Here is a 57671-nt window from a genome sequence, read left to right as displayed (position 1 = left end):
AAATCACACCAGCCAGTTTGTCGTTCTCAAAGAGGACTTTTTTGTAGCAGCCGGCATGTTCATCATGAAGCTTAATGCTCGTCGTGCCTGCGTCTTCGTGCACCTTTCCTGCCGACCACACATCAATTCCCGCTATTTTTAAGGCTGCAGATTGGGCAGAGCCATGATACCCTTCACAGGGAACGCCGCAGATGTGTTGTGCGAGGACTTTTCCTTGTTCATAAAGAGGCGCGACCAATCCGTATACCATTCCGTTGTGCTCGGCGCATTCCCCGACGGCATACACATTCGGTTTGCTCGTCTGCATGAATTGATTCACGATGAAGCCGCGGTTTGCCGCGATTCCTGCTGATGCAGCCAATTGGATATTGGGTCTTACACCAGCCGCCATCACAATCAAGTCTGCTTTTATCGAAGAGCCGTCGCTAAACCGGATACCATCTGCCCGTGAGCCTCCTGTAATGGATGCTGTGTCTTTCTCTAAAAGAAAGGTTAAGCCTTTTCGTTCCAGCTCAGACTGAAGCAGACGAGAGGCTGTTTGATCGAGCTGTTTTTGCATAATGCTGGGAGAGTGGTGAATGACGCTGACATCCATGCCCAGATGCCGCAGGCCGACAGCCGCCTCAAGGCCTAATAAGCCGGCGCCGATGACCGCTGCTTTTTGATAACGTTCCGCCATGCTGATAAAAGCTTGGCAGTCTTCTATTGTCCGAAAGCCGTAAACACCTTCTTTGTCTGTCCCGGGTATGGGGAGAATATGAGGGGAGGAGCCTGTTGCCAGAATCAATTTGTCGTAGGACAGGCTGCGTTTTTGATCTGTGATGACTTGCTGCAAGTCTGTGTTGATTTGAACGACTGTTTCTTCTGTGTAAAGTGTTATGTCTTGCTTGGCGTACCATTCACTGCTGTTCAGCACAATGTCATTGAGCGATGCCTCCCCCTGTAAAACGGAGGATAAGAGAATGCGATTATAGTTGGGATGCGGTTCGCTGCCGAAAATGACAATCTGAAACATGTCACGATGAAGCTTTAATATTTCTTCAATACAGCGAATTCCGGCCATTCCGTTCCCTGCTACAATTAATCTTTGTTTCTTCATTTGCCAGACCTCCTTTGCCTCAGCCTGTAAGTTTTTCTCCTATCAAAAATTATGGCACAATGCTCAGTTAACGCATTAAACGTGTCACATTAGCTTACACATGTCTTTTCCGAAAAAATAAGGTCATATATTCTTGATTCAGAAAATTGAAATTTTTATAGGGTCAAGAAAGGGGAATGTTATGAAGCTGTCGGAACTGAAAACAAGCGGTCACCCGTCCACTTTGCTCTGCTCGTTTTTATACTTTGATGTAAGTTTTATGATATGGGTTATGCTTGGGGCGCTCGGTGTTTATATTTCTCAGGATTTTGGCCTGTCTCCCTTTGAAAAAGGGCTTATCGTGGCTGTGCCGATTTTATCGGGATCTGTGTTTCGGATCATATTAGGCGTGTTAACGGACAGAATCGGGCCGAAAAAAACAGCTGTGACCGGAATGCTGGTGACGATGATCCCGCTGCTCTGGGGAACTTTTGGCGGCCGTACGCTGACTGAGCTTTACGGGATCGGCATCCTGCTTGGCGTAGCCGGCGCGAGCTTTGCTGTTGCGCTTCCTATGGCAAGCCGGTGGTATCCGCCTCATTTGCAGGGACTGGCGATGGGGATAGCGGGTGCGGGTAACAGCGGCACCTTGTTTGCGACACTGTTTGGCCCCCGTCTTGCAGAGCAGTTCGGCTGGCACAGCGTGATGGGAATTGCGCTTCTTCCTCTGATCATCGTCTTTATTCTATTTGTTTTCATGGCGAAGAATTCTCCTGAACAACCGGCGCCGCAGCCGCTCAAAAACTACTTGCAGGTGTTCGGACAGAAGGAAACGTGGTTTTTCTGTCTGCTGTACAGCGTCACTTTTGGAGGATTTGTCGGGCTGTCCAGCTTTTTGGCGATATTCTTCGTCGATCAATACCAGCTGTCAAAAATTCACGCGGGAGATTTCGTCACATTATGTGTAGCAGCGGGCAGTTTTTTCCGGCCTGTAGGGGGCTGGATTTCCGATCGAGTCGGGGGCACGAAGGTTCTTTCTGTTCTGTTTGTCATCGTGGCTCTTTGCATGGCCGGAGTCAGCAGTCTGCCGTCTCTTTCGATGGTTATCATCCTTTTATTTGTCGGAATGATGGGACTCGGAATGGGCAACGGAGCAGTGTTTCAGCTCGTCCCGCAGCGCTTCCGGAAAGAAATTGGAATGGTGACGGGGATCGTCGGCGCAGCAGGAGGCATCGGAGGGTTCTTTCTGCCAAACATTTTAGGGTCATTAAAACAGATGACAGGCACATATGCCATCGGATTTATCACGTTTTCCTGTATCGCATTGCTGGCGTTTGTGCTTGTGATTGCCGCAGGATATTACTGGAGAAAAAGCTGGAGCGCGGAAAGCAGCCCGGCGGATGTTTGATGTTTGAATGGGAGACACGCGATTTAGCGTGTCTTTTTTTGCTGTTTTCAACTTTCTCTTGATTTTAACTCGTGAACCGATCAGAATAAATAGTAATTATTACGATTTGAAACGGAAGGAGTTTTCTGATTGGAACAACACATTCTGCTCCCGGAAAAAACGGAGCGTCTTCAATATTTTGGGTCGGTCAGTCCCGTGAAAGGGCAAAAGCCTGTGGAAAAGGAGAACATGAAGGATCTACAGAATATCAGAAAAGACTATTTTTTTGATATTCAGCAAGTAGGTGTCACCAATGTGTCTCACCCGGTCACTGTTGCCTCAGCGATGAAGCCTTGTCAGCAAACGACAGCAGCGAATTTTACCATGACCGCCAGCCTGCAGCGGAATCAGAAAGGCATCAATATGAGCCGATTAACAGAGCAGCTCCAACGCTATCATCAAAACGGCTGGATTCTCACATTTTCTTCTCTTCAGCAATTTACGAAAGAGCTTGCAGAAAACATGGATCAAATCTCAGCTTCCGTCGAAGTGCGGTTTCCGTGGTATTTCGAAAGAAAGAGTCCGATGCTTGGGAAAGCGGGGCTGATGCATGCTGAGATGCTGATGTCTGTCACTTATCACGAAGATCAGCCGTTTAAACAGCGGGCCGGTATCTCAGCGAAAGTAACGACTCTTTGCCCTTGCTCCAAGGAAATCAGTGAATACAGCGCCCACAATCAGAGAGGAACGGTCAGCATTTTGGCCGATATTCATCCAACGGCACTGCTCCCAGTCGATGTAAAAGCCGATTTGCTTCACGTTGCAGAATCAAATGCCAGCGCGAGACTGCACCCGGTGCTAAAGCGGCCGGATGAAAAAGCCGTAACGGAAACCGCATATGAAAATCCCAGATTTGTTGAGGATCTGGCCCGTCTCATTGCCGCAGATTTATATGAGCTTGAATGGGTGTCGGCCTTTGATATTGAATGCAGAAATGAAGAATCGATTCATCTGCACGATGCCTATGCGAAGCTTAGGTTTTCGAAACAGGAAGAATGTCTATGAAACTGTCATTCTTATTAATTGCTGTTTTTGCGCCGGCAATTCTGCTGTCAGCCTGCTCTTATCATGCGGACGAGAAAGCGGGATCTCAAATAAAGAAAATAGACAAACACATAACGGCTGCGCCAAAAATGGAGAAAACAAGCATTGATTGGACAAAGCCTTCCGGCGGAGAATACCCCGATATCAAGCAGCTGAAAAATGTCTGGATTGATGTAGACGTAAAACAGCAGAAGGCTTACATCAAAGCCGGAAGCAAAACCATCTATACGATGATCGTTTCATCAGGACTCGATCAAACCCATGATGATTCCACACCGAAAGGCACATTTCATATCGAGCCTGAACGGGGAGAATGGTTTTTCTCTGAAGGATATCAGGAAGGGGCGGAATACTGGGTCTCATGGAAAAATCATGGAGAATTTCTTTTTCACAGCGTACCCATGACAAAGGACAAAAAAGTCATTGAAAAGGAAGCAAAAAAATTAGGGGCAAAAGCATCCCATGGCTGTATCAGACTATCCATTCCAGATGCGAAATGGATATACGAAAACATACCTGAACACACAAAAGTTGTGATCAGCTGAATAGAAAGCAGTTGACAAAAAGGAAAAAAGAACATACGATTTAAATCGTAATAATTACGTTTTGTGCGGAAAGGAGTTACTCCTATGTATAAATGGCTTATCATCGGCGGCGGAATTCAAGGGTTGACCTTGGCTGTGCATCTGGTGAAGAGCGGAAAGGTGCCTATCCAGGATCTTGCGGTCATTGATCCTCATAGCCCCTTGACTGCTGGAAGCGAAATACGGCCCGCATTCGGATGAATGATTTACGCTCTCCATCGGTCCATCACATGGATACCGAGCCGTTCAGCCTGCAATATTCTTCGTGAGGTATAAGCGCCCCTCTTTATCGCTTTTTAATCAGCATTGTGAAACTGTATTGGATGAGATACATATTGATCAGGCGTGGAAGACAGGCATGGTGACGGACTTGAGAAGAAAAAACGGATTGTGGGAAGTGAGGACAAATGCCTCCGAAACAATCAAAGGCGAAAGAGTTGTACGAGCCATGAGTTTTTCACAACAGCCTTGCTGGCCGGAGTGGGAACAGCCATTTCAGAATGACGGCATTTATCATGTGTTTGACAGGGATGTGCAAGGGTTAAGACAGGAAGACGTTAAAGCGGCAGTTGTGGGCGGAGGGATCACGGCGGCTCATTACGCCATCAAGCTCTCAGATGACGGGCACAACGTGACGATGTTCGCGAGGCATCCATTCCGCACCTATGATTTTGACAGTGATCCAGGCTGGCTTGGCCCGAAGTATATGAAAAGATTCAGCAAAACGCCAGACTGCCAAAAGAGAAGGCAATGGATCACAAACGCCAGACATCGCGGCTCCTTCCCAAAGGACATCTCAAGAAAGCTTGCTGTTTATAGAGAAGAGGGCAGGATAAAGGTCATTCAGGATGAAGTGATGTCATGTCAAAAAACAGCTGACGGCCGGCTGCACATACAGCTGAAGAAAAATGAATCGTCATACACATTCGAACATATCGCGCTGGCAACAGGCTTTGCCTCTGACATCAGCCGATTCGAGGGGTTCAAAAAGCAGCGCAAGCAGAGCAATTGCCTTTTGCCGGCTGCGGCTTTCCGATTGTCGGCATGGATTTGCAATGGGGGAACGGGTTATACGTGATGGGTGCCTTTGCGGAACTTGAAATCGGGCCGAAAGCGAGAAATATTTCCGGGGCGCGAAAAGCGGCAATCACTATTACACATACGTCATTTAAATCGTAATGATTCTATTTTGAGAGGATATGATCACAATGAAAAAAATTCCGGTTACTGTACTAAGCGGCTATCTTGGCGCGGGAAAAACAACACTGCTCAACAGCATTTTGCAAAATCGCGAAGGCTTAAAAATAGCCGTTATTGTAAATGACATGAGCGAGGTAAACATTGACGCAGGGCTGGTCAAGCAGGAAGGCGGGCTTTCCAGAACAGATGAAAAGCTAGTGGAAATGTCAAACGGCTGCATTTGCTGCACACTTCGCGAGGATTTGTTAGTCGAAGTGGAGAAGCTGGCAAAAGACGGACGGTTTGATTATATCGTCATCGAATCGACGGGAATCAGCGAACCGATCCCTGTGGCCCAGACATTTTCTTATATTGACGAAGAGCTGGGAATCGATCTCACCAAGTTTTGTGAGTTAGATACGATGGTGACAGTGGTCGATGCGAACCGTTTTTGGCATGACTATCAGTCGGGTGACAGCCTTCTGGACCGCAAAGAAGCACTTGGGGAAGAAGACGAAAGAGAAATTGCTGACCTTTTAATCGATCAAATTGAGTTTTGCGATGTTCTGATCTTAAATAAATGTGATTTAGTCAGCGAGCAAGAGCTTGAACAGCTTGAGAAAGTCCTTCGCACCCTGCAGCCAAGGGCTACATTCATTCGTGCTGTCAAAGGGAACGTCAAGCCGCAGGAGATTTTACATACGGGGCTATTTAACTTCGAGGAAGCGAGCGGATCTGCCGGCTGGATAAGAGAGCTGACGGCAGGCCATGCAGCCCATACGCCGGAAACCGAGGAATACGGCATTTCTTCATTTGTTTATAAAAGACGGCTGCCGTTTCACTCAACGCGCTTTTATCAATGGATGGATCAAATGCCTAAAAATGTTGTCCGCGCCAAAGGAATCGTCTGGTGCGCATCGCATAACAGCCTCGCTCTTCTGATGTCCCAAGCCGGCCCGTCCGTAACCATTGAGCCGGTATCCTATTGGGTGGCGGCGATGCCGAAGCTTGAGCAGGAGCAAATCAAACAGCAGGAGCCGGAAATATTAGAGGATTGGGACCCGGAATTCGGCGACCGTCTGACGCAGCTGGTGTTTATCGGAACAGACTTGGATGAAGACGCCATTACGAAGGAGCTGGATCAATGTTTGCTGACTGAATATGAGTTTGATTCCGATTGGTCGCTGTTTGAAGATCCATTTAAATGGAAGCTGAATCAATAGGAAAAAGCCGTCTCCTGCGGAGCGGCTTTTTTAATGAAACGTTTGTTTAAAGATAATGCGCGTATTTCTTCTCAAGGATATTCTGAAATGCCGCCGCAACGGAGCAGATGGCCCAATAAATGAGTGCGGTCAGAATATACATGGTCATGTAATCAAACTCTCGGCCCCCGATAATTTTCGCATGCTGGAGCAATTCCGGCACTGTAATCATCGCGGCGAGCGAGGATGCCTTGATCAAATCGAGCAATACATTGGCGAGCGGAGGCAGCGCAATGCGGATCGATTGCGGCAAAATGATACCCCTCATCGTCTGCCAATAGGAAAGACCGAGCGAGGATGCGGCTTCCCACTGTCCTTTTTCAACGGATGAAATGGCTGAACGGTTAATTTCCGCAATATAAGCGGCGCTGTTGAGGCTAAAGCCGATCAAGGCGGCCGTAACGGCAGAAAATTCAATGCCGATATAAGGGAATCCAAAATAAAGGATAAACAGGATCACCAACATCGGAACGCCGCGCATAAAAGAAATGTAGAGACGCGCCGGCCATCTCAGCAGGGCAGTCTTAGACATTCTGGCGAGCGATATAAACAGACCGATTACCGTTCCCGCAAACATGCTGACAAAAGAAATAAGCAACGTGTACCCTATACCCTTTATGACATAAGGAAACGATTCAATCGCCAGCTGTGTGTTGAAAATATATTCCCACTGAATGCTGTACATCATGGCGTCTGATTACAGGTCAACGTCTTGAACGTCGACATCCAGTTTCTTTGATACATCCGCTTTATTAAAGAATTGTTTCGACAGCTTTGTCAAAGTGCCGTCCTTGCTCATCTTTTTCAGCGTCTCGTTCATTTGTTTCTGAAGCTCAGTATTGCTTTTTTTCATGACAAGCGCCTGTTCATTCGGCATGTACTTGATGTCAGGATGGATCGTTATGTTAAGATCCGGGAATGCCGCGAGTGCCAGTGTCTGCAGGTAATAGTCGTTTAAGATGACATCAGTGCGGCCGTTGGCAACATCTTTTAAATACTGCTCGTTTGTCGCGTTATCATAAATGACTTCTTGTGCGCCGTATTTTCTGGCAACGTCCATATAGACAGTTGTCGCTGCGCCAGCCGCTTTTTTCCCTTTTAAATCTTTCAGTGTTTTAATCCCTGATAAATCATCTTTTCGGACAATTGCTGTGCCATATGAATATTTATAAGGAGAAGAAAACGTGAACTTCTTCTCGCGGTCCTTTGTCACATCTATATCATTGGCGGCAGCGTCAACCTGGCCGCTGTTCACCGCTGTCAGCATCCCGTCGATGCCCATTTCCTTGAACTCGACTTTGAGTCCGAGACGTTTAGCCGCTTCTCGAACAACTTCAACCTCATAGCCTGTCAGTTGATCCTTGCCTGAATCGATATCATGATAGGACGTAGGATAAAGTGTACCGGACGTAGCAACGACGATTTTTCCTTTTTCTTTGATCTGCTCCCAGCCTGTATCCTTGGAATCGGCTTCATTTTTGCCGGAACAGGCTGCCAATATAAGAAAGAAAGCCATTGTGAAACTGAATATAACGGCTTTGGATTGCTTGAATGATTTCACCTATGTTTCCCCCAATCTGTTAATCAACTAAAAAGATAGCATTGAACATAAGGGGTTGCAATATGTTGATGGCGTTTTCAAAAAGTTCGAATTGTGTATACAAATGTAGCTGCGAGTTTAAAAGCAGCCGGGAAGGGAAGGAGTCATAAAAAAGGAGTTGGCCAAGGATGAAAGCACTGACATACCAAGGGAAAGAGCATGTGGAAGTGAAAGAGGTTGAAGCTCCCCGGATTCAGGATGCAAGAGATGCTATTATCCGCATTACGGCAACAGGTATTTGCGGCTCTGATCTTCATTTGTATAAAAACGGGATTCCGGCTGCGCCGGATTATATTATCGGACATGAACCGATGGGAATAGTTGAAGAGACCGGAAGCGAGGTTCAATCACTAAAAAAAGGCGATCGTGTCGTGATTCCGTTTAACATTGGGTGCGGCGAATGCTTTTATTGCAAGCATCAAATGGAGAGCCAGTGTGACGAATCAAATCCAAACCCGCATACCGATGCCGGCGGTTTATTTGGTTTCTCTAAAGATAACGGCAATTTTCCCGGAGGACAGGCTGAATACTTGCGGGTGCCGTTTGCTGATTTTTCATCCTTCAAAGTTCCTGCCGACAGTGAGCTTAAGGATGAACAGGTCTTGTTTCTATCCGACGTGATGCCGACAGCATATTGGAGCGTGGAGCACAGCGGAGTGAAAAAAGGCGATACCGTCTTGATTCTGGGAGCGGGGCCGATTGGATTAATGGCGCAAAAATTCGCTTGGATGAAGGGAGCGAAACGCGTCATCTCCGTGGATCAAGTTCCTCATCGCCTGGAGCATGCAAAACGGACAAACAGCGTGGAAACGTTCAACTTTACAGAACATGATGAGATCGGGAAGCTTCTTTATGATGAAACGGACGGCGGAGCGGATGTCGTTATTGATTGTGTCGGAATGGACGGGACCCCGCTGTCGAAAGAAAAAGCGTCTGAAAAGCCGAACCAATTCGGAACCATCAGCCCGATTCTCACCGCGTCTGAAGCAGTCAGAAAGTTCGGCACAGTTCAGCTGACAGGGGCATATATTTCTCAAGCGGACGGTTTTCCGCTCGGCGATTTCTTCACCCGCAATGTCTCTGTCAAAATGGGACAGGCACCCGTCATTCATCTGATGCCGATGCTGTATCAAATGGTTGAGCAGCAAGAAATTGATCCTACTGATATCATTACGCACAAATTAAGTCTTGCTGATGCCCCTAGAGCATATGATATATTCGATAAGAAAGAAGACGGCAACATCAAAGTCATATTGAAACCATAATGGGGGAGTTACATGAACATCTACAAACCAGCCGGATTTTGGATCAGACTAGGAGCTTCATTACTGGATTACATTATTGTCTCGGTGCCCCTTTTGCTGATCTATTGGCTGATCACAGGAAAAGACCCGAACGAAAGCATGATCATCAGCCTGGTCGTTTTGCTGTACTCTATTTTGCTGCCGGTATTTTGGCAAGGCTATCTCATCGGAAAAAGGATTTGCGGAATCAGAATCGTAAAAAAAGACGGGTCACAGGTCGGCCTGGTAACCATGATTATGCGAGTCATCATTGCCGGACTGGTTTACGGCATAACCTTCGGGCTTGGCTTAATTGTCAGCCTGTTTATGATCGGGCTGAGAGAAGACAAGCGGACGCTGCATGATTTTATCGCAGGAACATACGTTACTTACGCATCACCGGGAGAAGAAGAACTATATACGGACGAACAGATCAGAAAGGGCGAATAATGGTTCGCTCTTTCTATTTTGTATGCATAAAAAACAGAATGAAGCAAAATATATGAAAAAAAGATAGGAGGAATAAACTGGGTGAAAAAACTGAAAGTCAATATCATCGGAATGCTCATTGCCGCGGCTGTTATTTCTTTAACTGGCACAGCTGAAGCAGCGGAAAAACAGAATCAGCAGCCGCCTGCAAACGTTACACTGACTGAACAGCAAAAGAAAGAAATTGAACAGCTGGAAGCAGACATATTAAAAAAACGCAAGGATGTCATCTCAAAGTATGTAGAATACGGAATTCTGCCTAAAGAACGAGGAGATCACATCAAAAATCACATGGTCAAACACTTTGAAATGATGAAACAAAATGGCTTTGTTCCGAAGCCTCATCCTCATCCGCATAAATTTGAAAAGAGACATTAGGCTGTAAGCATCCAATTGAGGTTGGGTGCTTTTTCATTATCGTAAAAAATAATATACTGACAATATAATATATAATTTGGAATATGAGAACGCATTCTTATGGCTCGAAAGATTTTACTTCATATATTCATTTAACGCGAGAGGAGAAGCTATGTTTTTAAAAAGAGTAACACTCCTTAGAGATAAGATCCCGTCCTTTGACAGATACCCATTCACTATCCCTGCTGTAAGTCATTTACACGACATTTCATTTACCAGAGAAGTGACTTTTTTTGTCGGAGAAAATGGCTCGGGGAAATCAACGTTGCTTGAAGCAATTGCTGATAAGTGTGAATTTAATACAGCAGGCGGCAGCCGTAATAATATCTATGAATTGCAGGAGTCAGACTCTCATTTGGGAGATTACATACGGTTATCATGGCTTCCGAAGATCACAAATGGTTTTTTCTTAAGAGCAGAATCGTTTTATCAGCTTTCTCTTCATCTTGATGAAGTGGAACGAGATGCTCCGCAGCCATATCTCTCCTATGGCGGAAGGCCGCTGCACAAGCAATCGCATGGTGAGTCTTTTATGTCGCTGTTTCATCATCGTTTTAAAGGAAAAGCCATTTATCTTTTAGATGAGCCTGAAGCTGCTCTTTCTCCCTCACGGCAGTTAGCTTTTTTGAGAGTTATACACGATTTAGTGAAAGGCGGAAATGTACAGTTCATCATTGCCACTCACTCTCCAATTTTGCTGGGGTATCCGAATGCTGACATTTTCAGCTTTGACGGGGGCAGTATTCATCATACAGAATACGAAAGCACTGAACACGTCCAGTTAACCAGATGTTTTCTTGAACAAAGAGAGAAAATATTAGCTGAGCTGTTCCGGAATTAATATTGTGTTGCTATGAAACGCGTTTCATAGCCTATGATAGGCTTATCAAATATTTCAGGAGTGATTAACACAATGATCCATCAACATCCAGAATCTTTTCCGAAACATTTTTTATGGGGCTCGGCTTCAGCAGCTTACCAGGTTGAAGGAGCTTGGAACGAAGATGGCAAAGGCCCTTCTGTATGGGACGTGTTTACGAAAATCCCCGGCAAAACGTTTAAGGGCACCAATGGTGATGTTGCAGTTGACCATTATCACCGTTATAAGGAAGATGTCGCTCTGATGGCTGAGATGGGGCTGAAGGCATATCGATTCTCTGTCAGCTGGCCGCGTATTTTTCCAAAAGGAAAAGGAGAAATCAATGAAGCCGGTCTGGCATTTTACGATAACCTGATTGATGAATTGCTTTCTCATAACATTGAGCCGGTTTTGACTTTATATCACTGGGATTTGCCTCAGGCGCTTATGGACGAGTATGGCGGATTTGAGTCGAGAAACATCATAGAGGATTTTAATCATTACTGCATTACTCTTTATAAACACTTTGGGCAGAAAGTGAAATATTGGGTAACGTTAAATGAACAAAACTACAATTTTAATCACGGTTTTCTAACAGCTATGCATCCGCCTGGCGTGAAGGATAGAAAACGATTTTACGAAGCAAATCATATTGCGTTTCTGGCAAATGCGAAAGCCATTGAGTCCTTCAGAAAATATGTGCCCGAAGGCAAAATAGGACCAAGCTTTGCTTATTCTCCCGCATACCCTTTAACCAGTCATCCAGAGGACATTACGGCATTTGAAAATGCTGAAGAATTTATGAATAATTGGTGGCTGGATATGTACTGCTGGGGAACCTACCCGCAAATTCCTTTCCGCTATTTAGAAAAACAGGGATGGGCGCCGACAGTCGAACCGGGTGATATGGAGCTGCTTGCCAAAGGGAAGCCGGATTTTGTAGGTGTCAACTATTATCAAACGATTACTTACGAACGAAATCCGCTCGACGGTGTTTCAGAAGGGAAAATGAATACGACGGGACAAAAAGGGACCAATCAGGAAACAGGGATGCCGGGACTATTTAAAACTAAGAAAAACCCGAACCTAACAACGAGCAATTGGGATTGGACGATTGATCCGGTAGGATTGCGTATCGGGCTTCGCCGTATTACGACACGTTATCAGCTTCCTGTGTTTATTACAGAAAACGGTTTAGGAGAATTCGATAAAGTTGAAGACGGCACTATACATGATGATTATAGAATTGATTATTTGCAATCGCATCTTGAGCAATGCAGACAGGCCATTAGTGATGGAGTCGATTTGATTGGATATTGCAGCTGGTCCTTTACTGATCTGTTAAGCTGGCTGAACGGTTATCAAAAAAGATACGGCTTTGTTTATGTGAATCGTGACGAAGAGAATGAACATGACTTAAAACGAATGAAGAAAAAAAGCTTTTATTGGTATCAGGATGTCATTAAGACAAATGGAGAAAATGTATAAAGAGTCCCTGAGAGTATTCCTCTCAGGGCTTTTCATTAGACGGAAACAGCATCAATGATATAAGTGTCAGCGTGCAGATCTGACAGCTCAGCTGGTACAGTGTAGCATGTGAATTGATAGTCTCCTTTAGGAAGGTCAAAGGACAGCCTCTTGGACATGATGCTTTCAATTTCAATTCCGTCTGTTGTGACGTGAAAAGGAACAGTCACTTTTTTTTCATAGGATGCAACTGTTTCTGAACTGTTAAGGCGCAAAAGAATATATACCTTTGAATTCCGCTGTGCCTCAAACGAAATGGCTTCGTCCGCTTCCGCATAACCTTTTTCAATTGCTTCATCTGTCCAATCGATGACTGGCGGTGCGGAACCCTTTTGAAATACAGTAAATTGATGATATGAAATCGTCAGTTCTTGCGGCTTCCATGATTTGATCAATGTGCTGTTCCTCCTCTTTTAACTGTTTACTGAATCGTAAATAAAACCTTTGTGCCGTCAGGGTAATCGGTCAGCTGATGCCCGACCCAGGAGCCTGCGCCGCGATTGTCAGCGGGAGAAATATATTCTACAGAAGCCCCTTCACCGCCTTCTTTGCACATGGCCATTGGCCATTCATCTCGGTCATACCCTGTTTTGGAAGGTACGTCTTTTAATGATTGTTCGCGGCGTTCCTCAGCTCCGTCTCTGTCTATGGTGCACACATCTGAATGCCCCTCACGTATTGCGTCCTTGATATGATTTGCTGTCTCAGGATAACGCTCAGAAGGGAAGGCCAGTGTTTCGTCATATTCTTCTGTTTGAGACGTTTTTTGATCGTCTGAGAAAAAGTCTCCCTTAATCAGGCCAACAGCTGCAGCTGCTATGACGACTATTACGAGAAGTAAAGTTTTTATAATGTCCATTCGTGATGTTCACCTCCCGCGTCAGCAACTTTAAAACTGCTCCAAGAGTAATGCAGAAAGGGCTGGGTGTAAAGATTTAAATTTTTTGTTTTGTCTTAGGTTTACTGCAGAAATCGTAATTTTAGCAGATCGAAATATTCATTTTTAAAAAAATAATGTTATCAAATTGAAATATTGTTACTAGATTATAGGCTGTTTTCAGGTTGATCAATCATTTTAAATTGGCTTATGATACTCGTAAGCTCTTCAGCCAATTGAGATAACGTTTCTGAGGCTGCAGTAATCTCTTCCATTGCGGCAAATTGCTCTTCTGTTAAAGCGGCCGCCTGCCGGGTACTCTCTGTTGATTCTTTAATCTCTGTTGTATTGGCGGCAAAGGATTCATTTATTTTTTGCGTACTTGCTGAAATGTTGGTAACAGATGCTGATAAATCGCTGATTTCCGCAGTGATTTCATCTGTTGCTGCTGCAATTTCTTTAAATGCGTCTCTGGTGCGGTGAATCATGTTTACACCTTCAGCAGCTTCTGTTTTCACATGTTCAACAGACTGCGCAGATTCAGTCATATCATTTTTTATCTCAGCGATTAATGTGGAAATCTGTCCGACAGACCGTTGAGATTCCTCTGCTAATTTGCGAACTTCATCAGCAACAACGGCAAAGCCTTTACCGTGTTCTCCGGCTCGGGCAGCTTCAATTGCTGCATTAAGAGCAAGCAGGTTTGTCTGATCGGCAATTTGGGTGATAACGGATAAAATTTGTTCAATTTGTTTAGAACGGCCGTCCAGCTGCTGAATGATCTCTCCGCTTTTTTCAATCGAATGGTGAATGGTATCCATTTGTGCCTGAACATTTGAAATTTCATTTTGGCCAATGTCTGCTTTTGATTGCGCAAGCTGTCCTTTCTCAGCAATGGCAGCAGTATTTGAAGAAATATGCCGTATGTCAGCTGTTGTTTGCTCCAGTGATCTTTCACTGTTTTCGATTCGTGTGATTTGATGCTTGGCACCGTTTGCAATTTGCTGAACAGCTTCTGTGATCTTTTCGGAGGCTTGATTGGTTTCTTCTGCTCCGGCTGAAAGCTGCTGAGAGGCTGATGCAAGCTGAAGGGCGGATTGCTGTACCGTTTGGATTGTCTGATTCAGCTTCATTCTCATCTTATTATAGTAGACACTCAGTTCTGCTAACTCATCAGCGGACTTGTCTGAAACTTCTATTGTCATATCTCCGTTTCCGGCGCTTTCAAAGGCGTATTTTAATACGTTCAGCCGCCGGTTGATTCTTCTGGTGAAAAGCAAAACAAGGATGACAGATATCATAATAACTACAGCAAGAACGATAGCGAATTGAGTGAACAGCGATTGGGTAAGCGATGCTAAAATGCTTTGATTGGCTCCTGTATACAGCATACCGATAATGTTGCCTTCCTTATTTTTTAAGGGCATATATGCTGTTTGATAAGAGGAGCCTGCCACATCTGCTTGTCCGTAGAATTGCTTCCCGTTTTTTAAAACAGCGTCAGTGACCTCAGCAGAAGCTTGAGTGCCGACAGCTCTTTCGCCGTCTTTCATTACGTTGGTTGCGACACGTGTATCTCCTTGGAAAATCGTGACGGTGTCACCTGTTTTTTTGCCAAGCAGATCAACAATTTCTTCATTTCCGTTTATTTGTGTCTCGCCTTTATACAGCTTATCGTTTTTTAACTCCCAGTTCCCTAAAATCACGTCGTCAATATACGTGCTGCTTAAAGCAAGATCTCCTTTCGCCTTTTCAGTGGCCATTTTTTTCATGCTGCTTGTAATGTCCTTAAGCATCACGGCGCCGACTGATAGAGAAAACAATAGAATAACCGCGAAGACCAAGCCGAGAATTTTAGTTCCAAGCTTTAGCTTGATTTGTTTTTTCAACATAATTCCTCCCTTTGTTTGTAGGTCATATTACTTATCGGATTTTTGGGTTTGAAGTTTTATTTTAGGGGATATTAAAACCGGCCTGATCTCCAGGCCGGCTGTGTGACGCTATTCAAGGTTTGCGTGGTAAGTGAACATGGTTTCAGAATCGAGTCCTTTTTTCTCCATGAGTTTTAAAATTATTGCATCATAGAAAAGCAGCAATGTTTGCTCAAACAATGAACCCATTGGTTGCATCGTTTTATAGCTTCCGTTTGACTGGTCTTTAGGAGAGCCAGGCATTTTGACGATGAGATCCGATTGTTTTCCAATGCTCGAATCCGGATTGATGGTTAAAGCGGCAACGATCCCGTGTAAGCTTTTTGCTTTTGCTGCTGTATGGATCAAGCTCTTTGTCTCGCCTGATCCTGAGCCGATAATGACGAGATCTCCTTCGCGGAGCGGCGGAGTGAGAATCTCACCGGCAATATGAGCGTTAAAGCCCATGTGCATCAATCTCATCGCGAAGGATTTTGCCATCAGGCCAGACCGCCCCGCGCCCGCAGTGAAAATTTGATTGGACGAAAGAATGTGATCGGCAAGCTGATCAGCTTCTTCATTAGAAATATAAGCCGCTGAACGGTGTAATTCATTGAGAATTTCCGTTACGTATTCAGTCGTTTTCATTTTATTTATCCTTGGGCAATAAGCTGTTTCATTTTTGAAGCTGTTTCTGCTTTATCGGCTGCGCTTGTAATTCCGCCCCCAACAATGACAAGGTCAGGGTTTTGTTTGATCACTTCTGGCAGTGTATCAAGTTTGATGCCTCCTGCAATTGCGGTTTTTGCGTTTTTTACGGTATTTTTGATGGTCGTTAATTCTTCGAAAGAGTTTTTGCCCTCTGCTTGAAGATCATAACCAGTGTGGACGCAGATGTAGTCGACACCGAGTGCGTCAATTTCCTTCGCACGGGATTCAATATCTTTCACGTTAATCATGTCCACTAAGATTTTCTTCTTCTGTTTTTTGGCTTCTTCTACTGCGCCTTTAATTGTTGCATCGTCTGTAGCCCCTAAAACGGTGATGATGTCAGCTCCAGCTTCCGACGCTTTCATAATTTCGTATCCGCCGGCATCCATGATTTTCAGGTCTGCCAGGACCTTCAATTGCGGAAATGTTTCTTTTATTTCTTTAACGGCTCTAAGGCCTTCATTAATGACAACCGGTGTTCCGATCTCAACCACGTCGATGTATTGTTCCACTTCTTTGACAAGCTCGATGGCTTCCGGGATATTTACCAGGTCTAATGCCAGCTGTAATTCCATTGTTGATCCACTCCCTTATTCGAATTATTTTTCATTCTATAGGTTCCCTCTTTAGCTGAGAAGTAGGCACTTTGAAGTCAACTAGTTACTTGGAGGATACTGTGAGAAGAGGCAATCAGATTTCTTTCGCTTGGTTTTATGAGTGAGTATAATGAAAAAGAGTCTGCCAAAAAGTAAGTAAGTGATGATACGTATCTAACATACAAAAAGAATACTAAGGGGGGGGTTTCTTTTGAGCCGGATGGACGACAAACGGTTTAATTGTGAGAAGGAATTAACGCTTGCGGTGATCGGCGGCAAATGGAAAATGCTCATTTTGTGGCATTTAGGAAAAGAAGGCACAAAACGTTTTAATGAATTGAAAGCTTTGATTCCTGATATTACGCAGAAGATCCTCGTGAATCAGCTGAGAGAGCTTGAGCAGGATATGATTGTTCACCGGGAAGTGTATCCGGTTGTCCCGCCGAAGGTTGAATATTCCTTGACCCCGCAAGGAGAAAGCCTGATGCCTATTCTTGATGCCATGCATGAGTGGGGGAAAGGCTATATGGAATTGATTGATATCGACAAAAATGTCATGAAGGAATCGTTGTAAGGCGCTCTTGGCTAAGGGTGTCTTTTTTTTGCCTGTTTTTCGGTTTTTGCGCGGTAAACATAAGGGATGTAAAGATCGTAAATGGCTTTCAACAATAAATGGGAAATAGGGTGAGAGTGTATTTTAAACATTTTTATTTTTCTGTAAATAATGTTTAGTGGAAATTATTGCGGTATCCCGCAAAAATATCCCAGTGAATAAACTGGAATCTTTTCGGTATCCCGCATGAAACTTTTCACCCATTTTTCGGTGATAAAAACATTTTTTTCATTTAAAGTGAACGTTAGAAAGGTTAAAAATATTGAAAACAATGAAGAAATAGGCAAAAATGTTTCACTTTAGGGCAAGAGGGCTTGCGGTCTTTATCTGCCTGTGCCTGACACCGCAATCAATGCATACGGCTGGCGTTTTTTAGGTCGCTTTGTGTTTTTTGTTTGGATGCAACGCTTTTGAGAAGTAGTACTTTCGGCTTTTTGAGCGGTTAGTTCATTAGATTCAAAAGCTGTCAAAGGATACGAAAGAGAAATAATCCTGCACATGTTACAGATTATTGAAGATTAGGGGAGGTAAGATAATATGGAAATAACTTTTTATCCTTTAACGGATGCTCAAAAACGAATTTGGTATACAGAAAAATTTTATCCTCAAACGAGTATTTCAAATCTTGCGGGGATTGGTAAGCTGGTTTCAACTGAAGAAATTGACTGGAAGCTTGTGGAGCAAGCGATTCAAGAGTTTGTCCGCAGAAATGACGCAATGCGTCTTCGTTTGCGTCTCGATGAAAATGGAGAGCCCGTTCAATATATAAGCGAGTATCGGCCTGTTGATATAAAACATACTGACACCACCGGAGATCCGAATGCGATAGAATCTGTTTCACAATGGGGCCGGGAGGAAACGAAAAAACCTCTGCCTCTGTACGATTGTGATTTATTCCGATTTTCCCTGTTTACCATCAAAGAAAATGAAGTATGGTTTTACGTAAATGTTCATCATGTGATTTCTGACGGGATCTCCATGAACATCCTCGGAAACGCCATCATGCACATTTACTTGGAATTAGCAGGCGGATCAGAAACAAAAAAAGGGATCTCGCATTCATTTATCGATCATGTTTTGTCTGAACAGGACTATGCTCAATCGAAGCGGTTTGAAAAAGATAAAACGTTCTGGAACAAGCAATTTGAAACGGTGCCTGAACTCGTTTCCCTGAAACGGAATGCTCCTGCAGGCGGAAGTTTAGATGCTGAGAGATTCTCTCAAGATGTGCCTGAGGCGCTGCATCAGCAAATTTTATCCTTTTGTGAGGAGCATAAGGTCAGCGTTTTATCGGTATTTCAATCGGTGCTTGCCGCCTACTTGTACAGAGTCAGCGGGCAGAATGATGTGGTAACTGGTACATTTATGGGCAACCGGACAAATGCGAAAGAGAAGCAGATGCTCGGCATGTTTGTTTCTACGGTTCCGCTTCGGGCAAACATTGACGGCGGACAGGCGTTTTTTGATTTTGTTAAAGGCCGGATGAAGGATTTAATGAAAACTCTTCGCCATCAAAAGTACCCGTATAATCTTCTCATCAATGATCTTCGTGAAACAAAAAGCTCTGTGACAAAGCTGTTTACCGTTTCTCTTGAATATCAGGTGATGCAGTGGCAGAAAGAAGAAAATCTTGCCTTTTTGACTGAGCCCATTTTCAGCGGAAGCGGATTAAATGATGTTTCGATTCATGTGAAGGATCGCTGGGATACTGGGAAACTTACAATTGACTTTGACTACCGTACTGATTTAATGACGCGTGAAGAAATCGAAATTGTTTGTGAACGCATGATGACATTGCTTGAGAACGCACTTACGCACCCGAATCATACGATTGATGAATTAACGCTGATTTCTGAGGCGGAGAAAGAGCGGCTGCTATTGCGGGCTGGGGGTGAAGCGGTCAATTACCGCAAGAACATGACGATTCCGGCGCTGTTTCAAGAAAAGGCTGAATCGCTTGCTGATCAGCCTGCGGTTGTGTTTGAAAATCGAGCATTGTCCTATCAAACGTTACATGAACAATCATCACGCATTGCCAGTGTGCTGAAAGAGAAGGGTGTCCGTGCAGACAGCCCGGTTGCCGTTTTGCTCGAACGTTCTGAACGAATGATCACGGCCATTATGGGGATTTTAAAAGCCGGCGGAGCCTATGTGCCGATTGACCCCGAGTTTCCGGCAGAGCGCATCCAATTTATTTTGGAGGACTGCGGTGCGGATGTCGTCTTGACTGAATCGAAGGTTGCGTCTCCAGGTGCATCTGCTGAGCTTATTGACTTTGATCAGGCGATTGCAGGCGGTACAGATGCTATTTCGGATGTCAATGTGAATGCCGATCATCTTGCTTACATTATTTATACGTCGGGGACAACCGGACGTCCAAAAGGAGTGATGATCGAGCATCGCCAGGTTCATCATTTGGTTGAATCTCTGCAGCAGACCGTTTATCAGAGTGAGAGCCAAACCCTGCGGATGGCATTGCTTGCGCCGTTCCACTTTGATGCGTCAGTGAAACAGATTTTCGCGTCGCTTCTTTTGGGACAGACCCTTTATATTGTACCGAAGAACACGGTGACGAATGGCGCTGCTCTTGCTGAGTATTACCGCAGACACGGGATTGAGGCGACGGACGGAACACCGGCCCATCTGCAAATGCTGATTGCTGCGGGAGATTTGACTGGTCTTAAGCTCAAACACCTGCTGATTGGCGGGGAAGGTCTTTCTTCCGTTGTGGCGGACAAGCTTCTGACATTGTTTAAAGAAGCGGGTGCCGTTCCTCGTTTGACCAATGTGTACGGGCCGACTGAAACGTGTGTGGATGCTTCCGTTCATCCGGTCCACCCGGACAGTTCAGTTCAATCAGCGTATGTGCCAATCGGTAAGGCACTTGGGAATAACCGCTTGTATATTTTGGATGCAAAAGGCCATCTGCAGCCGGAAGGCGTGGCGGGCGAGCTGTATATCGCGGGTGACGGTGTAGGACGAGGTTACTTAAACCTTCCGGAATTGACAGCTGAGAAATTTTCACAAGACCCGTTTGTGCCCGGTGACAGCATGTATCGTACCGGAGATGTGGTGCGCTGGCTTCCAGATGGAACGATCGAATATTTAGGAAGAGAAGATGATCAGGTCAAAGTTCGCGGATACCGCATTGAGCTTGGAGAAATTGAAGCCGTGCTTCAGCAGGCGCCTGATGTTGCAAAAGCTGTCGTCTTGGCGAGGCCTGACGACCAAGGGAATCTTGAGGTTTGTGCGTATGTTGTGCAAAAGGAGGGAAGCGAATTTGCTCCAGCACGTTTGCGGGAACACGCGGCAAAACAGCTTCCTGACTATATGGTGCCGGCTTACATCACAGAAATCACAGAAATCCCGCTCACACCAAGCGGTAAAGTTGACCGCCGCAAGCTGTTTGCGCTTGAGGTAAAAGCGGTCAGTGGAACAGCTTATACCGCACCTCGAAACGAAATGGAAAAAGCAATCGCTGAGATTTGGCAGGATGTGCTGAACGTTGAGAAAGCCGGGGTCTTTGACAATTTCTTTGAAACGGGCGGTCATTCATTGAAGGCCATGACGCTTTTAACAAAGATTCATAAGGAGACAGGCGCAGACATCCCGCTGCAATATGTGTTTGAGCATCCGACCATTGCCGCTCTTGCTGAGGCGGCCGAGCGTGAAGCAGGCAGGACGTTTGCGGCAATTGAGCCAGCTGAAAAACAGGAACATTACCCGCTTTCTTTGGCGCAGCAGCGGACGTATATTGTCAGCCAATTCGAAGATGCGGGAGTCGGATATAACATGCCGGCGGCAGCTATTTTAGAGGGGCCTTTAGACATTCAAAAACTAGAATGCGCATTTGACAGGTTAATCAGCCGCCACGAGTCACTGAGGACGTCATTTGTGCTTGAAAGCAGTACGCCGAGACAGAAAATTCATGACAGTGTTCAGTTCAACGTCGAGATGATTGAAAGAAGCGGCCGCTCAAATGAGGAGGTTATGACTTCTTTTGTCCGCCGGTTTGACTTATCGAAAGCGCCGCTGTTGAGAATCGGATTGATGGAGCTTGAAGAAAACCGTCATATGCTTCTGTTTGATATGCACCATTTGATTTCTGACGGTGTTTCCATCGGCATTATTTTGGAGGAACTGGCACAGATTTACCGCGGTGAACAGCTTCCTGAGCTCCGTCTTCAGTATAAAGATTACGCCGTCTGGCAAAGCGCGCAGGCTGCTGAAGGATACCAGGAGGATCAGGCGTATTGGAAGGAAGCCTTTGCGGGCGAGCTTCCAGTGCTTCAGCTTCTATCCGATTATCCGAGACCGCCTGTCCAAAGCTTTGAAGGAGACCGGGTTTCCATCAAGCTGGATGCGGAGTTAAAGAATCGCCTGTATCGTTTAGCTGAAAAAAATGGCGCCACACTTTATATGGTTATGCTGTCAGCCTACTATACGCTCCTGTCTAAATATACGGGGCAGGATGACATCATTGTCGGCACCCCGTCAGCGGGCAGACATCATTCTGACACAGAGGGCATTGTCGGTATGTTCGTCAATACGCTCGCGATTCGCAGCGAAGTGAAGCAGTATGAGACCTTTAACAGCCTGCTCACACGTGTGCGCCAGCAGGTTCTGGATGCTTTTTCTCATCAGGATTATCCATTTGAATGGCTCGTTGAAGACCTGAACATACCGCGTGATATCAGCAGGCATCCATTGTTTGACACGATGTTCAGTCTCCAAAACGCAACGGCGGGCATTCCGGCTGTCGGTGATTTGACATTGTCGATTCATGAGACCAATTTCAACATTGCCAAATTTGATGTAACGGTTCAGGCAAGAGAAACGGACCAAGGCATTGATCTTGATTTAGACTACAGCACAAAACTGTTTAAACGAAGCACGGCAGACAGGCTGCTCACGCATTTTGGGAGGTTGCTTGAAGATGTAGCGGCTGAGCCTGAGAAACCAATTTCTGAATACAATCTTCTTTCTGAACAGGAAGCCGTTTCACAAATTCAGCAGTTTAACCCGGAAAGAACGCCTTATCCGAAAGACAAAACGATTGTTCAGCTGTTTGAGGAGCAGGCTGCCAAAACGCCGGATCGTCCGGCACTTCAATATGAAGGGCAATCGCTCACATATCGTGAGCTGAATGAACGGGCCAACCGTTTAGCGCGCGGCATTCTTTCAATGGGAGCAGGCGAAAGCAGGACAGCGGCCGTCCTATGTGAACGGTCAATGGACATGATTGTGTCAATCCTGGCGGTATTAAAATCCGGTTCGGCTTATGTACCGATTGATCCGGAACACCCGATTCAGCGGATGCAGCATTTCTTCCAAGACAGCGGAGCGAAAGTGCTTCTCACCCAGAAGAAATTAAAGGCGTTAGCGGAAAAAGCGGAATTCGAAGGCGTCATCGTGCTCGCTGATGAGGACGATAGCTATCACGACGATGCGCAAAACCTCGCTCTGCCGTTTGATTCGGCGGCTATGGCCAACCTGACGTATACATCCGGAACGACAGGAACGCCAAAGGGGAATATCGTGACACATGCCAATATTCTGCGCACGGTTAAGCAGACGAATTATCTCAGTATTACGGAACAGGATACGATACTCGGACTCTCAAACTATGTATTTGACGCATTTATGTTTGATGTGTTCGGTTCTCTTTTAAACGGCGCGAAGCTTGTCATCGTTCCGAAAGAAACAGTTCTTGACATGGCTCGTCTTTCTCGCGTCATTGAGCGGGAGAACATCAGCATTCTCATGATCACGACAGCTCTGTTCCACCTTCTTGTAGACTTGAATCCGACATGCTTGTCGACTTTGCGCAAGATTATGTTCGGAGGAGAACGGGCTTCTGTAGATCATGTGAAAAAAGCGCTGCAGACCGTTGGAAAAGGCAAGCTGCTTCACATGTACGGCCCATCTGAAAGCACGGTTTTCGCGACGTATCATCCGGTTGATGAATTAGATGAGCACACGATGTCCGTTCCGATTGGAAAACCGGTCAGCAATACAGAAGTATACATTCTTGACCGTGCGGGACATGTTCAGCCTGCCGGCATCGCCGGAGAACTGTGTGTCAGCGGAGAAGGCCTCGTGAAAGGCTATTACAACCGACCTGAACTGACTGAGGAGAAATTTGTGCCGCATCCGTTTAAAAAAGGCGAACGCATGTATAAAACAGGTGACTTGGCTAGATGGCTGCCGAATGGCGATATCGAATTTATCGGACGGATCGACCACCAGGTGAAAATCCGAGGACAGCGCATTGAGCTCGGAGAAATTGAGCACCAGCTGCAAAGCCACGATCGTGTGCAGGAGAGCGTTGTGCTTGCCGTCGATCAAGGTGCGGGAGACAAACTGCTTTGCGCGTACTTTGTCGGACAGGGTGAAATTACAGCGCAAGAGCTGAGAGAGCATACGGCAAAGGATCTGCCGGCTTACATGATTCCTGCGGTATTTATCCAAATGGACGAGCTGCCTCTGACCGGAAACGGAAAAATCGACCGTCGGGCGCTTCCGCTTCCTGACGCCAACATCTCAAATGGTGTTTCATATGTTGCGCCGCGCAATGAAATAGAACAAAAAGTCGCAGACATTTGGGCACAGGTGCTTCAGGTTGAACAGATAGGCATCTATGACCAATTCTTTGATATCGGAGGACACTCGTTAGCGGGGATGAAGATGCTTGCCTTGATTCATCAGGAACTGGGCGCCGAACTTTCTCTGAAGGATCTTTTCCAATCACCGACCGTTGAAAGCTTAGCGCAGGCTATTGCCGCCGCTGAAAAAGGAACAGCGATCAGCATCAGACCGGCAAAGAAACAAGAGACTTATCCTGTTTCTTCTCCGCAAAAACGGATGTACGTGCTTCAGCAGCTTGAAGGAGCGGACACAAGCTACAACATGCCATCGGTTCTGCGCCTTAAGGGTCATTTGGATGTTGAAAGGCTCAAATGCGTAATGAATCAGTTAATGGAGCGCCATGAAGCCTTCAGAACAACCTTTGAAATAAAAGACGGAGAAACGGTGCAGCGAATCTGGGATGAAGCAGCGTTTGATATGGCATATTTTGAAGCTCCAGAAGAAGAGACCGAGCGGATCGTTTCTGAGTTTATCCGTCCGTTCACACTTGACCGGCTGCCGCTGTTCAGAATGGGACTGATCAAGCTTTCAGAAACTGAGCATCTGCTGCTGTTTGATATGCACCATATTATTTCTGACGGAGCGTCTGTCGGCGTGCTGATTGATGAACTCTCGAAGCTGTACGACGGAGAAAGCCTTGAGCCGCTTCATATTCAATATAAGGATTATGCCGTGTGGCAACAGCAGTTTATTCAGTCCGAGCTTTACCGGAAGCAAGAGGAGCATTGGCTGAAGGAGCTTGAAGGAGAGCTGCCGGTGCTGACTCTTCCAACTGATTACAGTCGTCCTGCGGTTCAAACGTTTGAGGGAGACCGAATTGCATTTTCATTAGATGCAAGAAAAGCAGATGCTCTTCGCAGGCTTGCGAAGGAAACGGATTCCACCTTGTATATGGTTCTTCTGGCGTCTTACAGCGCGTTTTTATCAAAATTGAGTGGGCAAAACGATATCATTGTTGGCTCGCCGGTAGCCGGACGCTCTCAAGCAGACATCAGCCGCGTCATCGGCATGTTTGTCAATACGCTGGCGCTGCGCACGTATCCGAAGGGCGATAAGACGTTTGCGGATTATCTTGGCGAAGTGAAAGAAACAGCACTTAGCGCATTTGAAGCGCAGGATTACCCGCTTGAAGACCTGATCGGAAAAGTTCAGGTTCACCGTGACACAAGCAGAAACCCTTTATTTGATGCAGTATTTTCTATGCAAAATGCGAACATTAAAGATTTAACGATGAAAGGGGTCGAGCTTGAACCGCATCCGTTTGAGCGGAAAACGGCCAAGTTTGATATCACGCTGACAGCTGACGAAACCGGCGAAGGGCTCACATTTGTTCTTGAATACAATACGGCGCTGTTTACAACGGAAACGATTGAACGATGGAAGCAATACTGGATTCAGCTTTTAGGAGCAGTAACAGAAAATCCAAACCAGCCGCTTTCCGGCCTGTCACTCGTCAACGAAACAGAAAAACAAACACTTTTGGAGGCATGGAAAGGAAAAACACTGCCTGTGCCGACAGACCAAACGGTTCATCAGCTGTTTGAAGAAACGGCTCAGCGCCACAAAGACCGCCCGGCTGTCACGTATAACGGGCAGTCATGGACGTACGGTGAGCTGAATGCGAAGGCAAACCGTCTGGCGCGGATTCTGATTGACTGCGGCATCGGCGCGGATGAGCGCGTCGGCATTCTCACGAAGCCGTCGCTTGAAATGTCTGCTGCGGTGCTCGGTGTCCTGAAGGCAGGAGCGGCATTTGTGCCGATTGATCCTGACTATCCGGATCAGCGGATTGAATATATCCTACAGGACAGCGGCGCGAAACTTCTCTTGAAACAAGAAGGCATCTCAGTGCCGGACAGCTACACGGGCGAGGTCATTCTTCTTGACGGCAAACGCACGATCCTGAGTCTGCCGCTTGATGAAAACGACGAGGAAAATCCGCAGACCGACACAACCTCGGATCACCTTGCTTATATGATTTACACATCAGGAACGACCGGACAGCCGAAGGGTGTGATGATCGAGCACCATGCACTTGTGAACCTGTGCTTCTGGCACCATGACGCGTTCGGCATGACGGCGGAGGACCGCAGTGCGAAGTATGCGGGCTTCGGGTTCGACGCTTCCATTTGGGAGATGTTCCCGACCTGGACGATCGGCGCCGAGCTTCATGTCATTGATGAAGCGATCCGCCTTGATATCACCCGCCTGAATGACTATTTCGAAACGCACAACGTCACAATCACCTTCCTGCCGACACAGCTGGCGGAACAGTTCATGGAGCTAGAGAACACATCACTCCGCGTATTGCTGACAGGCGGAGACAAGCTGAAGCGTGCGGTTAAGCAGCCGTACACGATTGTTAACAACTATGGGCCGACCGAAAACACTGTCGTTGCGACGAGCGCAGAAATCAATCCGGAGGAAGGCTCGCTTTCCATCGGTCGCGCGATCGCCAATACGAGAGTGTACATTCTCAGCGAAAGCCATCAGGTTCAGCCGGAAGGCGTAGCCGGAGAGCTTTGTGTGGCGGGGCGCGGACTGGCGCGCGGCTATCTGAACAGGGAAGACGAAACCGCGAAGCGGTTTGTCCCCGATCCGTTCGTGCCGGGTGAACGCATGTACAAAACAGGCGATTTGGTGAAATGGACGAACGGCGGCATTGAATACATCGGCCGGATCGACCAGCAGGTCAAGGTCCGCGGCTACCGAATCGAGCTGTCAGAAATTGAAGTGCAGCTGGCCCAGCTTTCTGAGGTGCAGGATGCGGCAGTGACAGCTGTAAAAGATAAAGGCGGCAATACAGCGATCGCGGCGTATGTCACACCGGAAACAGCTGACATAGAAGCGCTGAAATCAGCACTGAAGGAAACCCTGCCGGACTACATGATCCCGGCTTTCTGGGTGACATTAAACGAGCTTCCGGTTACCGCAAACGGCAAAGTAGACCGCAAAGCGCTGCCGGAGCCGGATATCGAAGCAGGGGGCGGAGAATACAAAGCGCCGTCCACTGACATGGAAGAGCTGCTTGCCGGCATTTGGCAGGACGTTCTCGGTATTTCTGAAGTCGGTGTCAGCGACAATTTCTTCTCGCTCGGCGGAGATTCCATTAAAGGCATCCAGATGGCGAGCCGCTTGAACCAGCACGGCTGGAAGCTGGAAATGAAGGATCTCTTCCAGCACCCGACGATTGAAGAACTGACACAATACGTGGAGCGTGCCGAAGGCAAACAGGCAGACCAAGGCCCTGTGGAGGGCGAAGTTACCCTGACGCCGATCCAGCGCTGGTTCTTTGAAAAGAATTTCTCGAACAAACACCATTGGAACCAGTCGGTCATGCTTCATTCTGCGAAGGGCTTCGATCCGGAACGGGTTGAAAAGACATTGCAGGCACTGATTGAGCATCATGACGCACTTCGCATGGTCTACCGCGAGGAACAAGGGGAGATCGTTCAGTTTAATAAAGGGCTTGATGCTGTGTCTGTCCACTTGGAGATCGCCAAGCTTGAGGGGCAGGCTATAGATCATGAAGACCGCATAGAGAGAGAAGCGGAGCGTCTGCAAAGCAGCATCGATTTGAATGAAGGCGGCTTGTTAAAAGCAGGCTTGTTCCAGGCAGAAGACGGAGATCACTTGCTGCTTGTGATTCACCACTTAGTGGTTGACGGTATATCGTGGCGGATTTTACTGGAGGATTTCGCCGCGGTTTATACACAGCTGGAGCAAGGGAACGAGCCGGTTCTTCCGCAGAAAACCCATTCGTTTGCGGAGTATGCGGAGAGATTACAAGACTTCGCAAATTCTAAGGCCTTTTTGAAAGAAAAAGAGTATTGGAAACAGCTTGAAGAACAGACTGTCCCGATGAAGCTTCCGAAGGATCGCGAATCTAGTGATCAGCGAATGAAACATACAAAGACAATCGAATTTTCGCTGACTGCTGAAGAGACAGAACAGCTTACCACCAAGGTGCATGAGGCTTATCATACAGAAATGAATGATATTTTGCTGACGGCATTCGGATTGGCGATGAAGGAGTGGACAGGTCAGGAGCAAGTGAGTGTTCATTTAGAGGGGCATGGACGTGAAGATATCGTAGAAGACCTGACCATTTCCCGGACAGTCGGCTGGTTTACGAGTATGTTCCCGATGGTGCTGGATATGAAGCACGCGGATGATCTGGCTTATCAGCTGAAGCAAATGAAAGAAGACATCAGACATATCCCGAATAAGGGAGTGGGCTACGGCATTTTGCGCTATTTGACGGCGCCGGAGCATAAAGAAGATGTGGCGTTCTCCATTCAGCCGGATATCAGCTTTAACTATTTAGGACAGTTCGATGAAATGTCGGATGCAGGTTTATTCACGAGATCAGAGCTGCCGTCAGGACAGTCATTAAGCCCGGAAACGGAAAAACCGAACGCGCTTGATGTTGTCGGATATATTGAAAACGGAAAACTGACGATGTCACTGGCCTATCACTCTCTCGAATTTCATGAAAAAACGATACAGACATTCAGTGACAGCTTTAAGGCCCATCTTCATAGAATCATTGAACATTGCCTATCTCAAGATGGCACGGAACTGACGCCGAGTGACCTTGGCGACGACGATTTGACGCTGGATGAGCTTGATAAATTAATGGAAATTTTTTAATAGAGGTGGCATATGAGCAAAAAATCGATTCAAAAGGTGTATGCACTTACACCGATGCAGGAAGGAATGCTGTATCATGCGATGCTTGATCCGCATTCTTCCTCTTACTTCACACAATTAGAGCTTGGCATTCAAGGTGTTTTTGATCTAGAAATCTTTGAGAAAAGCGTCAATGAACTGATCCGGTCATACGATATTCTCCGTACGGTATTTGTGCACCAGCAGCTGCAAAAGCCGCGTCAGGTTGTGTTAGCGGAACGCAAGACAAAGGTGCACTATGAAGATATCAGTCATGCAGACGAGGATCGCCAGAAAGACCACATCGAGCGTTACAAACTAGACGTTCAGCGCCAAGGCTTTAACCTGGCAAAAGACATTTTGTTCAAGGTGGCAGTTTTCCGCCTTGATGCAGATCAGCTGTATCTTGTCTGGAGCAATCACCATATTATGATGGACGGCTGGAGCATGGGCGTGCTGATGAAAAGCCTGTTCCAAAACTACGAAGCGCTCAGAGCAGGCCGCACACCTGCAAACGGGCAGGGCAAGCCATATTCCGACTACATTAAGTGGCTTGGAAAACAGGACAATGAAGAAGCGGAAGGCTACTGGAGCGAACGCTTGGCGGATTTTGAACAGCCAAGCGTGCTCCTGGGCCGCTTGCCGGAGAAAAAAGAAGAGTATGTGAACAGAGAATACTCATTTACATGGGATGAGGAACTGGTTGCACGCATTCAGCAAACGGCGAATCGCCATCAAGTGACGGGGCCTAACCTGTTTCAGGCGATCTGGGGAATCGTCCTCAGCAAATATAACTTTACAAATGATGTTGTCTTCGGCACGGTCGTATCGGGACGGCCGTCTGAAATCAACGGAATTGAAACAATGGCGGGGCTCTTTATCAATACCATTCCGGTGCGTGTAAAGGTTGATCAGCAGTCTACATTCGCTGATATTTTCACAGACGTTCAGCAGCATGCGGTGGAGGCGGAGCGTTACGATTACGTGCCGCTTTACGAGATTCAAAAACGTTCAGCCTTGGACAGCAGTCTTTTGAACCATCTCGTCGCTTTTGAAAATTATCCGCTTGATCAAGAGCTTGAAAACGGCAGCATGGAAGACCGGCTCGGGTTCTCTATTAAGGTTGAGAGCGCATTTGAACAAACAAGCTTTGATTTCAACCTCATTGTTTACCCGGGTAAAACCTGGACCGTTAAAATCAAATATAACGGCGCTGCATTTGATTCTGCTTTTATTGAACGGACAGCAGGGCATCTCACCCGCATGATGACAGCCGCTGTCGAGCGGCCGGACGCTTTTGTGCGTGAGCACGGGCTTGTGGGAGAAGAAGAGCAGCGGCAAATTGTGGAGACCTTTAACAGCACTTCATCAGAACTCCCTGTAGGAATGGCTGTTCATCAGGTATTTGAAGAACAAGCAAAGCGGACACCGGCAAGTACTGCCCTCGTATATGAAGGAGCCGAGCTGACATACCGCGAGCTGAACGAAGCAGCGAACCGCCTGGCGAGAAAGCTCATCGGGCAAGGTCTTCAAAAGGGTGAAACAGCAGCCATTATGAATGACCGTTCGGCAGACACTGTTGCCGCCATGCTGGCTGTGTTAAAAGCAGGCGCCGCATATGTGCCGCTTGATCCCGCACTTCCGGAGGATCGGCTCCGTTTCATGGCGGAGGACAGCTCAATTCGGATCGCTTTAGCTGGAGAGGCCTATACAAAACAGGCAAATCAGCTGCAAGTACCGGTTCTCCCGCTGGAAGGCGTCTTTGAAGGGAATGAAACGGCTGACAATCTGAATCTGCCCGCCGATTCGTCTGACCTGGCTTACATCATGTACACGTCAGGTTCGACCGGAAAACCGAAAGGCGTCATGATCGAACATAAAAGCATTCTGCGTCTCGTTAAAAATGCAGGATACGTTCCTGTTCATGAAGAAGACCGAATGGCGCAAACGGGAGCTGTCAGCTTTGATGCAGGTACATTTGAGGTCTTTGGCGCGCTGCTGAACGGCGCTGCGCTTTATCCGGTGAAAAAAGAGACACTGCTTGACGCGACACGGTTTTCAGCGTTCCTCCGTGAGCAGAGAATTACGACGATGTGGCTGACATCGCCATTATTCAATCAGCTTGCTGCAAAGGATGCCGGCATGTTCGGCACACTGCGCCATTTAATTATCGGCGGAGACGCGCTCGTGCCGCATATTGTAAGTAAAGTGAAACAGGCATCGCCGTTGCTTTCTCTGTGGAACGGGTACGGACCGACAGAAAATACGACATTTTCTACAAGCTTTCTGATTGATCGCGAGTACAGCGGTTCAATTCCAATCGGGAAGCCAATCGGAAATTCCACTGCATACATCATGGATGAGCAGCAGCGCCTGCAGCCGATCGGCGCGCCCGGTGAACTGTGTGTCGGCGGAAGCGGCGTGGCACGGGGCTACGTCAACCTCCCAGAGCTGACGAAGAAGCAATTTCTCGAAGATCCATTCAAATCGGGTGAAAAAATGTATCGAACTGGCGACTTGGCGAGATGGCTTCCGGACGGGAATATCGAGTTTTTAGGAAGAATTGATAACCAGGTGAAGGTGCGCGGGTTCCGGATTGAGCTTGGCGAAATTGAAACCAAATTGAACATGGCCGAACATGTGACAGAGGCTGCCGTGATCATTCGCAAAAACAAAGCGGATGAAAATGAAATCTGCGCGTACTTTACAGCGGATCGCGAAGTGTCTGTGAGCGGGCTGAGAAAAACGCTGTCTCAATCATTGCCTGACTATATGGTTCCTGCCCATTTGATCCAGATGGACAGCCTGCCGCTTACACCAAACGGAAAAATCAATAAAAAAGAACTGCCTGCGCCTCAATCAGACGCTGTGCAGTCTGAATATGCAGCACCCAAAACAGAGAGTGAAAAGAAATTAGCGGAGATCTGGGAAGGGATACTCGGCGTCAAAGCAGGCGTTACCGATAACTTCTTTATGATCGGCGGACATTCTCTGAAAGCGATGATGATGACGGCGAAAATTCAAGAGCATTTCCACAAGGAAGTACCGATTAAAGTGCTCTTTGAAAAGCCGACCATTCAAGAACTGGCACTGTATTTGGAAGAGAGCGAAAGCAAGGAGGAGCAGACGTTTGAACCGATCAGGCAAGCACCTTATCAGCAGCATTATCCTGTTTCCCCGGCCCAGCGGAGAATGTACATCCTCAATCAGCTTGGACAAGCAAGCACAAGTTACAACGTCCCTGCTGTACTTTTGCTGGAGGGAGAAGTAAACAAAGACCGGCTTGAACATGCGATTCAGCAATTAATCAACCGGCACGAAATTCTCCGTACGTCGTTTGACATGATAGACGGAGAAGTCGTACAGACCGTTCATAAAAACATATCGTTCCAGCTGGAGGCTGCCAAGGGACGGGAAGAAGACGCGGAAGAGCTGATCAAATCGTTTATTCAGCCGTTTGAGTTAAACCGCGCGCCGCTCGTCCGTTCGAAGCTTGTCCAGCTTGAAGAAGAACGCCATCTGCTGCTCATTGATATGCACCATATCATTACGGACGGCAGCTCCACAGGCATTTTCATCGGCGATCTCGCCAAAATCTATCAAGGCGCAGATCTGGAGCTCCCGCAGATTCACTATAAAGATTACGCTGTCTGGCAAAAAGAACATGCGGATCATCAAAAGGATGAAGCATACTGGCTGGATACGTTTAAAGGCGAGCTGCCGGTTCTTGATCTTCCGGCGGATTTCCCGCGTCCTGCAGAACGGAGCTTTTCCGGGGAGCGCGTCATGTTCGGGCTGGATAAACAAATCACAGCTCAAATCAAATCGCTGCTGTCAGAAACGGACACAACAATGTACATGTTCCTTTTAGCCGCATTTCATGTACTGCTCTCTAAGTACGCGTCACAGGATGACATCATTGTCGGCTCACCGACTGCGGGCAGAACGCATCCTGATCTGCAAGGTGTGCCGGGTATGTTTGTCAACACGGTGGCATTACGGACAGCGCCTGCAGGGGATAAAACCTTTGCACAATTCCTAGACGAAGTCAAAACGGTCAGTCTGCAAGCATTCGAGCACCAAAGCTATCCGCTTGAGGAACTGATTGAAAAACTGCCGCTCACAAGGGACACAAGCCGAAGCCCGCTGTTCAGCGTCATGTTCAACATGCAGAACATGGAGATTCCTTCTTTGAAATTAGGAGATTTGAAGATTTCTTCCTATTCCATGCTTCATCACGTGGCGAAATTTGATCTGTCCTTGGAAGCTGTCGAACGGGAAGAAGAAATCGGTTTAAGCTTTGACTACGCAACTGCCTTGTTTAAGGACGAGACGATCCGCCGCTGGAGCAGCCACTTTGTCAATTTGATCAAAGCAGCTGCGGTTAATCCGAACGTACGGCTGTCTGATTTGGAGATTCTTTCACCAGTTGAAACGGCAGCTTTGCTTGAAGAGAAAAAACAAACCACTCATTCTGGCAATGACACGTTTGCGTCACTTTTCGAAAAACAGGTGCAGCAAACACCTGATCATCCGGCTGTGATTTGTGGCGGAAACCAGCTGAGCTATCGTGAGCTCGATGAACAGGCAAACCAGCTGGCGCATCATTTGCGCGCGCACGGGGCAGGAAGTGAAGACATCGTAGCCGTTGTCATGGACCGTTCAGCTGACCTAATGACAGCTGTTCTTGGTGTCCTGAAGGCGGGAGCAGCTTTCCTTCCGATTGATCCGGATACGCCTGAGGAACGAATCCGCTATTCATTAGAAGACAGCGGTGTGAGATTTACAGTCGTGAATGAAAGAAATATGACTGCCATAGGGCAATATCAAGGAACCGCCATCAACATCGATCAAGCGGATTGGCGGAACGAAAGCAAGGAGCGTCCGGAACCGATTTCTGGGCCTCAGAATCTTGCATATATCATTTACACATCCGGTACGACCGGGAAGCCGAAGGGTGTGCAGATTGAGCATCGCAATCTGACAAACTATGTTTCTTGGTTTAGCAAAGAGGCAGGGCTGGCTGAAACGGATAAGTCTGTCTTGCTTTCGTCTTACGCATTCGACTTGGGATATACAAGCATTTTCCCTGTGCTTCAAGCAGGCGGTGAGCTTCACATTGTGCCGAAAGAAACATATACGGCGCCCGATCAGATTGGCCGTTATATCAAGGAACACGGCATCACGTATATCAAGCTGACACCGTCTCTGTTCCATACGATGGTGAACACGGCCAGCTTTACAAAGGAGCCGCACTTTGAATCCCTGCGCTTGATTGTGTTGGGAGGAGAAAAGATCATTCCGGCTGATGTTTTAGCTTTCAGCAAGGTATATCGGCATACCGAATTTATCAATCACTACGGTCCGACCGAAGCAACGATCGGCGCCATTGCCGGACGGGTTGACCTGACTGAACCTGACACATTCGCGAAACGGCCGATAATCGGACGGCCGATTGCCAATGCCGGCGCACTTGTCTTAAATGAGTCATTGAAGCTTGTACCTTCGGGAGCGAGCGGCCAGTTATATATCACGGGACAGGGGCTTGCCAGAGGATATCTCAGCCGTCCTCAGCTCACATCCGAGAAATTTGTGGAAAACCCGTATGCGCCGGGCAGCCTGATGTACAAGACCGGAGATGTCGTCCGGAGACTGGCTGACGGCACGATTGAATTTATCGGCCGGGCTGATGATCAGGTGAAAATTCGCGGCTACCGCATTGAGCCGAAAGAAATTGAAACGGTCATGCTCAGCCTCAGCGACGTTCAAGAAGCGGTGGTGCTTGCGGTTTCTGAGGGCGGGCTTCAAGAGCTTTGCGCGTATTATACGGCGGATCAAGCCATTGAAAAAGCAGAGCTCCGGAAACAGCTTTCACAAATACTGCCGTCTCATATGATCCCTGCCTTCTTTGTGCAGGTGGACGCCATCCCGCTCACGGCGAACGGGAAAACCGACAGAAACGCATTGCCGAAGCCGAACGCAGCGCAATCCGGATATGAAGCGTCAGCTGCTCCGGAAACAGCGCTTGAAGAAAGCCTTTGCCGCATCTGGCAGAAAACACTCGGCATTGAAGCGATCGGAATCGATGACAACTTCTTCGATTTAGGCGGCCATTCACTAAAAGGAATGATGCTCATCGCCAATATACAGGCAGATTTGGAGAAAACCGTGCCGCTTAAAGCGCTGTTCGAACAGCCGACTGTACGCCAGCTGGCGGCTTATATGGAGGAATCGGCAGCATCAGGCGGCTATCACATGCTGAAGCCGGCTGACAAACAGGATGTGTATCCATTGTCATCCGCGCAGAAACGGATGTACGTGCTCAATCAGCTAGACCGGCAGACGATCAGCTATAATATGCCATCGGTTCTTCTTATGGAAGGCGAGCTTCACATTTCGCGCCTGCGGGAATCACTCAACCAGCTCGTAAACCGTCATGAATCATTGCGCACGTCATTTACGGAAGCAGACGGAGAGCCTGTCCAGCGCATTGTTGAGGAGGCATCAATTGATCTTCACGTGTTTGATGCAGAAGAGGGCGAGGCGGAACAGAAGATTAAAGAATTTATCCGGCCATTCGACTTAAGCGGCGCTCCGCTCATTCGCGCGGCATTACTCCGAATCGCAGACCAAAAACATCTGCTTCTATTGGATATGCATCACATTATCGCGGATGGTGTATCAAGAGGTATTTTCGTTAAAGAATTGACACTGCTTTATAAAGGCGAACAGCTTCCGGAGCCGAAGCTTCATTATAAAGATTTCGCTGTTTGGCAAAATGAAGCCGGTCAGAAAGAACGGATGAAGGAGCATGAGCAATACTGGCTTTCAGTTCTCTCAGGCGAACTGCCGGAGCTTGACCTTCCGCTCGATTACACCCGACCGCCTGTTCAAAGCTTTGAAGGGGATACCGTCCGTTTCCGTGCGGAAAGCGGAACGGCAAAGGCGATTGAAAAACTGCTCGCAGAAACGGGAACGACTTTGCATATGGTGCTTCACACCGTCTTCCATGTCTTTTTAAGCAAAATCTCCGGACAGCGGGATATCGTGATCGGCTCGGTTACAGCTGGCCGCACGAATGCCGACGTGCAAAACATGCCGGGGATGTTCGTCAATACGCTCGCACTGAGAATGGAAGCAAGGGAAGAGCAGACATTTGCAGAGCTTCTGGAGCAAGCGAAGGAGACAAATCTGTCAGCACTTGAGCATCAGGAGTATCCGTTTGAAGACCTGGTCAATCAGTTAGACCTCCCTCGGGATATGAGCCGGAATCCTTTGTTTAATGTGATGGTTACGACAGAAAACCCTGATAAAGAACAGCTTGAGCTGCAAGATCTCACGATTTCACCTTATGAGGCACATCAAGGAACATCCAAGTTTGACCTCACATTAGGCGGTTTCGCTGACGAAAACGGCATCGGTCTTCAGCTGGAATATGCGACTGACCTATTCTCAAGAGAAACTGCTGAGCAATGGAGCGAATACGTTCTGCGATTATTGCAGGCTGTGGCAGAAAATCCAAACCAGCCGCTTTCCGGCCTGTCACTCGTCAACGAGACAGAAAAACAAACGCTCTTGGAGGCATGGAAAGGAAAAACACTGCCTGTGCCGACAGACAAAACGGTTCATCAGCTGTTTGAAGAAGCGGCTAAGCGCCACAAAGACCGCCCGGCTGTTACGTATAACGGGCAATCATGGACGTACGGCGAGCTGAATGCGAAGGCGAATCGTCTGGCGCGGATTCTGATTGACTGCGGCATCGGCGCGGATGAGCGCGTCGGCATTCTCACGAAGCCGTCGCTTGAAATGTCCGCCGCGGTGCTCGGTGTCCTGAAGGCAGGAGCGGCATTTGTGCCGATTGATCCTGACTATCCGGATCAGCGGATTGAATATATCCTACAGGACAGCGGCGCGAAACTTCTCTTGAAACAAGAAGGCATCTCAGTGCCGGACAGCTACACGGGCGAGGTCATTCTTCTTGACGGCAACCGCACAATCCTGAGTCTGCCGCTTGATGAAAACGACGAGGAAAATCCGCAGACCGACACAACCTCGGATCACCTTGCTTATATGATTTACACGTCAGGAACGACCGGACAGCCGAAGGGTGTGATGATCGAGCACCATGCGCTTGTGAACCTGTGCTTCTGGCACCACGACGCATTTGGCATGACGGCGGAGGATCGCAGTGCGAAGTACGCGGGCTTCGGGTTCGACGCTTCCATTTGGGAGATGTTCCCGACCTGGACGATCGGCGCCGAGCTTCATGTCATTGATGAAGCGATCCGCCTTGATATCACCCGCCTGAATGACTATTTCGAAACGCACAACGTCACAGTCACCTTCCTGCCGACACAGCTGGCGGAACAGTTCATGGAGCTAGAGAACACATCACTCCGCGTATTGCTGACAGGCGGAGACAAACTGAAGCGTGCGGTTAAGCAGCCGTACACGATTGTCAACAACTACGGGCCGACCGAAAACACTGTCGTTGCGACGAGCACAGAAATCAATCCGGAGGAAGGTTCGCTTTCCATCGGTCGCGCGATCGCCAATACGAGAGTGTACATTCTCAGCGAAAGCCATCAGGTTCAGCCGGAAGGCGTGGCCGGAGAGCTTTGTGTGGCGGGGCGCGGACTGGCGCGCGGCTATCTGAACAGGGAAGACGAAACCGCGAAGCGGTTTGTCCCCGATCCGTTCGTGCCGGGTGAACGCATGTACAAAACAGGCGATTTAGTGAAATGGACGAACGGCGGCATCGAATACATCGGCCGGATCGACCAGCAGGTCAAAGTCCGCGGTTACCGAATCGAGCTGTCAGAAATTGAAGTGCAGCTGGCCCAGCTTTCTCAGGTGCAGGATGCGGCAGTGACAGCTGTAAAAGATAAAGGCGGCAATACAGCGATCGCGGCGTATGTCACACCGGAAACAGCTGACATAGAAGCGCTGAAATCAGCACTGAAGGAAACCCTGCCAGACTACATGATCCCGGCGTTCTGGGTGACATTAAACGAGCTTCCGGTTACCGCAAACGGCAAAGTAGACCGCAAAGCGCTTCCGGAGCCGGACATCGAAGCAGGAAGCGGAGAATACAAAGCGCCGTCCACTGACATGGAAGAGCTGCTTGCCGGCATTTGGCAGGACGTGCTCGGTATTTCTGAAGTCGGTGTCAGCGACAATTTCTTCTCGCTCGGCGGAGATTCCATTAAAGGAATCCAGATGGCGAGCCGCTTGAACCAGCACGGCTGGAAGCTGGAAATGAAGGATCTCTTCCAGCACCCGACGATTGAAGAACTGACACAATACGTGGAGCGTGCCGAAGGCAAACAGGCAGACCAAGGCCCTGTGGAGGGCGAAGTTACCCTGACGCCGATCCAGCGCTGGTTCTTTGAAAAGAATTTCTCGAACAAACACCATTGGAACCAGTCGGTCATGCTTCATTCTGCGAAGGGCTTCAATCCTGAACGGGTTGAAAAGACATTGCAGGCACTGATTGAACATCATGACGCGCTGCGCATGGTTTACCGTGAAGAAAACGGCGACATCATTCAATCGTATAAACGGATAGACGAATGCGAGGTCAGCTTCGAAATCGTTGATCTGTACGGCTCAGATGAAGATATGCTGAAAAGTCAGATTAAGGTTCTCGCTGACAGTCTGCAAAGCAGTCTTGACCTGCAAAACGGGCCGCTTCTGAAAGGGGAGCTATACCGCACGGAAGCAGGGGATCACCTGCTCATCGCTGTACACCATCTCGTGGTCGACGGCGTATCATGGCGGATTTTACTTGAGGACTTTGCATCAGGCTACGTGCAGACTGAGAACGAAGAGAAAATCGTCTTCCCGCAAAAAACGAACTCCTTCAAGGATTGGGCGGAAGAATTGGCGGCATTCAGCCAATCAGCACACCTTTTGCAGCAGGCTGAATACTGGGCGCAAATTGACGCTGAAGAGGTTTCCGCTGTACCGAAGGATGCTGAAACAGAGGAGCGGATTGTCAAACATACATCATCCGTCATCTGCGAATTAAATGAAGAAGACACTAAACACCTCTTAACAGATGTTCATCAGCCATATGGAACCGAGATCAATGATATTCTCCTCAGTGCGCTCGGTTTAACGATGAAAGAGTGGACAGACGGTGTCAAAATCGGCATCAATCTTGAGGGGCACGGACGGGAAGACATCATCCCGAATGTGAACATCTCCAGAACGGTTGGCTGGTTTACGGCACAATATCCTGTTGTGCTCGACATGTCTGAAACAGATGTTTCAGCGGTCATCAAAGCAGTCAAAGAAAACCTGCGCCGCGTTCCGGACAAAGGCGTCGGATACGGCATTCTCCGCTACTTTACGGAACAAGCGGGAGCGCAAGGCTTCACACCGGAAATCAGCTTTAACTATTTAGGCCAATTCGACAGTGAAGTGAAAACGGATTTCTTTGAACCGTCCGCTTTCGATATGGGACGCCAAGTGAGCGAAGAATCAGAAGCCCTGTACGCTTTAAGCTTCAGCGGCATGATCCGAAACGGACGTTTTGTCCTCTCTTGCTCCTACAATGAGAAGGAATATGAAAGAGCAACGGTCGAAGCACAAATGGAGCGGTTTAAAGAAAATCTCCTCCTGATCATCCGCCATTGTACGGAAAAAGAGGACAAGGAATTCACACCGAGCGACTTCAGTGCGGGAGACCTTGAAATGGATGAGATGGGCGATATCTTTGACATGCTTGAGGAGAATTTGAAATAAAAATGCAAGGGAATTACAGAAGGCGGGAGCGAAACATATGAGTCAATTTAGCAAAGATCAGGTTCAAGATATGTATTACCTATCGCCGATGCAGGAGGGGATGCTGTTTCATACCATCCTTAATCCCGGCCAGAGCTTTTACCTTGAACAAATTACGATGAAAGTAAAGGGCGACTTCAATATCAAATGCCTTGAAGAAAGCATGAATGTCATCATGGACCGGTACGATGTATTTCGTACCGTGTTCATTCACGAAAAAGTAAAAAGGCCCGTTCAAGTCGTATTAAAAAAACGTCAATTTCATATAGAAGAAATGGATCTGACACATTTACCCGAAAGTGAACAAACGGACAAAATCAATGAATACAAAGCACAGGATAAGATCAAAGGCTTTGATTTAACGCGGGATATTCCGATGAGGGCAGCCATCTTCAAAAAAGCTGACAACAGCTTTGAATGGGTGTGGAGCTACCACCACATGATTTTGGACGGATGGTGCTTCGGCATCGTCGTGCAGGATCTGTTTAAGGTATACAACGCTTTACGCGAACAAAAGCCGTACAGTCTGCCGCCTGTCAAACCGTATAAGGAATACATCAAGTGGCTTGAAAAGCAGGATAAACAAGCATCGCTCCGCTACTGGCACGAGTACTTGGAAGACTTTGAAGGACAGACGACGTTTGCGGAGCAAAGAAAGAAACAAAAGGAAGGGTACGAACCGAAAGAACTTCTCTTCTCACTGCCGGAAGCGGAAACAAAAGCTTTTACAGAGCTTGCGAAATCTCAGCACACCACTTTGAGTACCGCTTTGCAGGCAGTCTGGAGCGTACTGATCAGCCGTTATCAGCGGTCTGACGATTTGGCTTTCGGTACAGTCGTTTCCGGACGTCCCGCGGAAATCAAAGGCGTTGAACATATGGTCGGCCTGTTTATCAACGTTGTTCCAAGAAGAGTGAAATTGGCTGAAAACATGACATTCAACGGTTTGCTCAAGCAGCTTCAGGAGCAGTCACTTGAGTCAGAACCGCATCAATATGTGCCGCTTTATGACATCCAAAGCCAAGCCAACCAGTTGAAATTGATTGACCACATCATCGTGTTTGAAAATTATCCGCTTCAGGATGCAAGCAATGAAGAAAGCAGTCAAAACGGGTTCGATATGGAGGATGTCCATGTATTTGAGAAGTCAAATTACGATCTCAATTTGATGGCCTCCCCGGGTGACGAAATGCTGATCAAGCTTGCCTATAATGAGAATGTGTTTGATGAAGCGTTTATGCTGCGCTTAAAATCCCAGCTTCTCACAGCGATTCAGCAGCTTATTCAGCATCCGGATCAGCCTGTCAGCACCATTGATTTCATTGACGAAAAAGAAAAAGAGTACTTGCTTAACGGCTTAAATCCGGCACCTCAAACGTGTGAGCCAAAACCGCTGACGGATTGGTTCAAGGAGGCGGTGGACGTCAATCCAAGTGCACCGGCGCTCACATTTGCAGGCCGAACGCTGTCCTATCACGAATTAGACGAGGAAACGAACCGCCTCGCACGCCGTTTGCAAAAGCAAGGGGCAGGCAAAGGCTCAGTTGTTGCATTGTACACGAAGCGCTCGCTGGAACTGGTGATTGGGATTCTCGGTGTGTTAAAAGCGGGAGCTGCTTATGTGCCGGTTGATCCTAAGCTGCCGGATGACCGAATCTCATATATGCTGACCGACAGCGGGGCGGCATGTCTGCTTACACACCAAGAGATGAAAGAGCAAGCGAATCAGCTGCCGTTTACAGGCCAAACACTCATCATTGATGATCCCATCCGTTTTGAAGAAGAGGCAAGCGATCCTGAAACCGCGATTGCACCCGATGATGCGGCGTATATCATGTATACATCAGGCACAACCGGAAAGCCAAAGGGAAATATCACGACGCATGCCAATATTCAAGGATTAGTGAAGCACGTTGACTACATGACGTTTTCTGAAAAAGACACGTTCTTATCTGTATCGAATTACGCTTTTGACGCATTTACCTTTGATTTCTACGCTTCCATTCTGAATGGAGCAAGGCTGATTATCGCAGATGAAAATACACTGCTTGATACAGACCGTCTCACGAGTCTCATCCGCCAAGAGAATGTCAGCGTCATGTTTGCGACCACAGCTTTATTTAATCTTCTCACAGATGCGGGAGAGGATTGGCTGAAGGGGCTTCGCTGTGTGTTATTCGGCGGGGAACGCGCGTCTGTGCCTCACGTCAGGAAAGCGCTGCGGATCATGGGGCCGGGCAAGCTGATTAATTGCTACGGTCCGACTGAGGGCACGGTGTTTGCAACGGCTCACGTCGTGCACGAGATTCCGGAGTCTATCTCCTCACTGCCGATCGGAAAGCCGATCAGCAATGCGAGTATTTATATTCTTAATGAATCAAATCAGCTCCAGCCATTCGGAGCGGTCGGTGAACTATGCATCAGCGGAATGGGCGTATCAAAAGGCTATGTAAATCGTGATGAGCTGACAAAGCAGAAATTTACCGCCAACCCGTTCAAACCGGGAGAAACACTTTACCGCACCGGGGATCTCGCTCGCTGGCTGCCTGACGGTACGATTGAATACGCCGGCCGCATTGATGATCAAGTGAAAATACGGGGGCACCGGATCGAGCTGGAAGAAATCGAAAAGCAGCTGCAGGAATATCCCGGAGTAAAAGACGCGGTCGTCGTGGTGGACCGCCGCGAGTCTGGGGACGCATCAATTAACGCCTACCTCGTGAACCGGACACAGCTTTCAGCAGGAGACGTTAAGGCACACCTGAAAAAACAGCTTCCTGCTTATATGGTGCCGCAGACATTTACGTTCTTGGACGAGCTTCCTTTAACAACAAACGGAAAAGTCAATAAACGTCTGCTGCCAAAACCGGAGCAAGATCAGATATCGCAAGAATGGATTGGGCCTCGAAATGAAACGGAAGAAACAATCGCGCAAATCTGGTCCGAGATTCTCGGCAGAAAGCAAGTCAGCATCCATGACGATTTCTTCGAGCTTGGCGGCCATTCCTTAAAGGCGATGACAGCCGCTTCTCGCATCAAAAAAGAGCTCGGAATTGACCTTCCGGTGAAGCTTTTGTTTGAAGCGCCGACGATTGCCGGCATTTCTGCATACCTGAAAAACGGGGGCTCAGAAGGACTTCAGGACGTAACAATCATGAATCCGGAACAGGATGACATCATTTTCGCGTTTCCTCCGGTATTGGGATATGGCTTAATGTATCAGAACCTGGCCAAGCACTTGCCGTCATACAAGTTGTGCGCCTTTGACTTTATTGAAGAGGAAAATCGTCTTGACCGGTATGCCGCTCTGATCAAGGAGCTTCAGCCGGAAGGTCCTGTGACACTGTTCGGTTATTCAGCAGGATGCAGCCTGGCGTTTGAAGCCGCTAAAAAACTTGAAGAGCAGGGACGCACTGTACAGCGGATTATCATGGTGGATTCCTATAAAAAACAAGGCGTCAGTGATCTGGACGGACGCACGGTCGAAAACGATGTCGAGGCGCTGATGAATGTAAATCGAGACAATGAAGCCCTCAATAGCGAAGCCGTCAAGCAGGGGCTCAAGAAAAAAACACATGCCTTCTACTCATACTACGTCAACCTGATCAGCTCGGGCCAAGTGAAAGCGGACATTGATTTGCTGACCTCTGATATTGACTTTGAAATGCCTGAATGGCTTTCATCATGGGAAGAGGCGACAACGGGCGCTTATCGTGTGAAAAAAGGCTTTGGTACACACGCCGAAATGCTGCAGGGCGAATGTCTTGATAGGAATGCCGGGATTTTGCGCGAATTTCTTAATAAACAAACCATAACGCTTTCTTAAGGAAGCGATGAAAGGGGGAGCCGGCCAATGAGCCAACTTTTCAAATCATTTGATGTATCGGAAAAAACGCAGCTCATCTGTTTTCCGTTTGCCGGCGGCTACTCGGCGTCATTTCGCCCTCTCCATACTTTCTTGCAGGGAGAGTGTGAAATGCTTGCAGCTGAACCGCCCGGGCACGGCACGAATCAGACGTCAGCAATTGAGGATCTCGAGCAGCTGACTGATTTGTACAAGCAAGAATTACATTTGCATCCAGATCGGCCGTTTGTGCTGTTCGGGCACAGCATGGGCGGGATGATTACCTTCAGGCTGGCGCAAAAACTGGAGCGTGAAGGCATTTTTCCGCAGGCTGTGATTATTTCTGCGATTCAGCCGCCGCATATTCAGCGGAAAAAAGTATCGCATTTGCCTGATGATCAATTTCTCGATCATATTATCAAATTAGGCGGAATGCCCGCAGAGCTCGTTGAAAATAAAGAAGTTATGTCATTTTTTCTTCCTTCGTTCAGATCGGATTACCGGGCTCTTGAACAATTCGAGCTTAACGACATGACACCGATCCAATCGCCGGTCCACGTCTTTAACGGACTGAATGACGAAAAATGCATCCGGGATGCGGAAGGCTGGAAGAAGTGGGCGAAACACATCACGTTCCATGAATTTGACGGCGGGCATATGTTTCTGCTGTCAAATACGGAGGAAGTGGCGGAACGGATTTTTGCGATTTTGAATCAGCATCCGATTTCCAGTTCCTAATGAAAAAGCGGACAGCACTGTGCTGTCCGCTTTTTTGATATAGAATGTAAATTTTTTCATGATATAATAATCGCAATACTCAAATAAAGGCAGGTCAGGAAAACATGTCTCGGCACATCCTTCGCGCGTCTCCTAAGATGAAATGGTTAGTATTGCTGTTCACGTTTGTCTTCGCCATCGGAATGAACTCATTCAGAAATTCCTTTCAATTTTTTATGCTCCCGATGGCAGAGACCTTTCACGCCGATCGGTCGCTGATTTCAGCTTCCGTCAGCATTTTTATGATCACAACAGGTGTCGTTCAGTTTTTTGTCGGCTTTTTTATTGACCGGTTCAGCGTCAGAAAGATTATGGGGATCGGCGCCATTTGTATCAGCGCAAGCTTATTGGCGCTCCCGCATTCGCCAAATGTCCATATATTTTCCGTGATCTACGGAGTGCTCGGCGGAATCGGCTATTCCTGCGCGGTTGGCGTGACGACACAGTATTTTATCAGCCGCTGGTTTGACACGCATAAAGGCTTGGCGCTCGCCATTTTTACCAATGCAAATTCAGCCGGTTTGCTGCTGCTGTCACCGATTTGGGCTGCGGCTCCTTACTATGCAGGCTGGCAAACTGCGTATACAATATTGGGCATTTTCTTAGCGGCTGTCCTGCTGCCTCTTTTGGCCTTCGGAATGAAGCACCCGCCCAATGTCCAAGGGCAGTCCGTGAAAAAATCTTATGACTGGCAGGGATTTTGGAAGGTGTTAAAGCAGTCCCGCCTCATTCATATCCTGTACTTCGGCGTATTTACGTGCGGATTTACGATGGGAATCATTGATGCTCATCTCGTTCCAATGCTGGAGGATGCGCATGTCTCTCATATCAACGGAATGATGGCTGCATTCGGGGCGTTTATTATCATCGGGGGATTATTGGCAGGCTGGCTGTCAGATTTGCTTGGCAGCAGAAGCGAGATGCTCTCCATTTTGTTTTTCATTCGTCTCATCAGCTTGATCTGCCTGCTCATTCCCGCACTCGGCATTCATAACAGTGAGTTCTGGTACTTGTGCTTTACGCTGTTATTCGGGCTCAGCTACACAGGCGTGATCCCGCTGACTGCTGCGTCCATTTCTGAAAGCTTTCAAACCGGGCTTATCGGCTCGCTCCTAGGCATCAATTTCTTTATCCATCAAATCGCCGGCGCTCTCAGTGTGTATGTGGGCGGATTATTTTTTGACATGAATCATAATTATTTGCTGATTATTGTTGTGTGTTTGGTTCTTGTAAGTTTATCAGCATTATTGGAGCTGGTGCCAACCAAAAAACACAATCATGTTCATACCGAAGAGAGTGTTGAGGGGTAAATCTCCATTAGCTGATGAGAATGTTACTCAATGGAGCGGCATATCTCATTAACATAAAAAAAGAGGGAAAACCCTCTTTTTAAGTTTGTCATTTTACTTTTTTGGCACGTACATGTTCTTTTACTAGCTGTCTGAATGAGTGGAGCTCATTTTCGAATACAAAAAAACGTTTAGGAACTAAGATGACTTGGTGACTAGAAGTTTTGATAGAGAAAAAGTGTTTATAGTCTGCAACTGCCCTTATTTCATCCCATTCAAACAATGTATCGTAGTTTTTGGATTGAATTCGAATGCCTTGCCGGTTAATGGTATAAGTCCTTTTGCGTTTTAGCCGTTTATTGTTCTTATAGCTGGTACGCAGCCGTATATAATGAAAAGCAATCAAAAGCAATGTAAAGATCAAGGACAGAATCGCTATGAAAATACCATTATATATCACTTCAAGTGTTTCGCTGTCATAAACGGTAATCGGAAATCCATAAAAAGAATACACCAATAAAGATAGAAGAAAAATATAAATAAAATAAAACAATGCTGATATCCTTTGCCGGGATAAAAAATAACATCTCATATCTTGTAATGAAATGGCTCCCTCTAGGAAGACACTGTGTTGAATCATTCTTACACTGCACCTCAAACCATTTTTTCTTTAACTCTAACATAACATCTCATTTGTTCATAGAAATGGATTTTTCGGTTTGCTTTCTTTTTCGGAGACCGGCATTGCTTCCCAGCACGCCGATGATAATACAAGCCGCACCGGCAAGGTGATACCAGGCTAGGCTTTCGTTCAAAACCATAACTCCGGCAATCATCGTCACGATGGTGGACAGATGATTAAAGGCACTCATTTTAAACGCCTCAATCCGGGACAGCGCATAGTTGGACATAAACGAAGTCACGAGCGAAGATAACACGCCCAAATACACAATCGCGAGAATAAAGCCGGGTTCCCGGAATGGATGGAAGTAAGTGCCGACCGTTCCGGAAGCGCCGTGCCGAACCAAGGCGATGGCATTGAATACGACAAATCCGATCGCTGACATGATGTAGGTGAGCTCTATCAGCCGGAAACGCTGTGTCATTTTTCTTGCGGCGGTATTGTACATAGCTGAAGACAGAGCGGACAAGAGAATGAGTACAGATCCCTTTAGGCTGGCCGATTCAACGTTCACGCCCTTCATCACAAAAATAAACATGACGCCCGCAACTGATAACACGGTGAACCCTTTTTGAGCCCACGTCGATCGCTCTTTTAAAAAATAAGCAGCAAAGACCATTGTAAAAATCGGAATCGATGCCTGAATGATCCCGGCTTCAGAGGATGACGAGTACACCAGGCCGAATGCCTGAAAGCTGAAAAACAGCGCCGGATACAGCAGGGCGAGCGGCAAAATGGCCATTACATCTTTTAAACGGATGGACAGCTTCACCCATCCGAATAAGACAGGTATAGTAGCCGCTGCAAACGCAAGGGTGAACCGGTGTGCAAGAATATCAAATGGTTCTGCCGATTGCAGCGCGATTTTCACAAAAAGAAAGGATAAACCGATAATCAAAGCGTTTAACATAGCTGCAAGATAAGCTGAGGTTTGCTGGTTTTTATACATACAGGAAGTGCTCCTTTATATAAATAATAGAGCCGGCCGCTCCCTTTTATTGTATGGGGAGGATAGGAACGGTACAATGAGAAAAACAATGAACTGTACCGGTACAAAACAGGGGGAGAAAGAATGGAGAAGTATATCAGTCTCTTCATACAGATAGAGGAAATGATGCAAAGCAGTGTCTATCAAGAAGGAGACAGGCTGCCTTCCATCAGGCAGCTGTCCGCCCGCTATCAAGTCAGCAAAAGCACGGTGATCCGCGCGCTGCAAGAGCTGGAAAAACGCCATCTCATCTATTCTGTTCCGAAAAGCGGTTATTATCTTGTGAAAAAAACGAGAAAGCCGCATCACGGCAAGTCAGGCCCAATCGACTTTGCAACGTCTGCGCCGGACCCTGATATTTTTCCGTATGTGGATTTTCAGCATTGCATCAACAAAGCGATTGATACATACAAGCATGATTTGTTTCTCTACGGAACGCCGAAGGGCCTCCCGTCGCTCATCCGTGTTCTGCAAAAGCTGTTTGCTGATCAGCAGGTATTTGCGGACGAGCGTCATATGTTTATCACATCCGGCGTCCAGCAGGCACTATCCCTGCTATGTGCAATGCCGTTCCCCAATGGGAAAGAGAAGATCGCCATTGAACAGCCGGGCTATCATTTGATGATTGAACAAGTGGAGACACTGGGCATCCCCGCATTCGGGATAAAAAGAACGGAGCAGGGGCTTGATTTAGCGGAAGTCGAGCGGCTGTTTCAAACAGAACCGATCAAATTTTTTTATACAATGCCACGCTTCCATAACCCGCTTGGGAGCTCACTGGCCGAACGGGACAAACGAGAGCTGGTAAGATTGGCGGAAGCCTATGACGTCTATCTTGTTGAGGATGACTATCTCGGTGATCTCGAGGAAAATAAAAAGGCAGACCCGCTGTACGCATACGATCTGTCCTCACATGTGATTTATTTAAAAAGCTTTTCAAAAATGATATTTCCCGGCCTTCGTGTGGGGGCCGCCGTTTTGCCAGATGCGCTGACTGATACATTTCATACGTACAAAAAGCTGAACGACATTGACTGCTCGATGATTTCCCAAGCCGCGTTAGAAATTTACATCAAAAGCGGAATGTTCGGCAGGCACAAGGAGAAAATCAGAAATTCCTATAAGGAACGGTCCCTCAGGCTTCATGAAGCCATTCAAACACACGGACAATCGAGCCGCGGCCGCTTTCTATTTTCCAGCGGCCAGGCCCCGTGCATGCATACCCATTTGGTGCTTCCTGAGGATCTGCCGGCATCAAGAGTGATTCAAAAGATGAAAAAACAAGAGGTTCTCCTTGAAGCGATTGACCGCCATTATTTATCAGACTATCCGAAAGAAAATCTATTAAAAATCAATCTTTCCAATGTGAAGACTGAAGATATTGAACGCGGCATTAAGCTGCTGATGAGCCATTTATAAAAGAGCTTCGTACGAGATCATCGTGATGTCCTCCGGGAAATCAGGGCGGGCGGCGCACACGGCCATTTTATAGCCGGGGTCTACCTCATACGTTTTGATAAAGCAAGGCGTATGGTGTTCCGGAAGCTCGACGGATACTCGGCCATCCTCATGCAGGCGCACGGAGAAGGAGTCAAGCGGCAGCGACAGGCCTTTGCCTTCCTGCTTAATAAAGCTCTCTTTCATAGACCATAGATGATAAAAATAATCGTTTTGCTCGTCTTTATGTTTGGATAAAAGATCGCTGTACTCGTTCTTCGAAAAGAAACGTTCGGCAATCCCGAGGCTGATTGGCTTCATTTTTTCAATATCGACGCCGATCGGATCTGAATCAAACGCGCCGATGACCCAATGGCCGGAGTGGGAAATGTTAAAGTGGGCATTGGGGAGGTCAGGGATGCAAGGCTTCCCGTATTCCTGCGCGCTGAATCGGATATCGGCTTTATTCAGCTGGTACTGCTCGCTGATGACAGAGCGAACAAGCACATCTCCCAGGAGGGTGCGGTGAGCATCTTCTTTATGATAAAATCTCCGGCATTTCTCCCGTTTTTCAGCGGAAACGAAAGACATCAGCCGATCCGTTTCTTCCTGTGAAAGCGGGCGGTCCATATAAATTCCGTAAATTTTCATTCTAGATCCTCCGTCTGCAAAAGATTGTCAAAACCATCCTATCATACTTCAACAAGACTCATATAGAGGAGAAAATAAAAAAACAAAGCCGAAGCGGCTTTGTTTTAGTGTATAGGCGGAGTTGCTTTCACAGCGGCTGTCCGCCTTGCCACAGCATAATTCAGCAGCTGGATTGACTGCGGCAATGAAAAGCGCAAAATGATACCGGTGAGGATGGCGGTCAAAATTGTACCTAAACCGATCGGACCGCCCATGCCCCATGCTGCAAACAAAATTGTTATTTCCATGCCGTTCCGCACCCATTGCACATTCCAGCCGGTTTTTTCTGTAATCAGCATCATCAGTGAATCACGCGGCCCCGCGCCAAGGCCCGCTGATACATAAACACCGACGCCGTAGCCGATCAGCAGCACGCCGAGAGAGAAGACGATGACGGAGCCTGTGTAGGTGGAGGGGGCAGGCAGAAGAAAATTGAAAAAATCTATAAAAACACCAATGAGCACCATGTTCAGGATCGCCCCGATTTTTGGCCAAGCCCTCGTAAACAAAGACGTGAATCCGACGATGAGCGCTCCAATAATGATGGACCACTGGCCGACGGTAAGCCCGAAGTGCTGAAACAGGCTGTAATGAAATGCATCCCACGGACTGATCCCCAGCGTTTTTCCTTCTATCGTAAGGGATACACCAAAAGACAAAATAAGCAGACCGGCAAAATAAAATGTCCAGCGCAGAACAAGTTCTCGCTTCACGTGAAGTCCCTTCTTTCGTAAAAATCAATCGATTGTCATTGTAGCATATCTGACAAAAGGGCGGAATAGGCGAAAGGGGCTCAACAAAAAAACAGGGCCGCCGGCAGGCGCCCTGTTTTGGGTTTTACAACGGGTTCAAAATCCGATTCAAAAACCGCTGGGTCCGTTCTTCTTTTGGAGCAGAGAAAATTTCCTCAGGCGGCCCCTGCTCCACGATGACGCCGCCGTCAATGAAGACGACTTCGTCCGCCACTTCCTGGGCGAATTTGATTTCGTGGGTAACAACGACCATGGTCCAGCCTTCATTGGCTAAATCCTTGATAACCTTCAGTACGTCACCCACAAGCTCAGGGTCAAGCGCTGAGGTCGGTTCGTCAAACAGCATCAGCTCAGGCTGAATTGCCAGTGCGCGGGCGATGCCGACGCGCTGCTGCTGTCCGCCGGAAAGCTGGAACGGGTATAAATCCATTTTGTCCTTCAATCCGACTTTATCAAGAAGCTGAATCGCTTCTTTTCTGACTTCCTCTTTGTTGCGTTTTTGCACCTGAACAGGACCCTCCATGACGTTTTCAAGGGCTGTCCGGTGAGGGAAGAGGTGATACGCCTGAAACACCATTCCTGATTTCCGGCGGAGCTGAAGGATATCCGACTGCTTCACTTTCTTTGAAAAATCGATGGAGAAATCATCAAATGCAAGCTCCCCGCGATTCGGGATCTCCAGCGCGTTCAGACAGCGAAGCAGCGTCGTTTTCCCTGAACCGGAAGGCCCAAGTATAGCGATGACTTTTCCTTTTTCTATCTTCATATCTATCTTTTTTAAAATTTCATTTTGACCGAATGATTTGTTTAATCCTTTAACGGAAAGCATACTCGGAACCTCCTTATTTGGCCACGTAGCGGTCAAGACGCCGTTCGATGACATGCTGGACGAGCGAAAGCAAGAAGCAGATAATCCAATAAATAAAGGCCGCTTCAATATAAATGACTAAAATCTGATCGAGATTGCGCGCGCCGATTTCCTGAGCTTTTCTGAACAGCTCAGCGACGAGAATCTGAGATGCAAGCGATGTATCTTTGATCAAGCTGATAAAGGTATTGGATAATGGCGGGATCGACACACGAAACGCCTGCGGCAAAATGACGCGGAACAGCGTCTTCTGGTGTGTCATGCCGATGGTATAGCCAGCTTCCCATTGCCCCTTCGGCACGGATAAAATAGATGCCCTGATGATTTCAGATGCATAGGCGCCGACGTTTAAGGAAAAGGCAATAACTGCGCTTGGAAAAGGATCTAGTGTAATGTTAAAGGCCGGGAACAGATAGAAAATGATGAACAATTGAACGAGAAGTGGCGTGCCGCGTACGGCGGATACGTATACGCTGAACACCCATCTCAAAGGTCTCACTTTCGACATTCTGGCAAGCGCCGTAATCAGCGCCAGTATCATTCCGAATATAAAGGAAAGAATCGTAAGGGGAATCGTATAGTAGATTCCCCCTGAAAGTATCGGCCAGAATGACTGCTGCACCAGATCCCACGGGATCGCCGTGCCAAGCGTCAGTGCCGGTATATTATTTAGAAACATCTTCGCCGAACCATTTTTTAGAGATTTTAGAAAGAGTCCCGTCCTCTTTCATTTCTTTTAATGCTTTGTTGACTTGGTCGACAATCTCGCCGCTTCCTTTACGGAACGTGAAATACGTTTCCTGAGGGTCGCCTGTTTCAAACGCGATTTTTACGTTTTTGTTGCCTGATGTTTTTAAATAGTTTAATACGGCAAGCTTATCGTTGTACGTCATGTCGACGCGGCCTTGCTGGATCATTTGAAGGGCCTGCGCCATGCCTTCAACGCCTTCTACTTTCGCGCCGGCATTTGCAGCTAGTTTGTTATAGTTGCTTGTCAGTGATTGAGCTGACGTTTTTCCTTTTACGTCTTTTTCAGACTTAATATCGTTGTTGTCTTTTTTCGTCACGACAACGGCTCTTGATGTTGTGTATTTGTCTGAGAAGTCATATTGGTTTTCACGATCTGTTTTTCCGACTTGGTTGGCAACGACGTCAAACCGTTTGGAATTCAGGCCGGCAAACATACTGTCCCACTGTGTTTCCTTGAATTCGGCTTTCAGTCCAAGGCGTTTTGCGACTTCTGTGATGACTTCTACGTCATAGCCAGTCAGCTTGTCATTGTCTTTGTCATGATAAGTGAACGGTTCGTACGTTCCTTCTGTACCGACTGTCAGTACGCCTTTTTTCTTAATCGAAGCCCAAAGATCGCCGTTTTTTCCGTTATCTTTTGACTGATTGTCATTTCCTGCTCCGCAAGCTGCGAGAACTGCAATGCTTACGACCATGAATAAAGCTAAAAGTGCTTTTTTCATTCTATTCCCCACTTTTCTGATTAATTTTGTTGAAATGAAAAAATAGCTTACAAATCTAAAGGATAACTTTTTTTTAGTATGAGTCAAGTATTTGGTTTTCATGAGACAAAAACACTTAAAATAAATTCAAAAATTGCTGTACCGGTTTTGGCAAATAACTGTCAGTTCTCCACATGACAGCCGGTGTCATAACGAAGGGGTTGTTTTCGATTTTAACTGTGTGAATGTGGTTTCTCATATGAACAGGAATCATGGTGACGGGCAGAATGGACGCGCCAAATCCTGATGAGACGAGACTGAGCAGTGTTGCTGAGTCGTGGCATTCACAAACAATACGCGGCTCCAGCTGAAGACGCTGAAATTCATTCATGACCTGGTTATAAACGCCTTTTCCGTTCACAGGCCGCAGCAGAATCAGCGGGAAAGAAGGGATATCCTCCATTTGAATGGTGTCTCCGCATGTATACTCGGCATCATCAGAAAGAACGAGCACACATGGAATGTCGTCAAGCTTTTTAAATTGGACGGTATCGCTTTTGATCATGGTTGTCGTGACAGCTGCGTCGATTTGCCGGCTTTCCATCAGCTCTAACAGCGTTGCCGGTTCGTTCTCCCAAATATTAAAGGTGAGGTGCGGATATCTTTCTTTCATTTGCGTCACTTTCTCAAGCATAAGAGCGGCGCAATAAATCGTCGAACCCACAGCCAGCGTGCCGGCAACCTCCTCCCTCAGCTCTTGTACCTCAATGACCGCATCTTCAAACCTGTGCAGAATCTCTTTGGCTCTTTTGAGAAAAATGCTTCCTTCATATGTAAGAGTCATTTGTTTTTTCTTATTACGGTCAAACAATACAACACCCAGCTCATCCTCCAGCTGTTTGAGCTGCCTGCTTAGCGGCGGCTGCGCCATATGGAGCTTTTTGGCGGCAGAGGTGATTTTTTGTTCTTGGGCAATGGTAATGAAATATCGCAGCTGACGAATGTCCAAAGAAGGGCCTCCTTTTATATACCTTTTAGGTATTGATTATAGATTTAACGAATATTTTTCATATGGATATATCAGGAGTATGATTGAAATGAAGACAGAATTCAAGCGTGAAGGAGGGGCAAAATTTGAAACTCGTTGTCGGAATGACAGGGGCAACTGGGGCTATCTTCGGTGTCAGGCTATTAGAATGGCTGAAGGCAGCGGAAGTGGAAACCCATCTCGTTGTGTCTCCTTGGGCTAACGTTACCATCAAACATGAAACAGGCTACACGTTAAAAGAAGTTGAAAAGCTGGCCACATACACATACTCGCACAAGGACCAGGCGGCGGCCATCTCCAGCGGCTCGTTTGATACCGATGGCATGATTGTGGCGCCGTGCAGTATGAAATCGCTTGCGAGCATCCGCACCGGGATGGCGGATAATCTGCTGACTCGCGCGGCGGATGTCATGCTGAAAGAGCGGAAAAAGCTCGTTCTCTTAACAAGAGAGACACCCTTGAACCAGATTCATCTCGAAAATATGCTTGCACTCACAAAAATGGGAACGATTATTCTTCCTCCGATGCCGGCGTTTTATAATCAGCCGAGCAGCTTAGAAGAAATGGTCGACCATATTGTATTCAGAACGTTGGACCAATTCGGCCTGCGCCTTTCTGAGACAAAGCGCTGGAATGGAATTGAAAAACAAAAAGGAGGAGCTTGATGATGGCTTATCAAGATTTCAGAGAATTTCTCGCTGCCCTTGAAAAAGAGGGACAATTGTTAACGGTGAATGAAGAGGTAAAGCCTGAGCCTGATCTGGGAGCAGCTGCACGGGCAGCCAGCAACCTCGGCGATAAAAGCCCTGCACTGTTATTTAACAATATTTACGGCTACAACAACGCGCAAATCGCGATGAATGTCATCGGCTCTTGGCCGAACCACGCGATGATGCTGGGACTGCCGAAAGATACACCGGTGAAAGAGCAGTTTTTTGAATTTGCGAAGCGATATGAACAGTTTCCGATGCCGGTCAAACGCGAAGAAACAGCGCCGTTTCATGAAAATGAAATCACAGAGGACATCAATTTGTTCGATATCCTGCCTCTTTTCAGGATTAACCAAGGAGACGGCGGTTACTATTTAGACAAAGCATGCGTCATCTCCCGCGACCTTGAGGACCCTGACACCTTCGGCAAACAAAATGTCGGCATATACAGAATGCAGGTAAAGGGAAAAGACCGCCTCGGCATTCAGCCTGTGCCGCAGCACGATATTGCGATCCATCTGCGCCAAGCTGAAGAACGCGGCATCAATCTTCCGGTCACGATTGCGCTCGGATGTGAACCGGTCATTACAACCGCGGCATCCACTCCGCTTCTCTATGATCAATCCGAATACGAAATGGCGGGAGCAATCCAAGGAGAACCGTACCGCATCGTAAAATCAAAGCTGTCTGACCTTGATATTCCATGGGGAGCAGAAGTTGTGCTCGAGGGAGAAATCATTGCCGGAGAACGTGAATATGAAGGGCCATTCGGTGAATTTACAGGGCACTATTCCGGCGGACGCAGCATGCCGATTATCAAAATTAACCGCGTGTATCACAGAAACAACCCGATTTTTGAACATTTATACTTAGGCATGCCGTGGACAGAATGTGATTACATGATTGGCATTAATACTTGTGTGCCGCTGTATCAGCAGCTAAAAGAAGCGTATCCGAATGAAATTGTGGCTGTGAACGCCATGTACACACACGGTTTAATCGCGATTGTATCAACAAAAAACCGCTATGGCGGATTTGCGAAAGCGGTCGGCATGCGCGCGCTCACAACCCCGCACGGACTAGGCTACTGCAAAATGGTTATCGTTGTCGACGAGGATGTCGATCCATTCAACCTGCCGCAGGTCATGTGGGCGCTCTCTACAAAAATGCACCCGAAACACGATGCGGTCATTATACCGGATTTATCTGTCCTGCCGCTTGACCCGGGATCAAATCCATCAGGAATCACGCACAAAATGATTCTTGATGCCACAACACCTGTTGCGCCGGAAACAAGAGGCCATTATTCACAGCCGCTTGATTCTCCATTAACAACAAAAGAATGGGAACAAAAACTAATGGACTTGATGAATAAATAAGGAAAGGATGATTCGACATGCATACATGTCCTCGATGCGATTCAAAAAAAGGAGAAGTCATGAGCAAATCGCCTGTAGAAGGAGCATGGGAAGTCTATCAATGCCAAACATGTTTTTTTACATGGAGATCATGTGAACCGGAAAGTATTACAAATCCGGAAAAATATAATCCGGCCTTTAAAATCGATCCAAAAGAAACAGAAACAGCGGTTGAAGTTCCCGCTGTTCCGGAACGAAAGGCCTGATCGGCGTGAACCAACTATCAGACCGTCTCTTTGAGCTGCTTGACGGGGAACGTCTGAAAGAAAAGCAGCATGAAGCCTTCGTTCTGCAAACGGTATCGGAGGACGGCTGGCCGCATGCCGCTATGATCAGCGCCGGAGAAATCATCGCCCTGAATCGGACGGATATCCGGATCGCCCTGTGGAAAAACACAGAGACCGCGGGAAATATCCTTCGAACGGGACAAGCCCAGCTTACTGCATGGTGGAAAGGAGCCGCTCATTACGTAAAACTGCAATGTGAGCCGCTCCCGCCGCTGAACGATGCGGTTTATGACAGGGAACGCTTTGCCTGCCGTATCGCTTCAGCTAAGGAGGATGTTGCAAAGTACGCTGATATAACTTCCGGTGTCAGGATACAGCTTCACAATGCTGAAGAGGTGCTGAACAGATGGGAAGCAACGCTGGAGGAATTAAAACGATAAATAAAAAGCCTGACGCCATGCGTCAGGCTTTTATTAGTATAATGAACCATATAAAGACAAAGGGGGCGTGAGGAATGGTCACAAAGGGGATCTGTCATTCAGACGGTTTTGATTTATCTTATTGTATTGAAGGAGAGGGCGCGCCGATTCTCGTGATCGGCAGTGCGGTTTACTACCCGCGTCTATTTCATCAGGATATCAAACAGAAATATCAATGGATATTTGCCGATCACAGGGGTTTTGCCAAGCCGGCGCGGGCGCTGCGGCCGGAAGATCAAAGCCTGGATGCAGTTTTGGACGATATTGAAGCGATAAGACGCCATCTTCAGCTTAAGGATTTTATCATCATGGGACATTCGGGGCATGCGTTTATGGCATTAGAATACGCCAGAAAGTACCCTGAGCATGTGCGAAAGGCCGTGCTCCTCAATTCAGCGCCTGATAACAGTCAAAAGAGACAGCGGGACAGTGAAGCGTTTTTTAGGGAAACAGCCAGCCCTGAGAGAAAGAAACGTTTCGAAAAAGATATTGCAAGTTTAGCAGGTGACATAGAAAAAGATCCTGAAAGGCGTTTCGTGCACATGTGCATTCGCGCTGAAGCGAAAAGTTTTTATAAAGAGAGGCCGAATGCGGCAGCTTTATGGGAAGGTGTTGACACCAATATGCCGATCATAGATGAATTATGGGGACATACATTCGCGCAGATGAACCTCATACAGCGGTTAGCAGACGTTCATGTTCCTGTCTATATCGGTTTAGGCAGATATGACTATTTGGTTGCTCCTGTATCATTGTGGGATGCCATTGACGGTATATATCCGCATGTGAAGAAGGTCATCTTTGAAAAGAGCGGGCACCAGCCGATGCTGGAGGAACCGCAGACCTTCAGGCAAAGCTTAATGGAATGGATAGAAAAATAAAAATCCCGCAGAGTTGATCTGCGGGATTTTCTTTATTATAAGATACCTTTCATCGCACGTTTGATGATCGGTGAGATCAGCAGCAGAATGCCGCCGAGTATGATAGAAATCAAGCCGATGGTACCGAAGTACGTTGTTTCAGGTATTTTATCAAACAACCCGGCTACTTGGGCATTGATCGCCTGGGCTGCTGCGTTAGTCAGAAACCACATACTCATTGTCTGTGCAGAGAATGCAGCTGGCGCCAGTTTTGTTGTCACGGATAAACCGACTGGTGACAGGCACAGCTCTCCAAGCACGACAAGCAGGAAGCTGAGAACGAGCCACAGCGGGCTTACGAGTGCTTCTTTCCCTTGCATAGCCGGGAATACCATAATGATAAATGACAATCCGGCTAAAATAATTCCGATTGAAAATTTAACTGGTGTGGACGGCTGGCGTTTGCCAAGCTTCATCCAAAGCCATGCGAAAATTGGTGCGAAAATGACGATAAACAAGGGGTTTAATGATTGGAACCAAGATGACTGAAGTTCTATTCCGCCCAATG

At 47.3% G+C, this 57671-nt stretch carries 39 protein-coding genes and 1 pseudogene (2 of these 40 cut by a window edge); 23 read left to right on the top strand and 17 right to left on the bottom strand.

Features of this window, described 5'->3' with window-relative positions:
• Positions 1-1099, bottom strand: the start of a protein-coding gene (gene nirB / locus LNN34_RS14565; RefSeq protein WP_229043703.1) for a nitrite reductase large subunit NirB. It extends 1220 nt beyond the left edge of the window; only the first 1099 of its 2319 coding nucleotides appear in the window; its start codon is at positions 1097-1099; its stop codon lies beyond the left edge, outside the window.
• Between the two features lie 181 nt (positions 1100-1280).
• Here nirB and LNN34_RS14560 point away from each other — a divergent pair, with 181 nt between their 5' ends.
• From LNN34_RS14560 to zinU, 6 genes are all read left to right on the top strand, one after another.
• Entirely contained in the window at positions 1281-2486 is a 1206-nt protein-coding gene (locus LNN34_RS14560) for an MFS transporter (RefSeq protein ID WP_044161947.1), read from the top strand.
• A 129-nt stretch (positions 2487-2615) separates the two neighbouring features.
• Positions 2616-3530, top strand: a complete 915-nt coding sequence (gene folE2, locus LNN34_RS14555; protein WP_229043702.1) for a GTP cyclohydrolase FolE2 — start codon at positions 2616-2618, stop codon at positions 3528-3530.
• On the top strand, positions 3527-4114 hold the full coding sequence (locus tag LNN34_RS14550) for a L,D-transpeptidase (RefSeq protein ID WP_229043701.1): 588 nt from the start codon (positions 3527-3529) through the stop codon (positions 4112-4114). The genes folE2 and LNN34_RS14550 overlap by 4 nt, the downstream gene beginning before the upstream one ends.
• Before the next feature lie 84 nt (positions 4115-4198).
• Entirely contained in the window at positions 4199-4354 is a 156-nt protein-coding gene (locus LNN34_RS14545) for an FAD/NAD(P)-binding protein (protein ID WP_229043700.1), read from the top strand.
• A 118-nt stretch (positions 4355-4472) separates the two neighbouring features.
• Positions 4473-5231 (top strand): NAD(P)-binding domain-containing protein, encoded by a 759-nt coding sequence (locus tag LNN34_RS14540; protein WP_229043699.1) that lies wholly within the window; start codon positions 4473-4475, stop codon positions 5229-5231.
• Positions 5232-5361: 130 nt separating this feature from the next.
• Positions 5362-6555, top strand: coding sequence for a zinc metallochaperone ZinU (gene zinU, locus LNN34_RS14535; protein ID WP_059353080.1), 1194 nt, complete (start codon positions 5362-5364; stop codon positions 6553-6555).
• 46 nt (positions 6556-6601) lie between these two features.
• Here zinU and LNN34_RS14530 read toward each other — a convergent pair whose 3' ends face one another.
• Both LNN34_RS14530 and LNN34_RS14525 read right to left on the bottom strand, forming a co-directional pair.
• On the bottom strand, positions 6602-7282 hold the full coding sequence (locus LNN34_RS14530; RefSeq protein WP_229043698.1) for an amino acid ABC transporter permease: 681 nt from the start codon (positions 7280-7282) through the stop codon (positions 6602-6604).
• A 9-nt stretch (positions 7283-7291) separates the two neighbouring features.
• Entirely contained in the window at positions 7292-8155 is an 864-nt protein-coding gene (locus LNN34_RS14525; protein WP_229043697.1) for a transporter substrate-binding domain-containing protein, read from the bottom strand.
• Between the two features lie 167 nt (positions 8156-8322).
• Here LNN34_RS14525 and LNN34_RS14520 point away from each other — a divergent pair, with 167 nt between their 5' ends.
• The 5 genes from LNN34_RS14520 to LNN34_RS14500 all read left to right on the top strand — a co-directional run bounded on the left by LNN34_RS14520 (position 8323) and on the right by LNN34_RS14500 (position 12730).
• Entirely contained in the window at positions 8323-9459 is a 1137-nt protein-coding gene (locus tag LNN34_RS14520; protein WP_101863958.1) for a zinc-dependent alcohol dehydrogenase, read from the top strand.
• A gap of 12 nt (positions 9460-9471) precedes the next feature.
• On the top strand, positions 9472-9927 hold the full coding sequence (locus tag LNN34_RS14515; RefSeq protein ID WP_229043696.1) for an RDD family protein: 456 nt from the start codon (positions 9472-9474) through the stop codon (positions 9925-9927).
• 111 nt (positions 9928-10038) lie between these two features.
• Positions 10039-10344 carry a YckD family protein gene (locus LNN34_RS14510; protein ID WP_237728892.1) on the top strand — a complete coding sequence of 102 codons (306 nt, stop codon included), beginning with the start codon at positions 10039-10041 and terminating at the stop codon, positions 10342-10344.
• Positions 10345-10495: 151 nt separating this feature from the next.
• Positions 10496-11224: an AAA family ATPase gene (locus tag LNN34_RS14505; RefSeq protein WP_229043694.1), complete on the top strand. Its 729-nt coding sequence runs from the start codon at positions 10496-10498 to the stop codon at positions 11222-11224.
• Positions 11225-11296: 72 nt separating this feature from the next.
• Positions 11297-12730, top strand: coding sequence for a glycoside hydrolase family 1 protein (locus LNN34_RS14500; RefSeq protein WP_229043693.1), 1434 nt, complete (start codon positions 11297-11299; stop codon positions 12728-12730).
• Positions 12731-12765: 35 nt separating this feature from the next.
• On the opposite strand, the gene LNN34_RS14495 is transcribed toward LNN34_RS14500, so the two are convergent.
• The 5 genes from LNN34_RS14495 to hxlA form a co-directional block, all read right to left on the bottom strand.
• Positions 12766-13164 (bottom strand): competence protein ComJ, encoded by a 399-nt coding sequence (locus LNN34_RS14495; protein WP_024120177.1) that lies wholly within the window; start codon positions 13162-13164, stop codon positions 12766-12768.
• 26 nt (positions 13165-13190) lie between these two features.
• Positions 13191-13628, bottom strand: a complete 438-nt coding sequence (gene nucA / locus LNN34_RS14490) for a DNA-entry nuclease (protein WP_069487487.1) — start codon at positions 13626-13628, stop codon at positions 13191-13193.
• 185 nt (positions 13629-13813) lie between these two features.
• Complete coding sequence (tlpC, locus tag LNN34_RS14485; protein WP_229043692.1) at positions 13814-15538, bottom strand: methyl-accepting chemotaxis protein TlpC; 1725 nt, start codon at positions 15536-15538, stop codon at positions 13814-13816.
• A 108-nt stretch (positions 15539-15646) separates the two neighbouring features.
• The gene (gene hxlB, locus LNN34_RS14480; protein WP_044161924.1) at positions 15647-16204 is read right to left on the bottom strand and encodes a 6-phospho-3-hexuloisomerase; all 558 of its coding nucleotides are present in this window, start codon (positions 16202-16204) and stop codon (positions 15647-15649) included.
• 5 nt (positions 16205-16209) lie between these two features.
• Positions 16210-16842: a 3-hexulose-6-phosphate synthase gene (gene hxlA, locus LNN34_RS14475; RefSeq protein WP_003224929.1), complete on the bottom strand. Its 633-nt coding sequence runs from the start codon at positions 16840-16842 to the stop codon at positions 16210-16212.
• Between the two features lie 232 nt (positions 16843-17074).
• Between hxlA and hxlR the strand changes: the two genes are divergently transcribed.
• From hxlR to LNN34_RS14430, 6 genes are all read left to right on the top strand, one after another.
• A complete protein-coding gene (gene hxlR / locus LNN34_RS14470; RefSeq protein WP_044161922.1) occupies positions 17075-17437 on the top strand; it encodes a transcriptional activator HxlR in 363 nt (120 codons plus the stop codon).
• Positions 17438-18013: 576 nt separating this feature from the next.
• Positions 18014-28777 carry a surfactin non-ribosomal peptide synthetase SrfAA gene (srfAA, locus tag LNN34_RS14465; protein ID WP_229043691.1) on the top strand — a complete coding sequence of 3588 codons (10764 nt, stop codon included), beginning with the start codon at positions 18014-18016 and terminating at the stop codon, positions 28775-28777.
• 12 nt (positions 28778-28789) lie between these two features.
• Positions 28790-39544, top strand: a complete 10755-nt coding sequence (gene srfAB / locus LNN34_RS22110; protein ID WP_416378573.1) for a surfactin non-ribosomal peptide synthetase SrfAB — start codon at positions 28790-28792, stop codon at positions 39542-39544.
• 37 nt (positions 39545-39581) lie between these two features.
• Positions 39582-43409 (top strand): surfactin non-ribosomal peptide synthetase SrfAC, encoded by a 3828-nt coding sequence (gene srfAC, locus LNN34_RS14440; protein ID WP_229043690.1) that lies wholly within the window; start codon positions 39582-39584, stop codon positions 43407-43409.
• Between the two features lie 27 nt (positions 43410-43436).
• Positions 43437-44165, top strand: coding sequence for a surfactin biosynthesis thioesterase SrfAD (srfAD, locus tag LNN34_RS14435; protein WP_059334477.1), 729 nt, complete (start codon positions 43437-43439; stop codon positions 44163-44165).
• A gap of 104 nt (positions 44166-44269) precedes the next feature.
• Positions 44270-45514: an MFS transporter gene (locus LNN34_RS14430; protein ID WP_229043689.1), complete on the top strand. Its 1245-nt coding sequence runs from the start codon at positions 44270-44272 to the stop codon at positions 45512-45514.
• A gap of 88 nt (positions 45515-45602) precedes the next feature.
• Here the strand turns inward: LNN34_RS14430 and LNN34_RS14425 are convergent, their stop codons facing one another.
• Both LNN34_RS14425 and LNN34_RS14420 read right to left on the bottom strand, forming a co-directional pair.
• Positions 45603-46046: a YcxB family protein gene (locus LNN34_RS14425; protein WP_229043688.1), complete on the bottom strand. Its 444-nt coding sequence runs from the start codon at positions 46044-46046 to the stop codon at positions 45603-45605.
• A 136-nt stretch (positions 46047-46182) separates the two neighbouring features.
• A complete protein-coding gene (locus LNN34_RS14420) occupies positions 46183-47124 on the bottom strand; it encodes a DMT family transporter (RefSeq protein ID WP_229043687.1) in 942 nt (313 codons plus the stop codon).
• Positions 47125-47247: 123 nt separating this feature from the next.
• Between LNN34_RS14420 and LNN34_RS14415 the strand changes: the two genes are divergently transcribed.
• Positions 47248-48582 carry a PLP-dependent aminotransferase family protein gene (locus LNN34_RS14415; protein WP_229043686.1) on the top strand — a complete coding sequence of 445 codons (1335 nt, stop codon included), beginning with the start codon at positions 47248-47250 and terminating at the stop codon, positions 48580-48582.
• Here LNN34_RS14415 and LNN34_RS14410 read toward each other — a convergent pair.
• The 6 genes from LNN34_RS14410 to LNN34_RS14385 form a co-directional block, all read right to left on the bottom strand.
• Positions 48577-49251 carry a 4'-phosphopantetheinyl transferase family protein gene (locus tag LNN34_RS14410; RefSeq protein ID WP_101863975.1) on the bottom strand — a complete coding sequence of 225 codons (675 nt, stop codon included), beginning with the start codon at positions 49249-49251 and terminating at the stop codon, positions 48577-48579. The genes LNN34_RS14415 and LNN34_RS14410 overlap by 6 nt on opposite strands.
• Before the next feature lie 104 nt (positions 49252-49355).
• Positions 49356-50003, bottom strand: coding sequence for a YczE/YyaS/YitT family protein (locus LNN34_RS14405; RefSeq protein ID WP_024120192.1), 648 nt, complete (start codon positions 50001-50003; stop codon positions 49356-49358).
• Positions 50004-50127: 124 nt separating this feature from the next.
• Positions 50128-50871, bottom strand: coding sequence for a cystine ABC transporter ATP-binding protein TcyC (gene tcyC / locus LNN34_RS14400; protein ID WP_024120193.1), 744 nt, complete (start codon positions 50869-50871; stop codon positions 50128-50130).
• A gap of 13 nt (positions 50872-50884) precedes the next feature.
• Positions 50885-51589: a cystine ABC transporter permease TcyB gene (gene tcyB, locus LNN34_RS14395; RefSeq protein WP_059334481.1), complete on the bottom strand. Its 705-nt coding sequence runs from the start codon at positions 51587-51589 to the stop codon at positions 50885-50887.
• Positions 51576-52382, bottom strand: a complete 807-nt coding sequence (gene tcyA, locus LNN34_RS14390) for a cystine ABC transporter substrate-binding lipoprotein TcyA (protein WP_229043685.1) — start codon at positions 52380-52382, stop codon at positions 51576-51578. Before tcyA ends, tcyB begins: the two co-directional genes overlap by 14 nt.
• A 115-nt stretch (positions 52383-52497) precedes the next feature.
• A complete protein-coding gene (locus LNN34_RS14385; RefSeq protein WP_101863977.1) occupies positions 52498-53370 on the bottom strand; it encodes a LysR family transcriptional regulator in 873 nt (290 codons plus the stop codon).
• Between the two features lie 88 nt (positions 53371-53458).
• Between LNN34_RS14385 and LNN34_RS14380 the strand changes: the two are divergent.
• The 5 genes and pseudogenes from LNN34_RS14380 to LNN34_RS14360 all read left to right on the top strand — a co-directional run bounded on the left by LNN34_RS14380 (position 53459) and on the right by LNN34_RS14360 (position 57124).
• Positions 53459-54074 (top strand): annotated as a pseudogene (locus LNN34_RS14380) (non-oxidative hydroxyarylic acid decarboxylases subunit B).
• 2 nt (positions 54075-54076) lie between these two features.
• Positions 54077-55498 carry a phenolic acid decarboxylase BsdC gene (gene bsdC, locus LNN34_RS14375; protein WP_044162203.1) on the top strand — a complete coding sequence of 474 codons (1422 nt, stop codon included), beginning with the start codon at positions 54077-54079 and terminating at the stop codon, positions 55496-55498.
• Positions 55499-55515: 17 nt separating this feature from the next.
• Positions 55516-55743 (top strand): phenolic acid decarboxylase subunit BsdD, encoded by a 228-nt coding sequence (gene bsdD / locus LNN34_RS14370; RefSeq protein ID WP_044161900.1) that lies wholly within the window; start codon positions 55516-55518, stop codon positions 55741-55743.
• Positions 55740-56204, top strand: coding sequence for a pyridoxamine 5'-phosphate oxidase family protein (locus tag LNN34_RS14365; protein WP_101863979.1), 465 nt, complete (start codon positions 55740-55742; stop codon positions 56202-56204). The genes bsdD and LNN34_RS14365 overlap by 4 nt, the downstream gene beginning before the upstream one ends.
• A 74-nt stretch (positions 56205-56278) precedes the next feature.
• Positions 56279-57124: an alpha/beta fold hydrolase gene (locus LNN34_RS14360; protein WP_229043684.1), complete on the top strand. Its 846-nt coding sequence runs from the start codon at positions 56279-56281 to the stop codon at positions 57122-57124.
• Between the two features lie 35 nt (positions 57125-57159).
• Here the strand turns inward: LNN34_RS14360 and LNN34_RS14355 are convergent, their stop codons facing one another.
• Positions 57160-57671, bottom strand: partial view of a peptide MFS transporter gene (locus tag LNN34_RS14355; protein WP_044161897.1) — the 3' portion only. Its footprint extends 967 nt past the window's final position; only the last 512 of its 1479 coding nucleotides appear in the window; its start codon lies beyond the right edge, outside the window; its stop codon occupies positions 57160-57162.

The sequence above is a fragment of the Bacillus sp. AF23 genome (assembly GCF_020861455.1).
Taxonomy (GTDB): domain Bacteria; phylum Bacillota; class Bacilli; order Bacillales; family Bacillaceae; genus Bacillus; species Bacillus halotolerans.
This window is presented reverse-complemented; position numbering and strand designations above follow the sequence as displayed.

Excerpts from the sequence above, each read along its gene's own strand:
- LNN34_RS14560 (WP_044161947.1), top strand. The coding sequence starts at position 1,281 with ATGAAGCTGTCGGAACTGAAAACAAGCGGTCACCCGTCCACTTTGCTC.
- LNN34_RS14550 (WP_229043701.1), top strand. The coding sequence starts at position 3,527 with ATGAAACTGTCATTCTTATTAATTGCTGTTTTTGCGCCGGCAATTCTG.
- LNN34_RS14545 (WP_229043700.1), top strand. The coding sequence starts at position 4,199 with ATGTATAAATGGCTTATCATCGGCGGCGGAATTCAAGGGTTGACCTTG.
- zinU (WP_059353080.1), top strand. The coding sequence starts at position 5,362 with ATGAAAAAAATTCCGGTTACTGTACTAAGCGGCTATCTTGGCGCGGGA.
- LNN34_RS14530 (WP_229043698.1), bottom strand. The coding sequence starts at position 7,282 with ATGATGTACAGCATTCAGTGGGAATATATTTTCAACACACAGCTGGCG.
- LNN34_RS14520 (WP_101863958.1), top strand. The coding sequence starts at position 8,323 with ATGAAAGCACTGACATACCAAGGGAAAGAGCATGTGGAAGTGAAAGAG.
- LNN34_RS14515 (WP_229043696.1), top strand. The coding sequence starts at position 9,472 with ATGAACATCTACAAACCAGCCGGATTTTGGATCAGACTAGGAGCTTCA.
- LNN34_RS14510 (WP_237728892.1), top strand. The coding sequence starts at position 10,039 with ATGCTCATTGCCGCGGCTGTTATTTCTTTAACTGGCACAGCTGAAGCA.
- LNN34_RS14505 (WP_229043694.1), top strand. The coding sequence starts at position 10,496 with ATGTTTTTAAAAAGAGTAACACTCCTTAGAGATAAGATCCCGTCCTTT.
- LNN34_RS14500 (WP_229043693.1), top strand. The coding sequence starts at position 11,297 with ATGATCCATCAACATCCAGAATCTTTTCCGAAACATTTTTTATGGGGC.
- nucA (WP_069487487.1), bottom strand. The coding sequence starts at position 13,628 with ATGGACATTATAAAAACTTTACTTCTCGTAATAGTCGTCATAGCAGCT.
- tlpC (WP_229043692.1), bottom strand. The coding sequence starts at position 15,538 with ATGTTGAAAAAACAAATCAAGCTAAAGCTTGGAACTAAAATTCTCGGC.
- hxlB (WP_044161924.1), bottom strand. The coding sequence starts at position 16,204 with ATGAAAACGACTGAATACGTAACGGAAATTCTCAATGAATTACACCGT.
- hxlA (WP_003224929.1), bottom strand. The coding sequence starts at position 16,842 with ATGGAATTACAGCTGGCATTAGACCTGGTAAATATCCCGGAAGCCATC.
- srfAA (WP_229043691.1), top strand. The coding sequence starts at position 18,014 with ATGGAAATAACTTTTTATCCTTTAACGGATGCTCAAAAACGAATTTGG.
- srfAB (WP_416378573.1), top strand. The coding sequence starts at position 28,790 with ATGAGCAAAAAATCGATTCAAAAGGTGTATGCACTTACACCGATGCAG.
- srfAC (WP_229043690.1), top strand. The coding sequence starts at position 39,582 with ATGAGTCAATTTAGCAAAGATCAGGTTCAAGATATGTATTACCTATCG.
- srfAD (WP_059334477.1), top strand. The coding sequence starts at position 43,437 with ATGAGCCAACTTTTCAAATCATTTGATGTATCGGAAAAAACGCAGCTC.
- LNN34_RS14430 (WP_229043689.1), top strand. The coding sequence starts at position 44,270 with ATGTCTCGGCACATCCTTCGCGCGTCTCCTAAGATGAAATGGTTAGTA.
- LNN34_RS14420 (WP_229043687.1), bottom strand. The coding sequence starts at position 47,124 with ATGTATAAAAACCAGCAAACCTCAGCTTATCTTGCAGCTATGTTAAAC.
- LNN34_RS14415 (WP_229043686.1), top strand. The coding sequence starts at position 47,248 with ATGGAGAAGTATATCAGTCTCTTCATACAGATAGAGGAAATGATGCAA.
- LNN34_RS14410 (WP_101863975.1), bottom strand. The coding sequence starts at position 49,251 with ATGAAAATTTACGGAATTTATATGGACCGCCCGCTTTCACAGGAAGAA.
- tcyC (WP_024120193.1), bottom strand. The coding sequence starts at position 50,871 with ATGCTTTCCGTTAAAGGATTAAACAAATCATTCGGTCAAAATGAAATT.
- tcyB (WP_059334481.1), bottom strand. The coding sequence starts at position 51,589 with ATGTTTCTAAATAATATACCGGCACTGACGCTTGGCACGGCGATCCCG.
- tcyA (WP_229043685.1), bottom strand. The coding sequence starts at position 52,382 with ATGAAAAAAGCACTTTTAGCTTTATTCATGGTCGTAAGCATTGCAGTT.
- bsdC (WP_044162203.1), top strand. The coding sequence starts at position 54,077 with ATGGCTTATCAAGATTTCAGAGAATTTCTCGCTGCCCTTGAAAAAGAG.
- bsdD (WP_044161900.1), top strand. The coding sequence starts at position 55,516 with ATGCATACATGTCCTCGATGCGATTCAAAAAAAGGAGAAGTCATGAGC.
- LNN34_RS14360 (WP_229043684.1), top strand. The coding sequence starts at position 56,279 with ATGGTCACAAAGGGGATCTGTCATTCAGACGGTTTTGATTTATCTTAT.